At 58.2% G+C, this 45,344-nt stretch carries 41 protein-coding genes (1 of these 41 cut by a window edge); 17 read left to right on the top strand and 24 right to left on the bottom strand.

Features of this window, described 5'->3' with window-relative positions; translation table 11 throughout:
* The 6 genes in view from BBI10_RS07055 to BBI10_RS07080 are tightly spaced (at most 24 nt apart) and all read left to right on the top strand, a layout consistent with a single transcriptional unit that may run on beyond the window.
* Positions 1 to 174, top strand: the end of a protein-coding gene (locus BBI10_RS07055; protein WP_065987661.1) for a GspH/FimT family pseudopilin. 363 nt of this gene lie to the left of the window's left edge; the window shows 174 of its 537 coding nt (coding positions 364-537); its start codon lies off the left edge, out of view; the stop codon is at positions 172 to 174.
* Complete coding sequence (gene pilV / locus BBI10_RS07060; protein WP_065987705.1) at positions 174 to 728, top strand: type IV pilus modification protein PilV; 555 nt, start codon at positions 174 to 176, stop codon at positions 726 to 728. The genes BBI10_RS07055 and pilV (BBI10_RS07060) overlap by 1 nt, the downstream gene beginning before the upstream one ends.
* Positions 725 to 1,519, top strand: coding sequence for a PilW family protein (locus tag BBI10_RS07065; RefSeq protein ID WP_065987662.1), 795 nt, complete (start codon positions 725 to 727; stop codon positions 1,517 to 1,519). Before pilV (BBI10_RS07060) ends, BBI10_RS07065 begins: the two co-directional genes overlap by 4 nt.
* Entirely contained in the window at positions 1,516 to 2,094 is a 579-nt protein-coding gene (locus tag BBI10_RS07070; RefSeq protein ID WP_065987663.1) for a pilus assembly PilX family protein, read from the top strand. Before BBI10_RS07065 ends, BBI10_RS07070 begins: the two co-directional genes overlap by 4 nt.
* Positions 2,095 to 2,118: 24 nt before the next feature.
* The gene (locus BBI10_RS07075; RefSeq protein WP_065987664.1) at positions 2,119 to 6,480 is read left to right on the top strand and encodes a pilus assembly protein; all 4,362 of its coding nucleotides are present in this window, start codon (positions 2,119 to 2,121) and stop codon (positions 6,478 to 6,480) included.
* 11 nt (positions 6,481 to 6,491) lie between these two features.
* Positions 6,492 to 6,902 carry a type IV pilin protein gene (locus BBI10_RS07080; protein ID WP_065987665.1) on the top strand — a complete coding sequence of 137 codons (411 nt, stop codon included), beginning with the start codon at positions 6,492 to 6,494 and terminating at the stop codon, positions 6,900 to 6,902.
* A gap of 3 nt (positions 6,903 to 6,905) precedes the next feature.
* Here the strand turns inward: BBI10_RS07080 and BBI10_RS07085 are convergent, their stop codons facing one another.
* Genes BBI10_RS07085 through pilV (BBI10_RS07100) form a run of 4 tightly spaced genes read right to left on the bottom strand, consistent with a single transcriptional unit; the run spans position 6,906 to position 8,959 of the window.
* The gene (locus BBI10_RS07085; protein WP_065987666.1) at positions 6,906 to 7,328 is read right to left on the bottom strand and encodes a type IV pilin protein; all 423 of its coding nucleotides are present in this window, start codon (positions 7,326 to 7,328) and stop codon (positions 6,906 to 6,908) included.
* On the bottom strand, positions 7,325 to 7,816 hold the full coding sequence (locus tag BBI10_RS07090) for a pilus assembly PilX family protein (protein WP_065987667.1): 492 nt from the start codon (positions 7,814 to 7,816) through the stop codon (positions 7,325 to 7,327). Before BBI10_RS07090 ends, BBI10_RS07085 begins: the two co-directional genes overlap by 4 nt.
* A 4-nt stretch (positions 7,817 to 7,820) precedes the next feature.
* Positions 7,821 to 8,522 (bottom strand): PilW family protein, encoded by a 702-nt coding sequence (locus tag BBI10_RS07095; RefSeq protein WP_065987668.1) that lies wholly within the window; start codon positions 8,520 to 8,522, stop codon positions 7,821 to 7,823.
* Positions 8,519 to 8,959: a type IV pilus modification protein PilV gene (gene pilV / locus BBI10_RS07100; protein WP_244160324.1), complete on the bottom strand. Its 441-nt coding sequence runs from the start codon at positions 8,957 to 8,959 to the stop codon at positions 8,519 to 8,521. The genes BBI10_RS07095 and pilV (BBI10_RS07100) overlap by 4 nt, the downstream gene beginning before the upstream one ends.
* 183 nt (positions 8,960 to 9,142) lie before the next feature.
* On the opposite strand from pilV (BBI10_RS07100), the gene BBI10_RS07105 reads away from it, so the two are divergent.
* The gene (locus BBI10_RS07105) at positions 9,143 to 9,646 is read left to right on the top strand and encodes a GspH/FimT family pseudopilin (RefSeq protein WP_065987670.1); all 504 of its coding nucleotides are present in this window, start codon (positions 9,143 to 9,145) and stop codon (positions 9,644 to 9,646) included.
* A 21-nt stretch (positions 9,647 to 9,667) separates the two neighbouring features.
* Here the strand turns inward: BBI10_RS07105 and ispH are convergent, their stop codons facing one another.
* From ispH to murJ, 6 genes are all read right to left on the bottom strand, one after another.
* Positions 9,668 to 10,615 carry a 4-hydroxy-3-methylbut-2-enyl diphosphate reductase gene (ispH, locus tag BBI10_RS07110; protein ID WP_065987671.1) on the bottom strand — a complete coding sequence of 316 codons (948 nt, stop codon included), beginning with the start codon at positions 10,613 to 10,615 and terminating at the stop codon, positions 9,668 to 9,670.
* Between the two features lie 82 nt (positions 10,616 to 10,697).
* Positions 10,698 to 11,150, bottom strand: coding sequence for an FKBP-type peptidyl-prolyl cis-trans isomerase (gene fkpB / locus BBI10_RS07115; protein WP_065987706.1), 453 nt, complete (start codon positions 11,148 to 11,150; stop codon positions 10,698 to 10,700).
* Positions 11,151 to 11,157: 7 nt separating this feature from the next.
* On the bottom strand, positions 11,158 to 11,670 hold the full coding sequence (lspA, locus tag BBI10_RS07120; protein WP_065987672.1) for a signal peptidase II: 513 nt from the start codon (positions 11,668 to 11,670) through the stop codon (positions 11,158 to 11,160).
* Positions 11,663 to 14,494, bottom strand: coding sequence for an isoleucine--tRNA ligase (gene ileS, locus BBI10_RS07125; RefSeq protein WP_065987673.1), 2,832 nt, complete (start codon positions 14,492 to 14,494; stop codon positions 11,663 to 11,665). Before ileS ends, lspA begins: the two co-directional genes overlap by 8 nt.
* Before the next feature lies 1 nt (position 14,495).
* Positions 14,496 to 15,443 carry a bifunctional riboflavin kinase/FAD synthetase gene (gene ribF, locus BBI10_RS07130; RefSeq protein WP_065987674.1) on the bottom strand — a complete coding sequence of 316 codons (948 nt, stop codon included), beginning with the start codon at positions 15,441 to 15,443 and terminating at the stop codon, positions 14,496 to 14,498.
* A 118-nt stretch (positions 15,444 to 15,561) separates the two neighbouring features.
* Entirely contained in the window at positions 15,562 to 17,106 is a 1,545-nt protein-coding gene (murJ, locus tag BBI10_RS07135; RefSeq protein ID WP_065987675.1) for a murein biosynthesis integral membrane protein MurJ, read from the bottom strand.
* Between the two features lie 250 nt (positions 17,107 to 17,356).
* Between murJ and rpsT the strand changes: the two genes are divergently transcribed.
* Complete coding sequence (gene rpsT / locus BBI10_RS07140; protein ID WP_037015424.1) at positions 17,357 to 17,635, top strand: 30S ribosomal protein S20; 279 nt, start codon at positions 17,357 to 17,359, stop codon at positions 17,633 to 17,635.
* Between the two features lie 68 nt (positions 17,636 to 17,703).
* On the opposite strand, the gene BBI10_RS07145 is transcribed toward rpsT, so the two are convergent.
* The 5 genes from BBI10_RS07145 to rplU form a co-directional block, all read right to left on the bottom strand.
* Complete coding sequence (locus tag BBI10_RS07145; protein WP_065987676.1) at positions 17,704 to 18,174, bottom strand: CreA family protein; 471 nt, start codon at positions 18,172 to 18,174, stop codon at positions 17,704 to 17,706.
* 28 nt (positions 18,175 to 18,202) lie between these two features.
* Positions 18,203 to 19,321, bottom strand: coding sequence for a glutamate 5-kinase (proB, locus tag BBI10_RS07150; RefSeq protein ID WP_065987677.1), 1,119 nt, complete (start codon positions 19,319 to 19,321; stop codon positions 18,203 to 18,205).
* A gap of 85 nt (positions 19,322 to 19,406) precedes the next feature.
* Positions 19,407 to 20,630, bottom strand: coding sequence for an Obg family GTPase CgtA (cgtA, locus tag BBI10_RS07155; protein ID WP_065987678.1), 1,224 nt, complete (start codon positions 20,628 to 20,630; stop codon positions 19,407 to 19,409).
* A gap of 241 nt (positions 20,631 to 20,871) precedes the next feature.
* Positions 20,872 to 21,144, bottom strand: a complete 273-nt coding sequence (gene rpmA, locus BBI10_RS07160) for a 50S ribosomal protein L27 (RefSeq protein ID WP_037015434.1) — start codon at positions 21,142 to 21,144, stop codon at positions 20,872 to 20,874.
* 33 nt (positions 21,145 to 21,177) lie between these two features.
* Positions 21,178 to 21,492, bottom strand: a complete 315-nt coding sequence (gene rplU / locus BBI10_RS07165) for a 50S ribosomal protein L21 (RefSeq protein ID WP_003176051.1) — start codon at positions 21,490 to 21,492, stop codon at positions 21,178 to 21,180.
* Positions 21,493 to 21,731: 239 nt separating this feature from the next.
* Between rplU and BBI10_RS07170 the strand changes: the two genes are divergently transcribed.
* Complete coding sequence (locus tag BBI10_RS07170; RefSeq protein WP_065987679.1) at positions 21,732 to 22,700, top strand: polyprenyl synthetase family protein; 969 nt, start codon at positions 21,732 to 21,734, stop codon at positions 22,698 to 22,700.
* Between the two features lie 174 nt (positions 22,701 to 22,874).
* The gene (locus tag BBI10_RS07175; RefSeq protein ID WP_065987680.1) at positions 22,875 to 23,117 is read left to right on the top strand and encodes a PA4570 family protein; all 243 of its coding nucleotides are present in this window, start codon (positions 22,875 to 22,877) and stop codon (positions 23,115 to 23,117) included.
* Positions 23,118 to 23,199: 82 nt separating this feature from the next.
* Here the strand turns inward: BBI10_RS07175 and BBI10_RS07180 are convergent, their stop codons facing one another.
* The 5 genes from BBI10_RS07180 to BBI10_RS07200 all read right to left on the bottom strand — a co-directional run bounded on the left by BBI10_RS07180 (position 23,200) and on the right by BBI10_RS07200 (position 27,958).
* Positions 23,200 to 23,817: an FKBP-type peptidyl-prolyl cis-trans isomerase gene (locus BBI10_RS07180; RefSeq protein WP_065987681.1), complete on the bottom strand. Its 618-nt coding sequence runs from the start codon at positions 23,815 to 23,817 to the stop codon at positions 23,200 to 23,202.
* Between the two features lie 85 nt (positions 23,818 to 23,902).
* Complete coding sequence (locus BBI10_RS07185) at positions 23,903 to 24,208, bottom strand: DUF6482 family protein (RefSeq protein ID WP_065987682.1); 306 nt, start codon at positions 24,206 to 24,208, stop codon at positions 23,903 to 23,905.
* Positions 24,209 to 24,347: 139 nt separating this feature from the next.
* A complete protein-coding gene (locus BBI10_RS07190) occupies positions 24,348 to 24,836 on the bottom strand; it encodes a TIGR00645 family protein (protein WP_065987683.1) in 489 nt (162 codons plus the stop codon).
* 171 nt (positions 24,837 to 25,007) lie between these two features.
* A complete protein-coding gene (locus BBI10_RS07195) occupies positions 25,008 to 25,340 on the bottom strand; it encodes a hypothetical protein (protein WP_065987707.1) in 333 nt (110 codons plus the stop codon).
* A gap of 185 nt (positions 25,341 to 25,525) precedes the next feature.
* Positions 25,526 to 27,958 carry a Lon protease family protein gene (locus BBI10_RS07200; protein ID WP_065987684.1) on the bottom strand — a complete coding sequence of 811 codons (2,433 nt, stop codon included), beginning with the start codon at positions 27,956 to 27,958 and terminating at the stop codon, positions 25,526 to 25,528.
* Between the two features lie 280 nt (positions 27,959 to 28,238).
* Between BBI10_RS07200 and BBI10_RS07205 the strand changes: the two genes are divergently transcribed.
* Both BBI10_RS07205 and BBI10_RS07210 read left to right on the top strand, forming a co-directional pair.
* Positions 28,239 to 28,727 (top strand): DUF3015 domain-containing protein, encoded by a 489-nt coding sequence (locus tag BBI10_RS07205; protein WP_065987685.1) that lies wholly within the window; start codon positions 28,239 to 28,241, stop codon positions 28,725 to 28,727.
* Positions 28,728 to 28,799: 72 nt separating this feature from the next.
* Positions 28,800 to 30,659, top strand: a complete 1,860-nt coding sequence (locus BBI10_RS07210; protein WP_065987686.1) for an Lnb N-terminal periplasmic domain-containing protein — start codon at positions 28,800 to 28,802, stop codon at positions 30,657 to 30,659.
* A 116-nt stretch (positions 30,660 to 30,775) separates the two neighbouring features.
* Here the strand turns inward: BBI10_RS07210 and BBI10_RS07215 are convergent, their stop codons facing one another.
* Positions 30,776 to 30,973, bottom strand: a complete 198-nt coding sequence (locus BBI10_RS07215; RefSeq protein ID WP_065987687.1) for a heavy-metal-associated domain-containing protein — start codon at positions 30,971 to 30,973, stop codon at positions 30,776 to 30,778.
* A gap of 155 nt (positions 30,974 to 31,128) precedes the next feature.
* Here BBI10_RS07215 and BBI10_RS07220 point away from each other — a divergent pair, with 155 nt between their 5' ends.
* The 3 genes from BBI10_RS07220 to BBI10_RS07230 all read left to right on the top strand — a co-directional run bounded on the left by BBI10_RS07220 (position 31,129) and on the right by BBI10_RS07230 (position 33,192).
* Positions 31,129 to 31,509, top strand: a complete 381-nt coding sequence (locus BBI10_RS07220) for a hypothetical protein (protein WP_065987688.1) — start codon at positions 31,129 to 31,131, stop codon at positions 31,507 to 31,509.
* Between the two features lie 280 nt (positions 31,510 to 31,789).
* Complete coding sequence (locus BBI10_RS07225; protein WP_065987689.1) at positions 31,790 to 32,722, top strand: Ig-like domain-containing protein; 933 nt, start codon at positions 31,790 to 31,792, stop codon at positions 32,720 to 32,722.
* A 17-nt stretch (positions 32,723 to 32,739) separates the two neighbouring features.
* Complete coding sequence (locus tag BBI10_RS07230; RefSeq protein ID WP_065987690.1) at positions 32,740 to 33,192, top strand: DUF2599 domain-containing protein; 453 nt, start codon at positions 32,740 to 32,742, stop codon at positions 33,190 to 33,192.
* A 79-nt stretch (positions 33,193 to 33,271) separates the two neighbouring features.
* Here the strand turns inward: BBI10_RS07230 and BBI10_RS07235 are convergent, their stop codons facing one another.
* The 3 genes from BBI10_RS07235 to BBI10_RS07245 form a co-directional block, all read right to left on the bottom strand.
* A complete protein-coding gene (locus BBI10_RS07235) occupies positions 33,272 to 34,165 on the bottom strand; it encodes a PA4780 family RIO1-like protein kinase (RefSeq protein WP_065987691.1) in 894 nt (297 codons plus the stop codon).
* Positions 34,166 to 34,470: 305 nt separating this feature from the next.
* A complete protein-coding gene (locus BBI10_RS07240; RefSeq protein WP_065987692.1) occupies positions 34,471 to 36,735 on the bottom strand; it encodes an autotransporter outer membrane beta-barrel domain-containing protein in 2,265 nt (754 codons plus the stop codon).
* A gap of 198 nt (positions 36,736 to 36,933) precedes the next feature.
* A complete protein-coding gene (locus BBI10_RS07245; protein WP_083233049.1) occupies positions 36,934 to 39,723 on the bottom strand; it encodes an autotransporter outer membrane beta-barrel domain-containing protein in 2,790 nt (929 codons plus the stop codon).
* Positions 39,724 to 40,055: 332 nt separating this feature from the next.
* Between BBI10_RS07245 and BBI10_RS07250 the strand changes: the two genes are divergently transcribed.
* Positions 40,056 to 42,875 (top strand): hypothetical protein, encoded by a 2,820-nt coding sequence (locus BBI10_RS07250; protein ID WP_141695138.1) that lies wholly within the window; start codon positions 40,056 to 40,058, stop codon positions 42,873 to 42,875.
* Positions 42,876 to 42,958: 83 nt separating this feature from the next.
* Entirely contained in the window at positions 42,959 to 45,214 is a 2,256-nt protein-coding gene (locus BBI10_RS07255) for a hypothetical protein (RefSeq protein WP_065987695.1), read from the top strand.
* The last annotated feature ends 130 nt before the right edge of the window (positions 45,215 to 45,344 follow it).

Genomic DNA, 45,344 nt, shown 5'->3' on the forward strand with positions numbered 1-45,344 from the left:
ACGATTACGACCGCAGTGGGCAGCATTGCTTTCTCGCCGACAGGTACGTCCTCTGCCACAGCCTGCTTCCAGGTCTCATACGCCAATGACTCCTCCGTTATACCGCAGTTTATCTCTGTGCAGTCCAGTGGACGCATCGCTCCTCCCGTCTCGACGCGCCCTGGGGGATGCTGATGAACGGTAGCATCGCGCGCGGTCGCTCAGCTGGTTTCAGCATGATCGAAGTCCTGGTCAGCCTGCTCATTATTGTAGTGGGTGTGCTTGGCATGGTTGCCCTTCAAAGCAAGGCCATTCCCTACACTCAGGATTCTGTTCAGCGTAATACCGCGATCATGCTTGTGGACGATCTCGTCGAAATCATTCGCAGCGCACCCGCGGATTGCACCACCGGCAATTCATGCCTGAAGGCGCCGGGCGCCTCGTTCCCAAGTCCCGCTTCAGACTGCACACCTTCACCGTCAGCGCTGTCCGAGCAGATCGGTTGCTGGGCATCACGTGCAGGCACCATGTTGCCAGGCGCCGACAGCCTGCTTGACTCGGACAGCTTCTACATCTGCAAAACACCTACGCCAGGCGATGTATCAGCCTGCACGACCTCAAGCGCAACGAACGCCGATCTGGAGATTCAGGTTGCCTGGAAGGTCAAGAACGCCGCTGACTGCATGACCGGCTCCAGTCTCACGACGCCAGGTACCTGCACCTATCGCTTGAGGACACGCATCAAATGAAAGCCTTAGCTAACCGGCAAAAAGGCCTGTCACTGATCGAGCTAATGGTCGCGATGGTCATCGGCCTGCTCCTGATCCTCGGCGTGACTCAGATTTTCATCAGCAACCAGCGGACTTATCTTTTTCAGCAAGCGCAGATGGGCAATCAGGAAAATGGCCGTTTCACCTTGGCCATCCTGAGCCAGGAATTGTTGAAAGCCGGCTATCGCAGCAGCCTCGGCGCCGTAATTCCCGCCGACAACTCTCTGAGCGGCTGCAATTTTCCACTGGGCGCCTCCGTCGTGGCGATATCCGAATCCGCCTTGTGCGTTCAGTATCAGGCCACCAGCAAACTCGACGTCACCTGCCAGGGAACGGCCTTGGCGACGGGGGACAAAGACAGCATCACTGCACCCTATTCGGCGAAGCCGGTGCCGGCCACCGTGCGCCCGAAAATTGTCCAGAAAATAGCCTTCGATTCTGACAACAAAGCCATTACATGCACCAACGGCGCCATCAATCAGCAGCTCGTGAGCGGTGTCCAGGATCTGCGCTTTGAATATGGATCGGACCCTACTGACCCGAAAGCCGTCACCAAATACACTGCTACTGCGCCGACCGGTACCATTGCGGCGGTCCGTTACAGCGCTTTGATGCAGAGCTCGGGCACACCGATGATCCGGGATACAACCACGGATATTTCACTCGCGCTCAAAGACTGGAACGGGCGCTATGGCACCAGCTACAACGATACGAAAGGTATTTATCAAATTGTGCAGGGGACCATCATGATCCGGAATCAGATGCCATGAGGCCCCCGATCAATACGCTTGCGCGCTGGCAACACCGCAACCAGACCGGCGCCACTCTTCTGGTGGCGCTGATGATGCTGTTGATCATCACGTTGCTTGCACTTTCCAGCATGCGGGGGGTGTCGCTCGAATCCCGGATCACCGGTAACCTCAGGCTCCAGAAGACCCTGACCAACGCCGCCGAAGCGGGGCTCCGAATCGGTGAGGTGAGCATTAACCAGTGGCAATGCACTACGATCGCCGGCAATACGAACAAGCCCTGCATGCGTGTCCCGACGACCTTGGTAAACGGCGATTATCTACCGGCATTCACCGCCGCCAACAGCGCCAATATCAATTTGGTTACCACATATCAATACAACCCGGCCACCGGCAATAACGTCGAGATTGAATGGTATGTGACCGATTTGAAGTTCCTGGACGGTCAGGCGCAGAACAACTGTGCGCTTCTGGCCAGAGACTGCGGCCGTCACTATTACGAAATCACCGCCTGCGCTTCCAACGTCAGATGCTCCAGCGACACAACCACGCAACGCGTCATCCTTCGCACGGTTTTTGCCGTTTCCGACTCTTAAGCGCCTGCCAGACAGTGAACGACCATGAATAAGCCAATCACGCTCAGCAGTTTCATCGTAGCACTGGCCTGTCTGATCCTGCTGCCGTTCGGCGTGGCGTACGCTGCCGTGAGCCAGGTCCCCGCGCAGCTGCCGCTGTTCCTGAACAACTCCGTACCGCCGCTGAACATGCTGGTAGTGGGCCGCGACCACAAGTTGTTTTTCCCTGCCTATAACGACGCCTCCGACTTGGACGGTGACGGCTCTATCGATATTCGTTATAAGCCCTCAATTACTTACCTGGGCTATTTCGATTCACTCACGTGCTACAGCTACAACAATGGTTACTTCTCGGCGCAGTCGAAAACGACAGTTGCGAACCTCAAAAAATGCCCGGGAAACTGGAGCGGTGATTACCTTAATTACCTGACGACCTCACGCGCCGATGCGCTGCGCAAAGTGCTCTATGGCGGCTATCGCGAGGTAGACACCACCTCGCAGACCATTCTTACCCGCGCCTATATTTCGACCGACGCGCACACGTGGGGCAAGGAGTACTCAAGCCGTACCGTGGATGGTTACGACCTGTCGGATTACACCCCGCTGTCGAATCCCAGTGCCGGCAACTACACGCTCTTCGCCAACAACACACAGAGCAGCGCGCCGTTGCTGCGCGTGCTATCCAATGTGTCGAACATTCGCATCTTTGGCTGGGTATCTCGGGAAGTGACCCAGGGCGGGTCCAAGGCAACCAATACCAACTTTAGCGACGTCGATGTTTCCCCCACCAACTACCAGGTACGGGTCGAGGTCTGTAAATCAGGCTTCATCGAAAGCAACTGCAAGCTCTATCCCAATGGCACCTATAAACCCACAGGCATCCTTCACGACTACGGTGAAGGCAACCAGATGTACTTCGGACTTGTAACGGGCACCTACCAGAACAATATTCAGGGAGGTGTAGTCCGCAAGGCGATGGGCAGCTTCTCGGCCGAGATCGATGCCTCGACGGGAATCTTTGGCACACAGGACAGAAACGGCAACTACGTGAAAGGCGCTATCATCGGGACGCTGGACGGGCTGAGGCTCAGCACCACCGGTTGCAATATCTACGTCACGCCCATGCCGAACGCCAACTGCCCGAACTGGGGGAATCCGCTCGGCGAAATGATGTTTGAGACCATGCGCTACTTCAGCGGCGAGACCACTCCCACCGCTAATTACAAATCCGGGAATGCTGACACCAGCGGCGGCTTGAGCCTGACCAGCGTCACGACGTGGAGCAACCCTTATTCGGCGACGCCGAACGCAGCCGCTACACCGCCAACTTATCCGAGTTGCTCCAAGCCATTCGAGACACTTTTCAGTGACGTAACACCCAGTTATGACTCTGACTTGCCTGGCAGCAAATACACAATAAACGCGGCCCCAGGCAGTTCCGCTGCGCTGACCAATCTAGACGTAAATGCGCTTGGACAGACGATCTGGAACACGGATGTGGGTGGCAGCAAAAACATAAATATCGGCCAGACACTAGGCGCTAGCGATCAGGCGCCGACTGCAAAAGCAGCGTCCAGTCTGGGTAACATCAGGGGGTTGCCGGAAGAGCCCACCAAAGAGGGCACTTTCAACGCAGCGGCAGTGGCTTATTTCGCCAACACCAACCCGATTACCTCTCTAGGTAATCAAAAGGTCCAGACCTTCTCCATCGCACTCTCGTCGACGCTACCGCGGATTCAAATGCCCGTCGGCACGGGCTCAATCACGCTGGTGCCATTTGGCAAAGTGGCGAGCAGCGGCATTACCGAGCAAATCACCGGCTTTTATATCGATTCGCTGTACAACATGACTGGCCAGCCCACCAACGCCAATATCAACGGCGGCCGGGCGCAGGCGGTTTTCCGGGTGGTGTTCGACGACTGCGGTCAGGGCTGCGATTACGACATGGACGCCATTGTGCTCTATACCGTCGCGGTCAACGCCCTCGGCACGCTGGATGTGACGCTGCAAACCGTCTACTCGGTATCGGGCGCCGAGTCGCACATGGGCTATACCATTTCCGGCACCACCACCGACGGTATTTATCTGGAGGTGACAGGGGGGGCCAACGGAAACCTTCACTACTCGCTCGATACGCCCGGTACGAGACTTCCCGGTGCATGCGCAACATCAACCGCGACCTGCAACAACACGGCCGACCTGCTCCCGGGACGCAAAGACCAAAACCAGGCGGTATCACCTTCATCCCGGGGCGATACCCATACCCGCAGGTTCGTCGCTTCGCCAACGACCTCCATAACTAACCTGCAGGATCCATTGTGGTACGCGGCCAAGTGGGGCGGCTTCGGCGGCCCGACCAACACCAGCAGCAGCCTGCCGGTGGCGGGACAGTGGGATTCGACAAAATCGGGCACGCCTAACAATTACTTTCTGGTGACCAACGCCTCGACCCTCAAGCAACAGCTCGACGCCGCCTTCAACCAGATTCTGCAAACCAATAACTCGGTGGCGACACCGGCAGTGGTCCCTGCGCTCGGCACCAGCAATGCGGCCGCGACGTATTTGAACAGCCTCAATGTCGCCACCTGGAGCGGCGACCTAATCAAGACCACCACCACGATCAACAAAGCGGATGGCAGCACCAGCAGCGTGCAGAACTGGTCTGCCTCGCAGGTGGTGCCTACATGGAGTTCGCGCAACATCCAGATGGCAGGCACGACCACTAACGGCCTGCAGGCGTTCACGTATGCCAACCTGGCGAACCGTACCTACGCCGGCATCAACTTGCAGACGACACTAACGTCCGATCAAGTGGACTTCGTGAAAGGTGACACCAGTAGAGCCACCTCTACATACCGCCGCCGCGCTTCGCTGATCGGTGACTTGGTCAACTCTTCGCCAGTGGTGGTGGACACATCCCTCTATGACGCATCCGTTGCCGATACCCTTGATGGGCAGAGCGGCGCCTACGGGACGTTCCAGACGACCCAGAGCACTCGACGCGGGCAAGTCTACGTTGGCGCCAACGATGGGATGTTGCATGCGTTCGATACCCTGACCGGCGTCGAAAAGTTCGCATTCATTCCCACGGCAGTGATCTCGAACCTCAATGCATTGACCAATAAGGATTACAACTCCAACTCCGCTCTCCATCGTTTTTTCGTCGACAGCACGCCGGTCGTCGCAGACGTATACTTTGGCAGCGCGTGGCACACGATTCTGGTGGGCACGCTGGGTGCGGGCGGGCGAGAAATCTTTGCGCTGGACATCACCAACCCCGACAGCATCAGCCTGCTCTGGGAGTTCACATCACAGAACGACGTGGATCTAGGCTCAAGTTTTTCCGTTCCTGTCATCGCCAAGCTGCACTCCGGAGAATGGGGCGTCATAGTCGGCAATGGCTACAGCGGTAACAACGGCAATGCATCACTGTTCATCCTCAATGCCGCCACAGGTGCCACGATCAGCAAGTTGACCACCTCGGTGACCGGCAACAACGGGCTGTCTTCTCCCGTGGTGCTGGACGCAAACGCCGACGGCTATGCAGATTACGTGTACGCCGGGGACCTGCTTGGCAACCTATGGCGCTTTGACCTGATTGCAAGTTCGCTGACGGCAAACGCCACAGCGAGCAACTACAAAGTAGCGTTTGGCAACAAACCGCTCTACACCGCGACCGCGAGCGATACGGCCGGGGCCGCCGTGCAGTCCATTACCGCACCACCGACGGTCGTAGCACATCCGACTGCAGCGGGAACGATCGTGTTGTTCGGAACGGGGCGCTATTTCGCGACGGCCGACAAGGCCAGCACCGACCTGCAGACCTTGTACGGCATCTGGGATAAACAAACGGTCGGCGCCGCAGCATCGTCAACGCCAACGTTAACGCGGGGCAGCCTTCAGGCTCAGACGATTACGTCGCAGGCCAATAACGTCAGTTTTGCGGGAACCAGTAACGATGTCCGCATCGTGAGTAATAACACCGTGGACTGGACCGCCAAGTCGGGCTGGTATCTCGACCTTGCCGTGGGCAACACGCTTCTGGGTGAGCGGCTGGTCGACCCGCTGGTCCTCAGCGGCAGCGTATTGTTTGCATCGACGCGAACGCCGGTTACCGACGTGTGCAGCCCAGGCGTCACAGGATGGCTATATGGCCTTGATCCGACCACGGGAAGTCGCACGGCTTTCACCGTATTCAACCTTCGACGCAATGGCACCATCTCAAGCGCTGACAACTACAACGACACCGTCGTCAGCGGGATGAGCATCAGCGCCGGGGGTGTAGACGTTGGCAGCATCGGTGGCAGCAAGTACTCGACTGATTCGAGCGGCGAACCCACCGCCGTCAACACCGGAACCGCTTTCAATGGCCGCCAGAACTGGCGCGTTATTCCATACACTCCATGAGGCTGTACTTAATGCATTGTTCAAACCGCTCTCAACGCGGCTTCACGCTGATCGAGTTGATGATTACCGTCGCCATCGTTGCCATCCTGGCGGCAATCGCTTATCCGTCCTACACCAAATACGTCCAGCGGGGTTATCGCTCCGAAGGGATAGTGATGCTCAATGACGCCGTGGCCCGAATGGAGCGGTACTACGCTCAGAACAATACGTATGCGGTTACCAATCTCACCGCGTTGGGTTTTGCCAGCACGCAGCCGCTCTCACAAACCGGCAAATACCAGTTGAGCGTTACAGCGAATGCGACGGCATATTCGTTCACGGCCGCACCTCGGGATCAGCAAACGCAAGATGCATGCGGAGCATTAACTATTGATCAACTCGGGAACAAAACCTCGGCTGGCGGCACCGACTGCTTTAAATAAGCACTATCGCCCCCAACACCCCGCCACACTGGCAGCCCCCGACATCCCGAGATTGTCGCGCTTGCCAGTGTTTTCCAGCACAAAATTCCCACACGCATCGCCCGCCATCATTCCTCCGCCAACCGGCGAAGCGGTCAGCGCGAACGTCCGCTCCTTGCGCTCAGCCCCTATCCGATAAAACCCATTCCCCATCGACACCTCATGACTAAGCGCCGGAGGCCCGCTGACGTCCGAGTATTGCCCTGCCCGTGAATGAAACCGCTCAAGCTTCTGCGCCTCTTCAACCAGCACCCCGGCGATCTCCGAGCGGCGGGTTTTCCGGATGTACTCGCTGTACTGCGGGTACGCGACGGCGGCGAGAATCGCGACGATGGCGATGGCAATCAGCAGTTCGATCAGGGTGAAGCCTGTGCGAGTTCTGTTCATTGCCGCTGCCGCCACATTACGCGGCGCTCCTGGGTGTGGATGCTTTCGAGCACGGTGCGTGAGTCGCCCTCAATGCCGATGGCCGTCACGCGGTACAGGATCCGAAACTGACCGTCTCCGCCACCGGGCGGCTGATCGGTTTGGCCGACATGCTGAATGCCGTAGAAACCACCCCGCGTTGCGACCCAATCCACACCCGAGGCCCCGCCCGTTTCGCTTTTGGAAAGTGTCAGCGCTTCAGGCGGAGGCAAACATCTCGCTGGCGACGAACAGGCCGGCAGTGAAAACCCGGATGACAGGATGTTTGATTCAGCAATGCGCAGCGCTGTCTCGGCGGACTGAAACGACGCATCACGCCGCTTGAGCGTGCCCGCCACTTTTTCCTGGAGGGTGGCGTTCTGCATCGACGATGTCGCCAAGAGGGTCAGCAACAGCAGGAACACCAGGCTGACGATCAACACCGCGCCACGTTGTGGATTCATATTCATGTGATCACCCCAGCCGATTACGGAGGGCGGCAACGACGTCGATGGTCTGTTCCTGCGCCCGATCTGCGGGGTCGAACAGTGTCAGGGTCAGCCGCACGCTGCGGATCAACGAGGGCTCGGCGGTGGCCGCGTACCGCGCAACGGAGCGGTCATTGATCGAACCGGCAACGCCGAACAGCACGCTGAACGCGCGCACGTTGCTGACCAGGGGCTGGCCATTCAGCGATAGCTCATTGCGAGCCTTGTTGAAGCGATACACCTGCTTGTGAATGGGTATCGCGGTCTCATGTCCGGCGAGCCGGGGCGCCCGGCCGTTGGAGTACGCGGTGGCGGATGACACGCAGTCGGTGTGTATGACCCAGGTCGACCAGCCTCCACCCTCCCCGGTTCCGGCGGTGGCGAGGCTCAGTGTCTGCGAGCTGGCGTCCCAGTGGATCGGCGCTTCAAACGCTTTGGAAAAGCCATTGCCGACGCTGGCGTCGTCGACTTTTCCCAAACAGCCGAACATGCCGACCAGCCGCACTTCCTGGACCATTTTGCTGAGCACGAATCGCGCGTCTTCCTGCAGGCTGGCGGACGATGTCTGACTGGCATAGCTGCTCTTTGAGCTGATGAATATCTGCGCCAAGGCCAGCGACATCACCAATCCCAACACCAGCGCCAGCATAACTTCGACGAGGCCAAAGCCTTTCTCCAAAGGCCTCATGGTCGTGCGCCCCGCTCGGCAGATACATCTGCGGTCAACGTCAGCGTCTGCTTCTGTGCGGCCTCCTGGCTGGCGCGGGAATCGTCCCACTTCAATGTAACGGTCACGCTCGATCCCGACACCGCAATGGATGCCTCGGCATCGTCACCGACCGCGCGTCTCAACTGCGTCGCGAAGTCGTACAGGTCTTGCTGGCGTGGGACGGCGAGACTGCCGGACGATGGCGCCTGACTCAGCGAAGCCAGCGCATAACTGGTGCCCGGATTGGCGCGGATTCGCTCGAGAAGATCATGGGCGATGAAACTGACGTGCATGCTGCGCATCGAGCTTTCGGTGTACTTCAGCGCGTTGAGCTGCAGCATCGCCACACCCAATATGCCAACGCTGAAGATCAGCAGCGCAACCAGCACTTCGATCAATGTCATCCCTGATTGCATCGCCTTTCCTGCCATCGCCCACCTCTGCCGTCCGCTGTGCAGGCACCAGTGAAGCCGATGCGCAGCGGTTTGCCCGAAGGATGTGTAACGGCGGCTTGCAGACATACCGGCTGACAATCGAACCGGTTGTCAGCGCAACGGAGCAGGTGTTTGCTTGAGCGCCGAACTCAACGGAAGACGCTCGTGAAACAGCAAGGATTGACGCTGATTGAACTGCTGGCAGGGTTGGTGATTGTGGGTATCGTCGCGACGCTCGCGATCCCCGCCTTCGGCCAGTTGATCGACTCACAACGACGTCAGGACACGGCTCAGCAACTGGCCAGCGGGCTGCGAATGGCTCGCACAGAGGCGATTCTGCGCAGTCAGCCAGTGGTGATACAGGCCCTTGAAAAGGACTGGAGCCGAGGCTGGAACGTGTTCGTCGACAGCAACCGCAACCAGCTCAGAGACGAGGGTGAGCTGTCGCTGGCCGAGTTCGCCAGCCACCGTGACGTCAGGGTGGTGGGCAACAGCAAAGTCGCCGTGCGCATTGGTTTCGATAACACGGGGCGGCTGCTGAACAACGCTAACGGGACACTGGCGGTGTGTCTCAGAGACGCACCTGCCAGTCGCTACCAGTTGGTGATTGCGGTGACCGGCAGGGTCACGCTGCGATCCGAGGGATTCAGCAGCGAGCCCTGCGCATGATGCGGTCACGGAGTGACCGGATTACAGCAGCGACTTGACGCGCAATTCCTTGGGCATCGAGAAGGTGATGTTTTCCTCGCGCCCGGCCAGCTCGTCTTCGCCGGTCGCACCCCAGGCGTGCAGCTGCTGGATCACGCCACGCACCAGCACCTCGGGCGCCGAAGCACCGGCGGTAATGCCGATGCGGCCCACGCCGTCGAACCAGCTGCGCTGCATGTCTTCGGCACCATCGATCAGATAGGCAGGGGTCGACATGCGTTCAGCCAGTTCACGCAGGCGATTGGAGTTGGAGCTGTTCGGGCTGCCGACCACCAGCACCACGTCGCACTCATCGGCAAGGACCTTGACCGCATCCTGACGGTTTTGCGTGGCGTAACAGATGTCGTCCTTGCGCGGGCCACCAATGGCCGGGAATCGTGTGCGCAGGGCGTCGATGACCCGGCTGGTGTCGTCCATCGACAGCGTCGTCTGGGTCACGAAGGCAAGGTTCTCAGGATTGCTCACCTGGAGGTTGGCAACGTCTGCTTCGTCTTCGACCAGATAAATCGCGCCGCCATTGCTGGCGTCGTACTGCCCCATCGTCCCCTCGACCTCAGGGTGGCCGGCGTGCCCAATGAGGATGCACTCGCGGCCATCACGGCTGTAGCGCGCGACCTCGATATGCACTTTGGTCACCAGCGGACAGGTGGCGTCGAACACCTTCAGGCCGCGACCTGCCGCCTCGGTGCGCACCGCCTGCGACACGCCGTGGGCACTGAAAATCACGATGACGTCGTCCGGCACCTGATCGAGCTCTTCGACGAAGATCGCGCCACGGCTGCGCAGGTCTTCGACGACGAATTTGTTATGAACCACTTCATGGCGCACGTAGATCGGCGGGCCAAACACTTCCAGCGCGCGATTGACGATTTCGATCGCACGGTCCACCCCGGCGCAGAAGCCACGTGGGTTGGCGAGTTTGATTTGCATGATGTGCCTCGTGTCTACGCGCAATGAAACATATAAACGAAAAGGCCCCGAACAGTGCCGGGGCCAGGCGCTCTGGCGATGCTCAGAGTGCCTTCACCTCGAAAATTTCCACTTCGAAGGTCAACGTCTTGCCCGCCAGCGGGTGATTGAAATCGACGGTGACCTGATCATCGTCCATCGATTTCACCACGCCCGGCAGCTCGGTGTTCGCCGCATCGTTGAAGATCACCAGCAGCCCTTCCGACAGCTCCATATTCTGGAACTGCGAACGGGGCATGACCTGCAGATTTTGCGGGTTCGGCTGACCGAAAGCGTTTTCCGGCGGCACTTGAAGCGTGCGTTTGTCACCGGCTTTGAAGCCAAAGATCAGCGCCTCAAAGCCCGGAAGCAGGCTGCCATCGCCAACCTTGAAAGTCGCCGGCGCCTTGTCAAACGTGCTGTCGACGGTGTCGCCGTTTTCCAGGTGCAGCGCGAAATGCAGGGTGACTTCCGTGTTCTGACCGATGCGTGTTTCCTGAGTAGCCTGTTCGGTCATCAACTGATCAGTCATTGACGGTCTCTCCGGTTTTCTTGCTCTTGAACATGTCCAGAGCCAGCATGATCGCGCCAACGGTAATGGCGCTGTCCGCAACATTGAAGGCCGGGAAGCCGTGTTCTTTCCAATGCACGAATATGAAGTCTATGACATGGCCGATGAAGATTCGGTCATACAGATTGCCGAGTGCCCCGCCCAATATCAGGGCAAGGGCAATCGCCAGCCAGGTTTCGTCGCGTCCGAGCCGCTTGAGCCAGACCACCAGCACCCCACTCACCACCACCGCGATCAGCGCAAACAACCAGCGCTGCCAGCCGGAACTGTCGGCCAGGAAGCTGAACGCAGCCCCGGTGTTGTAGGCCAGCATCCAGCTGAAGTAGTCAGGAAGGATGACGATCTGCTCGTACAACTCCAGGCGGTTTTCGAAGTAGAACTTGCTGGCCTGGTCAATGACCACCACCAGCACGCTCAACCACAACCAACCCAGTCGGCCCATACGGCCAGCCGATGCATTAGGCATAGTGACGAACCTCGCCTGCGCCGCTGATGTTGTCGACGCAACGACCGCAGATTTCCGGATGCTCCGGATTGACCCCGACATCCTCGCGGTGATGCCAGCAGCGCGCGCACTTGGCGTGGCCGGATTTGACGACCTTGAGTTTCAAACCAGCCACTTCGGTGACCACCGCATCTGCAGGCGCGCTGACGAAAGGCGCGACGCTGGCCGTTGAGGTGATCAGCACGAAGCGCAACTCATTGCTCAACTTGGACAGATCCGCCACCAGCGCGTCTTCGGCGTACAGCGTGACTTCGGCTTGCAAGTTGCCGCCAATGGCTTTGGCCGCGCGCAGGTTTTCCATTTCCTTGTTGACCGCCACCTTCACCGCCATGATCCGCTCCCAGTAGGCGCGATCAAGCTCGAAGCCTTCAGGCAGTTCGCTCAGCTCGGTATACCAGGTGTTGAGCATGACCGACTCGTTACGCTCGCCCGGCAAGTACTGCCACAGCTCATCGGCGGTGAACGCCAGGATCGGTGCGATCCAGCGAACCAGCGCTTCGGAGATGTGGAACAGCGCAGTCTGGCAAGAGCGGCGCGCCGTGCTGTTGGCACCGGTGGTGTACTGGCGGTCCTTGATGATGTCCAGATAGAAGCCACCCAATTCTTGAACGCAGAAGTTGTGCACCTTCGAGTAGACGTTCCAGAACCGATATTCGCCGTAGTGCTCTTCCAGTTCACGCTGCAACAGCAGGGCGCGATCCACCGCCCAGCGGTCCAGCGCCAGCATCTCTTCGGCTGGCAGCAAGTCGGTGGCCGGGTTGAAACCGGTCAGGTTCGAGAGCAGGAAACGTGCGGTGTTGCGGATACGACGGTACGCATCGGCGCTGCGCTGCAGAATGGTGTTGGAAACAGCCATTTCGCCGGAGTAATCGGTCGCCGAAACCCACAGGCGCATGATGTCCGCGCCCAGTGTGTCGTTGACGGTCTGCGGCGCGATAACGTTGCCCAGCGACTTGGACATCTTGCGGCCGTTCTCGTCCACGGTAAAACCATGGGTGAGCAATTCACGGTACGGCGCGTGATTATCGATGGCGCAACCGGTCAGCAGCGACGAGTGGAACCAGCCCCGGTGTTGGTCCGAGCCTTCGAGGTACAGGTCGGCGCGTGGACCGCTTTCGTGGCCCATCGGGTGGGAGCCGCGAAGGACGTGCCAGTGCGTGGTGCCTGAATCGAACCATACGTCCAGAGTGTCGGAGATCTTGTCGTAGTGCGGCGCTTCGTCACCCAGCAGCTCGGCAGCGTCCATCTTGAACCAGGCTTCGATGCCTTCCTGCTCGACGCGCTGAGCGACTTCTTCCATCAGCTCAACGGTGCGCGGGTGCAGCTCGCCACTTTCCTTGTTCAGGAAAAACGGGATCGGCACGCCCCAGTTGCGCTGACGGGAGATGCACCAGTCAGGACGGTTGGCGATCATCGAGTGCAGGCGCGCCTGCCCCCATGCCGGGACGAATTTGGTTTCTTCGATGGCCTTCACGGCGCGGTTGCGCAGGGTGTCACCCGACGTCGGCTGCTTGTCCATGCCGACGAACCACTGCGCGGTGGCGCGGTAGATCAGCGGCGTCTTGTGGCGCCAGCAGTGCATGTAGCTGTGGGTGATGGTTTCGGTGTGCAGCAACGCGCCGACTTCGGTCAGCTTGTCGATGATTGGCTGGTTGGCCTTGAAGATGAACTGGCCACCGAAGAACTCCAGCGACGGGCTGTACACGCCGTTGCTCTGCACCGGACTGATGATGTCGTCGTTGGTCAGGCCGTAGCTTTTGCAGATCACGAAGTCGTCGACGCCATAGGCCGGCGAGCAGTGAACGACACCGGTGCCCGCGCCCAGCTCGACATAGTCGGCCAGATAGATGGGCGAAAGACGATCGTAGAACGGATGACGGAAATTGATCAGCTCGAGCGCCGAACCTTCGGCCGTCGCCAGCACCGAACCTTCAAGGTTCCATCGCTTCAGGCAGGACTCAACCAGCTCTTCAGCCAGCACCAGCAGGCGCTCGCCGGTATCGACCAGTGCGTAGGTGAATTCCGGGTGAACGTTGAGCGCCTGGTTTGCCGGGATGGTCCACGGGGTGGTGGTCCAGATCACGATGGCAGCAGGTTTGCCCAGACTTGGCAGACCGAAGGCGGCAGCCAGCTTGTCGGCATCGGCCACCGGGAAGGCGACGTCGATGGTGGACGATTTCTTGTCCTGATATTCAACTTCCGCTTCAGCCAATGCAGAGCCGCAATCGAAACACCAGTTGACCGGCTTCAGGCCCTTGAAGACAAAGCCGTTCTTGACCATCTCAGCCAACGCGCGGATTTCACCGGCTTCGTTGGCGAAGTCCATGGTGCGGTACGGGTTGTCCCAGTCGCCCAGCACACCCAGGCGGATGAACTCGGCTTTCTGCCCTTCGATCTGCTCGGCCGCGTAGGCACGGCACAGTTCCCGGGTCTTGTCCGCAGGCAGATTCTTGCCGTGGGTGACTTCGACCTTGTGCTCGATCGGCAGACCGTGGCAATCCCAGCCCGGGACATAAGGCGCGTCGAAGCCGGAAAGGGTCTTCGAGCGAACGATCATGTCCTTGAGAATCTTGTTGACCGCATGACCGATGTGGATATTGCCGTTGGCGTACGGAGGCCCGTCGTGCAGCACGAACTTGGGCCGATCCTTGCCAATTTCGCGCAGCTTCTGGTACAGGCCAATGCTGTCCCAGCGCTGCAGAGTTTGCGGCTCGCGCTGGGGCAGGCCGGCCTTCATCGGGAAGGCGGTGTCCGGAAGATTAAGCGTGGCTTTGTAGTCGGTCATTTCAGGCTCTAAAGTTTAGCGGTTGGTCGTGCCAGTGGGCACGAGCGGCAGCGACATCCGCATCGATCGCCGTCTTGAGCGCCTCAAGGGAGGCAAAGCGCTGCTCATCACGCAGCTTGTGGTGGAATACCACCGTCAAACGCCGGCCATAGATATCGCCGGTAAAATCCAGAAGGTGAATCTCCAGATGGGGACGTCCATCGCCCGCCACGCTGGGACGCACGCCGATGTTGGCGACGCCTGGCCATACCTTGCCGTCAATCTGCGCGCTGACCAGGTAGACACCGGTCAATGGCACGCGACGACGTTTGAGTTGCACGTTGGCCGTGGGCGTACCCAACTGACGCGCCAGTTTCTGGCCATGCAGTACGCGGCCAGAGATTTCGAACGGGCGGCCCAGTAAATGCTCGGCCAGGGTGAAGTCTGCGGCAGCAAGCGCCGTGCGCACCTTGGTGCTGCTCACACGGACGCCATCGATTTCGACGGTCTGCGCCGCTTCGACGGTGAAGCCCTTTCCGGCGCCGACTTTTTGCAGGAAATCGAAATCGCCCACGCGGTCACAGCCAAAACGGAAGTCGTCACCCACCTCCAGGTGCTTCACACCCAGGCCATCGATGAGCACGGTGTCGACAAACTCGGATGCACTGAGCTTGCTGAAGCGCTGATTGAAGGCCAGGCACAACACCAGATCAACGCCCTCGCCAGCCAGCAGATCGAGCTTGTCGCGCAGTCGGGCCAAACGGGCCGGGGCCGTCTCGGGAGCGAAGAACTCGCGCGGTTGCGGTTCGAAGATCACCACACAACTGGGCAAGCCCAGCTCGACGGCGCGTTCACGCAGTCTCGCCAGGATAGCCTGATGACCCCGGTGTACACCGTCGAAATTGCCAATAGTGGCGACGCAGCCCCGGTGCTGCGGGCGCAGATTGTGAAGGCCTCGAACCAGCTGCATAACGCGCTTCTTGCTCATAAAGTGGCCGATTATAACCACACACCGCCGTCAACGACAGGCGACACATCCGGGCAAACCACAACAATCGACGTTAACCGGCAGAAAACGACGACTGATCCTACAGGATCGCCTTGCGAGCGAAATGCCTGACGCGGAAACCCAGCAACAGCAAAGTGCCGAAATACGTCACGACACCTGCCAGTGCCAGCGCGCCGAGGCGCAGGAATCGCTGCAGCATCTCGCCGTCTGACCAAGCGGGCATCACATGCATCAGGCCCAGCAGCACGGCGGACATCGCCACCACCGCGATAATCAGCTTGCCCAGGAACATCGGCCAACCCGGCTGCGGCTGAAACAGGTCCTGCTTGCGCAACTGCCAGAACAGCAGCAACGCATTGAGGCAAGCCCCGACACTGATCGCGAGCGCTAAACCGGCGTGTGCCAGATGGATGACATAGACGAAAAGCACATTGAACAGCTGAGTCACCATGAGGGTGAAGATCGCGATTTTCACCGGCGTGCGGATATTTTGTTGAGCATAAAAGCCCGGCGCGAGCACCTTGATCACGATGATGCCCAGCAGCCCCACCGAGTACGCGACCAGCGCCCGCTGGGTCATCGCGGCATCTTCGCCGTCGAACTTGCCGTACTGGAATAGCGAAACTGTTAGCGGCTCGGCAAGCAGCCCGAGCGCCAGGGTGCACGGCAGCACCAACAGGAAACACAAGCGCAGGCCCCAGTCGAGAATCCGCGAATATTCATGGCGATCCCGGCTGGCGTAGGTTTTCGAGAGAATCGGCAGCAGAATCGTCCCCAACGCCACGCCGAGCACCCCGGAAGGCAGTTCCATCAGGCGGTCGGCGTAATACATCCAAGACACGGAACCTGCGACAAGAAACGAGGCGAATATGGTGTTGATGATCAGCGAAATCTGACTGACGGACACCCCAAGCATGGCCGGCAGCATCTGCTTCATCACCCGCCAGACACCGGTGTCGCGCAGGTTGAGTCGCGGCAGCACCAGCATGCCGATCTTTTTCAGATGCGGCAGCTGATAAAGAAGCTGCAGCAAACCGCCCGCCAGCACAGCCCAGCCCAGCGCCATCACGGGCGGGTGGAAATAGGGCGTCAGGAACAGGGCGAAGAAGATCATCGCCAGATTGAGCAGCGTCGGCACGAACGCCGGTACGGAGAAGCGATTCCACGTGTTGAGGATCGCGCCGGCCAGTGATGACAGAGAAATGAGCAATATATAAGGAAAGGTCACCCGCAGCAGGTCCGAGGTCAGCTGGAACTTCTCCGGCGTATCGGCAAAACCCGGCGCGGTGGCCCAGATGACCCACGGGGCAAATACGACGCCCAGCACCGTGACGATCGCCAGGGCCAAGGTCAGCAGGCCGGTGACATACGCGACAAATGTGCGGGTTGCCTCTTCGCCCTGTTGGCTCTTGTATTCCGCCAGGATGGGAACGAAGGCCTGGGAAAAAGCGCCCTCGGCAAAGATCCGGCGCAGCAGATTGGGCAGCTTGAAGGCGATAAAGAAGGCGTCAGTGGCCATGCCGGCACCGAAAGCGCGCGCGATGATGGTGTCGCGGACGAAGCCCAGCACCCGCGAAAGCATCGTAATAGAGCTCACGGCGGCAAGCGATTTGAGTAGATTCATCGAAAGGTTATACGCCTGACCAAAGGAAGCGCCAAAGCGCGTTCCATATATGCGATACTCCGCGCCGCAAAACAGCTCAGAGCCAAAGCCCGCGAGTTTACAGGTCGCACGCCGGAAAGAAATCACCTCGGCACCACACTGCGACCACTCAGCGGAACGCATCAACTGCCCTTGACAAGTGTCAAACTCATCGGCATGATTCGCGGCCTATTTTGTTAGCTATTTCCCAAGTCTTTCGAGGAGCTCGACGGTGGCCAACACACCTTCCGCCAAAAAACGTGCAAAACAGGCTGAGAAGCGTCGCAGCCACAACGCCAGCATGCGTTCCATGGTTCGTACCTACATCAAGAATGTAGTTAAAGCCATCGACGCTAAAGACGCTGAAAAAGCGCAAGCTGCTTATGTTCTGGCTGTGCCAGTTATCGACCGTATGGCCGATAAAGGCATCATCCACAAGAACAAAGCTGCTCGCCATAAAGGTCGCCTGAATGGCCACATCAAGGCTCTGAACCTTGCTGCTGCAGCCTAAGCGATTCGCTTGTTAAAAAACCGACCCCAGGGTCGGTTTTTTATTGCCTTCGATTTGCCTCTGCAGCTTCAAGGTGCCGGCGCAGGTGTCCATGGCAGGATCGGGATCGCGGTCACGGCATTCTGCGGACTGCCCTCGATGACCTTGTCGCTGTAAACGAGGTACACCAGCGTATTGCGCTTCTTGTCGAGGAATCGCACGACCTGCATCGTCTTGAACACCAGCGAAGTTCGCTCCTTGAACACTTCGTCGCCATCCTTCAATTGCTCCTTGAAGTGAATGGGACCGACCTGCCGGCACGCGATGGACGCTTCGGCACGATCTTCAGCCAGGCCCAGACCACCCTTCACCCCGCCGGTTTTCGCGCGAGACAGATAGCACGTCACACCGTCGACCTTGGGGTCGTCGAATGCTTCGACCACAATCCGATCGTTAGGACCGACCATCTTGAACACAGTTGATACCTGGCCGATCTCTTCAGTCGATGCCAGCAACGGCAACATCAGCAACGCGCCTACCAGCCCTTTCATGACTCGCATGTATGCTTCCTTCTTTTGATGATGCACTTCAGACCAGAATCAGGTTGTCACGGTGCACGAGTTCAGGCTCGGCCATGTAACCCAGCTCCTTGACGATGGCGTCAGAGGGCAGACCGATGATCTTCTGCGCTTCGAGCGCGCTGTAATTGGTCAGCCCGCGGGCGATCTCACGACCGTCAGCCGCCACGCAGACCACCATTTCGCCGCGACGAAAGCTGCCCTGCACCAGCTTGACACCGACAGGCAGCAAACTCTTATGGCTTTGGGTCAGCGCTTTTACCGCACCCTCGTCCAGCACCAGCGTGCCACGGGTTTGCAGATGCCCGGCCAGCCATTGCTTGCGAGCCGCGAGCATTTCGCGCTCCGGGGACAGCAACGTGCCCAATCGCTCGCCCGCCTTCAGACGCGCCAGGACGCGCTCTATGCGGCCACCCACGATCACGGTGTGCGCACCGGAACGGGCGGCGAGTCGCGCCGCACGCAACTTGGTCTGCATGCCGCCACGACCCAGCGCACCGCCGGTGCCGCCAGCCACCGCATCAAGGGCGGGATCATCAGCGCGCGCTTCATAAATGAGCTGCGCCTCGGGATTATTGCGAGGATCGGCGTCGAACATGCCGTCACGGTCGGTCAGGATGACCAACAGATCAGCTTCAACCAGGTTGGCCACCAGAGCCGCCAAGGTGTCGTTGTCGCCGAAACGGATCTCGTCGGTGACGACGGTGTCGTTTTCGTTAATGACAGGGATGACTCCCAGCTCAACCAAAGTACGCAACGTGCTTCGGGCGTTCAGGTAGCGCTTGCGATCGGACAGATCGTCGTGAGTGAGCAGAATCTGCGCAGTATGCCGTTGATGCTCGGCGAAGCTGGATTCCCACGCCTGCACAAGACCCATCTGACCGATTGCTGCAGCGGCCTGAAGCTCATGCATGGCACTCGGTCGCGCAGTCCAGCCCAGACGGCTCATACCGGCCGCTACTGCGCCGGATGAAACCAGGACCAGCTCGACACCCGCCTCATGCAGGGCCACCATCTGCTCGACCCAAACACCCATCGCGTTGCGATCCAGACCCTTGCCGTCCGCCGTCAGCAGCGCACTTCCGATCTTCACCACCCAACGCTGGGCACCTGTCACCTTGCTCCGCATGATCTTTCAACCTTAAGCCAGAGAGTCCGAATTCTAGATACTAAAACGCCGCTTCAAGAGCGGCGTCGTAGTTTACTTCAGTCGATCAGTCGCGGACGTAAATGATTTCCGGACCATCTTCGTCTTCCACGTCTTCCTCATCCCAATCGTCATCGCCGATGTCATGTACGCTCTTCACGCCGCTACGGCGCAAGGCACGCTGATCATCCAGCGCCTGCAACTGGGCGCGAGCTTCGTCTTCGATGCGTTGATCCAGCTCAGCCAGCTCGGCAGCGTAGGCCGGGTCATTGGCCAGACGATCAGCACGGTCTTCGAGATAGCGCATGATGTCGCGGGTCAGGCGATCAGTGCCTTCTTTGGCGATGGCCGAGATCACGTAGACAGGGCCGGTCCACTCCAGACGATCAATGATCTCCTGCTTGCGGGCCTCATGCTCTTCTTCGAGGATCTGGTCGCACTTGTTCAGGACCAGCCAGCGATCGCGGTCGGCCAGCGCAGGGCTGAACTTGACCAGCTCGTTGACGATGACTTCAGCGGCATCCGGCGCACTGCTTTCATCCAGCGGTGCCATGTCAACGAGGTGCAGGAGCAGACGTGTCCGGGCCAGGTGTTTGAGGAAGCGAATCCCCAGGCCTGCACCATGGGAAGCACCTTCGATCAGGCCGGGAATATCGGCGACGACAAAGCTCTTCCAGCGATCGACGCTGACGACACCCAGGTTCGGGACGAGCGTGGTGAACGGGTAATCAGCGACCTTTGGCTTGGCAGCCGATACCGAGCGAATGAACGTGCTCTTGCCGGCATTCGGCAAACCGAGCAGACCGACGTCAGCCAGCACTTTCAGCTCAAGCTTGAGGTCACGCTGCTCACCCGGCTTGCCGGGCGTGGTCTGACGCGGCGCGCGGTTGGTACTGGATTTGAAACGCGTGTTGCCCAGACCGTGCCAGCCGCCATGGGCCACCAGCAGACGCTGGCCGGCCTTGGTCAGGTCGCCGATGACTTCCTGGGTGCCGGCGTCGATCACGGTCGTGCCGACCGGCACACGCAACACCAGCTCTTCACCCTTGCGACCGGTGCAGTCGGTGCTGCCGCCGTTCGAACCGCGCTCGGCGTCGAAGTGACGGGTGTAGCGGTAGTCGACCAGGGTGTTGAGGTTTTCGTCGGCGATCATGTAGATCGAGCCGCCGTCACCGCCATCACCACCGTTAGGACCACCGTTCTCGATGAATTTCTCGCGACGGAAGCTCATGCAACCGTTACCGCCATCACCGGCCTTTACTCGAATGGATACTTCATCAACAAATTTCATAGCGCACGCCTCCCGTCACAAAGACGAGCAAACAACATAAATTCATAAGGCTCTTGCAAAGATGAGCGTTGCGATACCGATCAAAAACCAGCGACTTCACACCACAACGGCCCACACAAACAGCTTTGCAAGAGACTCACCGGAAACAGACCCTTCTACAAACGAAAAAGCCCTGTCATCGACAGGGCTTTTCAGCTCAGGAGGTATGAAGGTCAGGCCCTCATCCCCCCTGAACGCAAGATTATGCCGCGACTTCAGTCTTTGGCACGATGCTTACATAGCGACGACCGAAGGCGCCTTTAACCTGGAACTTGATCACGCCTTCGACTTTAGCGAACAGGGTGTGATCTTTGCCCATACCAACGCCGTAGCCAGCGTGGAATTGGGTGCCGCGCTGACGCACGATGATGTTGCCCGGAACGATAACCTGGCCGCCATACATCTTCACGCCAAGGCGTTTGGCTTCTGAGTCGCGACCGTTACGGGTACTACCACCAGCTTTTTTGTGTGCCATGAGTCAATTCTCCTAGTGAGGATTAGGCTGAAATTAAGCCTGAATACCGGTGATTTTGATCTCGGTGTACCACTGGCGGTGGCCCATACGCTTCATGTGGTGCTTACGACGACGGAACTTGATGATGCGGACTTTATCGTGACGACCTTGGGAGATCACTTCAGCCACAACGGTAGCGCCTGCAACAACTGGAGCGCCGATGTTCACGTCGTCGCCATTGGCAACCAACAGAACGCGATCAAAAGTAACGGATTCGCCGGTAGCGATTTCCAGTTTTTCAATCTTCAGGTATTCACCTGGGGCGACCTTGTATTGCTTGCCGCCAGTAACGATTACTGCATAAGACATGGTGTATCTCCGATAATCCTGCTCACCCAGCTCTTTATAGGAAGAGGTATTGGCTGGCATGGCTGCACAAGGCTGGAAGGCCGACATGCAATTGCGTAAGGCAGGTGCTGCCCAGGAAGTTAGGGTGCGCGATTGTACGCAAGCGATCAACGCCTTGCAAGCTGCGTTATGTCACGCCTTGACAGGGTGGGGCCTGCAACCTAGCATGCCGCGCAACCCTTCTGGAGCACGTCTCGCTGATGCAACCCCAAGCCTTCTACACCGCTGTGGCGGACGACTTTACAGCCGTCGACCACATTATCAAGAAGCAGCTGACATCGCGCGTGCCGCTGGTCTCCAAAATCGGCGACTACATCACTTCCGCTGGCGGTAAACGCCTGCGTCCGTTGCTCGTTCTGTTGTGCGGCAAAGCGCTGGGCTCTGGCGGTGATGACCTGCGCCTTTTGGCGGCGACCATCGAATTCCTGCACACCGCCACCCTGCTCCACGACGACGTGGTAGACATGTCCGGCATGCGTCGCGGCCGCTCGACAGCCAACGCCATGTGGGGGAACGCACCCAGCGTGCTGGTGGGGGATTTCCTGTATTCGCGCTCGTTCGAGATGATGGTTGAACTGGGCTCGATGCAGGTGATGCAGATCCTCTCGAAGGCCACGCGGGTCATCGCGGAAGGCGAAGTGCTGCAGCTGTCCAAAGTACGCGACGCCAGCACCACCGAAGAAACCTACATGGAAGTCATCCGCGGCAAAACCGCAATGCTCTTCGAAGCGTCGACCCACAGCGCCGCAGCCCTGGCCAACGCCGGCCCGGAGCAAAGCGAAGCGCTGCGTACCTTCGGCGATCATCTGGGTGTCGCTTTCCAACTCGTCGACGACCTGCTGGACTATCGCGGCGATGCGGAGACCCTCGGCAAGAACGTCGGTGATGACCTCGCCGAAGGCAAGCCCACTCTGCCGCTGATCTACACCATGCGCGAAGGCACCGCTGAACAGGCTGCGCTGGTTCGTCAGGCCATTCAGAAGGGCGGCCTGGAAGATCTCGAAAGCATCCGCGACGCCGTGGAAACATCAGGCGCCCTCGAGTACACCGCCCAGCTGGCACGCGACTACATCGCTCGCGCCATTGCCTGTCTGGATGTGCTGCCGCCGAGCGTCTATCGCGACGCACTCGTCGAGCTGAGTGAATTTGCGGTCGCTCGCACACACTGACCGCTGCCCCGCTCCATTCCGCTGAAAGCCCGTCCATGTGACGGGCTTTTTGTTGTGCGGGATTCAGGCCCGCCCTCAAGGCCTGCCCCGCCAGCAATGCGAATTAATCTCGAATAGATCCTTGCTATTCCTCAGATAAGAATTATTCTCATTGAAACATTCAAGGAGAATCACATGACGTATCTGATTGATGCCTGGCTTGACCGGCCACAACCCTACCTGCGCATCCTCGATCGCGAGACGGGTCAAGTGTGTGCGGTGCTGGAAGAAGAGGCGCTGGACGAATTGCGCGATCAGGGGGATCTGGATGTCAGCAGCCTGAGTTCAAGCGAACCCGGCGTTCAGAAGGAGATGGTGCGGAGCCTGTTTCTGTTCTGCTATGCGCGGGCATTGCGTCCGACCAGTGAACTGCATTGATGACGACACCTAAAATGACAATGCCGAGCCAGCGCGGGGCTGACTCGGCATCTGTCGAGCGTGAAGCGGTCGCTACAGAGGCTTACAGAACGTCGAGCAGTTCAACGTCGAAGACCAGAACGCTGTGCGGCGGAATGCTGCCAACGCCTTGAGCGCCGTAGGCCAGTTCGCTAGGAACATACAGACGCCATTTGCTGCCGGCCTTCATCAGTTGCAGGGCTTCGGTCCAGCCTGGGATCACGCCGCCAACCGGGAATTCAGCCGGCTCGCCACGATCGTAGGAGCTGTCAAACACAGTGCCGTCGATCAGCATCCCGTGGTAGTGAGTGCGCACGTTGCTTTCGCGGGTCGGCTGAGCGCCTTCGCCCGCAGTGATCACTTCATATTGCAGACCGGAGGCCAGAGTGGTCACGCCATCACGCTTGGCGTTCTCGGTCAGGTATTCCTTGCCGGTGCCAGCGGCTGCTTCAGCTTTGGCCGCTGCTTCGGCTTGCATGATTTCGCGGATGACTTTGAAGCTCGCACCCATTTCTTCCTGGCCAACGCGGCTCGGTTTGCCGGCAAAGGCGTCGGTCAGACCGGCCAGAATGGCGTCGAGGTCGACGCCCGGCGGCGGGTTGTCACGCAGTTGGTCGCCCAGCTGACGACCAATACCGTAGCTGACGCGGGTTTCGTCGGTGGACAGATTGACTTCGGACATGACACTGCTCCGCTGAAGAGCACCCGTGGGTGCTCACATTTAAAGGCCGGGCAGACTAGCACAAAGGGCAATATCCAGTAAAAACCTACAAGGTCGAGCGGATGGACAGGGGGATCTTGACGTTCTGGTCCAGGGCGTCTTCCACGCCACACATCTCATCATGGACCACGGCGTGGACCAGACTGAACGGGATGGGCGGCACAGATTGCAGGAGTTGCCGTGCGTGCTCGACCGAACGCAGGTGCAACGCTTTGTTCTGTGCGTCGACCAGACGATGTGCGACGCCCTGCATCCGCGCTTCCAGCAGGTAGATGCCGCCTTCGATGGAGATAAGGTTGAGTTCGTCGATGCGGCCGGCGCCGGCGTGTGAGGTGAGTTCCTGCAAGTTCATGGCTAAGCCTCGTGGTGACTGGCTGAATAAGCGAACCCCAAGTCTCGCTGACACTGGCCTGAGCGCAAGGGACCAGCAGTGCCGCTGGTCATATTGGCTCGTAACGCTTCGATCACCCTACAGCCGGAAGCGCAGGCGATCAGTGCTTGGTCAGCTTGTCCAGATAGCCCATCGCGAAGGCAGAGACCACGAATGTCATGTGGATGATCACGTACCACATCAGGTATTGAGGCTCGATGTTCTTGGCGTCCATGAACACCCGCAACAGGTGAATGGACGAAATCGCGACGATGGACGCGGCGACTTTCATCTTCAGCGACGAAGAATCCATCTTGCCCAGCCAGTTGAGCTTTTCCTTGCCTTCGTCGATATCGAGTTGAGACACGAAGTTTTCGTAGCCGGAGATCATCACCATGACCAGCAGACCACCGACCAGCGCCATGTCGATCAACGACAGCAGCACCAGAATCAGGTCCGATTCGGCCAGCGCGAACACGTTAGGGATGATGTGAAAGATTTCCTGGAAAAACTTCAGCGCCAGCGCCAGAAGCCCCAGAGACAAACCGAAGTAGATCGGCGCCAGCAACCAGCGCGATGCGTACATGGCATTTTCGATAAAACGTTCCATTGAAGCTCACAGATCATTGAAAAGCTCGCGAGTATAGGGCGAAGGCCAATTAGCACAACCCACCGCGAAAAGAGTTGAAACAATAACGCCCGATCGGGCGTTGGAGAAGATCGACGAATCCGCATTTTGGAGACCGCAGAAAGCACATGCGGACGCGTCGAGAGGCTGGGATCAGTTGACCGGAGACGTCCGCTGAGCCTGAGCAGCGTCGCTGTTGATCCTTCGCAGCTCCCCTTGAAGGTGAAGGCCCCAGATCGGGATCTCCTCCGCCGTTTCATAGCCATGCAACACAAGGCTTTCAGCAATGGCATCAAGCACCGATTCGGCAGCAATCGGTCCATGAAAAGGCCCCTGAGCCTTGAGTGCCGAGGGCTGTTCGCCAGACATTCCGGCAGCGAACAACAAGGTCCACATTCCTGTATCGCCTGACAACGGGCGAACGACACATTCGATTCGGGTCACCAGACCCAGGCATTGGCGAGTCAGACAGAGGCTGCGCGGCATGGCGAGCTCCTCATTGATTGCAGTATTCATTTCTTTCGCAGAACGAGAGAAATGCGTCAGTCCCTTTGACAACTGCTGCAACCCGACAATATCGAACAAATACCCCGTTGGAAAAGCGCGAAAACGAAAAGGGCGCCGAATGGTCATTTTGCCATCAAGCGCCCCGTTTCATTGACGTCAAAGGCCTAGCTTTTCAGCTCGGGCTGTAATTGTGGCGCCTCCTTTTCGAGCTCTTTGAGGTCGTCGTCGCTGAGCATTTCAGCGATGTCGCGAAGGCGGTCCACTACCCTGCCATTGACCGAATCATCGGGGAACTGACCGTCTTCGTCCGCTTCTCCGACCGGCATGCCCACCAACAGGCTCAGCGCTTCATCCACCTGACGCACGGCGTACACGTGGAACTGGCCGGCGCGAACCGCTTGCAGCACGCGCTCGTCGAGCATCAGCGTGGCAACGTTGGCATGGGGAATGATGGCGCCTTGATCGCCCGTAAGACCTCGGGCTTCGCAGAGCCGGAAGAATCCTTCGATCTTCTCGTTGACGCCACCCACCGCCTGGACTTCACCGAACTGGTTGATCGAGCCGGTGATGGCGAAGCACTGCTTGAGCGGGGTTTTCGACAGTGCGGAAATCAGCGTGCAGACCTCGCCGAGGGACGCGCTGTCGCCATCGACGTAGCCGTATGACTGCTCCAGCGCGATGCTCGCGGAAATGGCCAGCGGGAATTCCTGGGCATAACGGCTGCCCAGATAACCGGTCAAGATCATTACGCCCTTGGAGTGAATCGGCTGACCCAAGTTGACCTCACGCTCGATGTCGACGATGCCGCTGCCACCCGGGTAGACCGTCGCTGAAATGCGCGCCGGCACACCGAACGCGGAATCCCCCACCTCCAGCACCGTCAGGCCATTGCATTTGCCGACTGCCGCGCCATGGGTGTCGATCAGGATGATGCCCGCCAGCATGTCGTCGAGAATGCGTGCGGACACACGACCGGTGCGGGTGGCCTTGGCCTTCAACGCCCGCTCGATGTGTCCGGCGTCGGTGCGCTCGTCACCGGCCACGCTGCGGATGAAGTCCGCCTCGCTGACCAGTTGAAACAGATCGCCGATGCGCGCCGACAAGCGCCCCTGATGCTCGGCGAGACGCGCACTGTACGTGGCAAGGCGCGCGACCGCGTCCGCCGTCAGGGGCGCCATGCCCTCCTCCGAGGTCCGGGTTTTGAGCAGCTGGGCGAATTGCTCCAGGCTCTCGTCGACCATCGGGATGTCTTCGTCGAAATCCACCAGCACCCGGAACATCTCCTGGAAGTCCGGATCGAGGTCCTGCAGCGTGTAATAGAGCGATCGTGCGCCAATGATGATGACTTTGACCTGCAGCGGAATGGTCTGCGGGGTCAGGGTCACGGTAGCCAGACGCCCCAGCTCACCCAACGGTGCTTCCATCTTCAGCTTGCGCGATTGCAGGGAGCGCTTGAGGGCGTCCCACACGAATGGCTCGCTGAGCATTTTTTCGGCTTCGAGCACCAGAAAGCCGCCGTTGGCCCGGTGAAACGCTCCAGGCCGTAGCTGACGATAGGTGGTGTAAAGCGCGCCCTGATCGGTGCTGTATTCGATACGGCCGAAGAGGTTGTCGTAAGTCGGGTGTGGTTCGAACACCACCGGCGCACCACCGCTGGCGGCATGGCCGACCATCAGGCTTGGGCAGTATTGCTCTTCGAGCAGCTTGCGTGCCTGGGCATCGGTTTTGCTGTCGTCGACCAGTTGCTCGACCACGGTTTTCAGCAGGTTGACCTGCACCGCCTGGAGGTAGGCGCACACCGCGGCGTTTTCGGCGTACTGCTCGGACAACGGTGCCAGCAGGGGCTGAAGCGCGAGGATGATGGTCTCTTCATTGAGCTCACGCATCTGGTTGTTGGACTCGCGCTTCCACTGCGGCAGGCTGGCGAGCTCTTCATTCAATCGCTCCTCCAGCGCCGAAATATCGGTGTGAAAACGCTCGCGCTCGACTTCCGGCAATTGCGAAAACTCGGCCTCGTCCAGCGCCTTGCCTTCGAGCATCGGGGTGAATGCGATATTGGTGTTGTCGCGGTACAGCGCGATGTCCTTTTCCAGCGCAAGACGCTCGATGACGTCGAGTGCACGGTCATAGCGCTGGTTGAAGGCGCGGTCGATCGAGCTCTTCTTTTGCTGGTAGGACGGATGCTCGAACACCGCAGGAAACGTCGACAGCAGGTTGTCGATCAGTCCGTTGATGTCGGCAATGAACGCACTGGCGCTGCCGGGCGGCAATTCCAATGCGCGCGGCTCGCGGGCGTCGTCAAAATTGTTGACGTACACCCAGTCCGACGGCGTCTGCATGCGCTTGGCTTCGGCCTTGAGGTAGCGTTTGACGAAAGAGAAGCGCCCGGTGCCAGACTCGCCCATGACGAACACGTTGTAGCCGGGGCGCGGCATGGCGACGCCAAATTGCAGGGCTTCGACCGCTCGTTCCTGGCCGAGCACGCCGCGAAAGGGTTCCAGATCGTTGGTTGTCGTGAAGCTGAACTGTTCAGCGGAAAAGGGACGGGTCAGCGCTTCGGGCGCAAGTCGCAAGCTGGCAGCAACAGAATCGGGCATCGGACATCCTTACATCAGGCGGGGCAGATGGGCGCATTCTGGCGCTCGCCGCACCGCACTGGCAAGGCATGAACCACCTGATCGCTTTTCCGTATGAGGAACCTGCCTACACACCCGGCGGAGGTGGATTACACGCAACAATCTGCAATTGCTGACGGAACGTTCATATCGTGCCTAAACTCCAACTTGCGCGGCCGGTAACAATTTAAATAACCGGTTCGCCCTGGCGCCCTTACGGCCAGGAATCCGACCCTTGGTTGAAACAACAGAGACTAAAGCTATGAAACGGATTCTTCTTGGTACTCTCTTCGCCGCTGTGTCCATCAACGCCATGGCTCAAGCGCCTGGCGGTCCGGACTGCGGTTGGGGCAACATGCTGTTTGAAGGTCAACGCGGTACTCCCGCTCACTTCCTCGCTTCCACCACCAACGGTACTTCGGGCAACGCCACCTTCGGCATGACCTCGGGCACCAACGGTTGCTCCACCAACAGCGCGCTGACTTACGGCGGCAAATCCTGGATTGCCATGAACGGCATGATGGATGAGCTTTCCAAGGACATGGCCATGGGCCAAGGCGAAGCACTGACCACGTACGCGGTCGTGTTGGGCGTTGCACCGGAAGACCGTGCGCATTTCGCCGCAGTCACCCACGAGCACTATCAGCAGATCTTCACCAAGGCCGACGCCACTGCTGAAGACGTTCATACCAACACCATCGACATCCTGAAGAACGATCCGACTCTGGCTAAATACGCAACCCAAGCTTAAAGTCGTGCCGCCTGCCTTCCTCCCCGGAAGGCAGGTTCTCCGCCCTGCCCACTTCTGACTAGTTGCCACTCTATGCTCAAACGCCTTGCCTGGCTGATGCTCTGTGTCTGCGCCCCGCTGTCCGCCGCGCCTCACGTCGACAATGATCGTTTGCAGCAACTGGCCAATTCCAGATTCTGGATCTCCATCGGCCACTACGAAGCCGGCAAGCTGGGTGGCTGGCGCAGCTATGTCGACGACCCGAAATTCTTCCTCGCCCAGAACGGCGCCCATGACCCCAAAGCCGAGCTGGCCGCGACGCTTGAGGCGATCTACCGCCCTGTCACCCAAGGCCAGGAAAACGCCCATCCGCAATGCGTTTACCCCTCCCGCACGCGCTTTCTGCGCGACGAATTGAAGCTGACCGATTTGCCCGCGGTTGACTGCAAAGAATTCAACAAATGGTTTTCCGATGTGGCCCCGGACAGCACCGTGCTGATCTTCCCGGCGGCCTACCTCAACAGCCCGTCGTCCATGTTCGGCCACACGCTGCTGCGCATCGATCAGGCGGACGTGCAGGCCAACAAGACCGCTTTGCTCAGCTACGCGATTAATTTCGGCGCTTACATCGAGGGCTCCGACAACAGCATTCTGTATGCGTGGAAAGGCTTGGCAGGAGGCTATCCGGGGCTGTTCGCGCTGGTGCCGTACCAGGAAAAACTCTCCGAGTACCGTAGTTTGGAGAACCGCGATTTGTGGGAATACCGCCTCAACCTGACGCCCGAAGAAACCCGGCGCATGGTCGAGCACGTGTGGGAACTCAAACAGATTCGCTTCGGGTATTTCTTTTTTGACGAGAACTGCTCCTACCGGTTGCTAGAGCTGCTTCAGGTGGCTCGCCCTAGCCTTGACCTGACGCCGCAGTTTCGTCTGACGGCCATTCCCACGGACACCGTGCGCGCGGTCAAGGAAGCGGGTCTGGTCGAGAAGATCGAGTATCGCCCTTCCAGGGAACGCGAGCTGCTGAGCCGCGCCGAGCCGCTGAATCACGATGAGCAGCAGTGGGTTTTGAAAGTCAGCGCGGACCAGAAGCAAATGCAGAGCGCCGAGTACATCGCGTTGCCGAAGGAGCGTCGCGCATTGATCCAGGATGCGGCCTACAGGCTGGAGCGGTATCGCGCCAACGGCCAGGAACGTGATCCGGCGAGCGCGCAACGCAGCTATGACCTGCTGCGTGCGATCAGCACCAATCCGCCGCCGCCGTTGGAGATTGAACGCCCGGGTCTGCCGGAAGACGGTCATGAGTCGCGTACCTGGCAACTGGGTGCGGGCACCCGGGATGACAAGGCGTTCGCCGAATACGGCCTGCGCATGGCGTATCACGATTTGAATGACAACGCGTATGGCTTTCCGCTCGGCGCGCAGATCGAAATCCTGCAGCTCAAGCTGCGCCAATACGAAGACAGTCATTGGCAGGTCCAGCGGCTCGATCTGGCGACCATCCGTTCGCTGACACCGCGCAACGAGCTATTGCAGCCCTGGTCGTGGCAAGTGGCAGGTGGCCTTGAGCGGGTGCTGGGCAAGCACGGCGACGAGAATCTGGTGAGCCACGTCAACGGCGGCGCGGGCGGGACATGGAAATTGGGGGATGACGTGCTGGGCTTCGCACTGGGCACCGTGCGGGTTGAACACAACAACGATTTCTCGGCGCTTATTTCGCCGGCGGCGGGTTTCAATACCGGCGTGCTGTGGCGCAATCCACTGGGTAATTTCAGCCTGGAAACCAAGGGCGATTACTTCACCAACGGCGAAGTACGGCGCAACATCAGCCTCAATCAGCAATGGGAACTGTCGCGCAACCTCGGCCTGCGGCTCAGTGCGCAGCGGGATTTCAGCCAGCTGACCTCACCGGTTAATGAAGTGATGCTTGAGCTGAAGTGGTATCACTATTGAGTGATGCGCTCCTGGTTTTTCAGTGTGATGCCCGACGTCTTCCCGGCTGAAGCCGGTCCTACAATGCGCGCGACGGTTGTGTAGGACTGGCTTTAGCCGGGAAGAGGCCAGCACTGCTATGTGCGCGTCGTGGTGTAACCTTCTTCTTCGATCAATTCCACAATCTGCTCAGCCTCAAGCTGACTCTGGACTTTCACCTCACCTGTGGCGAGATCAATCTGCACCTGCGCCGTGGGGTCTTGCCCCTGAATGGCGCCAGTGACGGCTCGCACGCAATGCGCGCAGGTCATGCCTTGAACCTTGAATACCTGCATTTGCTGACTCCTCTTCCCATCGAGAACGTGTGATGACGCCATCTAAGACCTTTCCGTCGGGGCAAGGTCAAGTTTCCGGTGAATCGGCCGGGCTGGCATTCATCCGCACTCTGCGCCAGAGTGCGCCTACAACCGTCATATCAGGAGAATCAGACATGCGCTGGTCAGCCTTTCGTATTGCAGGTTTCGCCGGACTGTTGGCTTGCGCATCCTGGGCTCATGCCGATCAGGACTATGGCGTGCTGATCATTTCCCGCGAGCGCCTGGAGATCTCCACGTCCTGCGAAATCGGGATCTTCATGCAGGACCAACTCGTCGGGCGCCTGTACCAGGAAGAGTCTCGCTCCTTCAACCTGCCCGCGGGCGACCTGTCTGTGCGCTTGCGTGTACTGCCAGGCCAGACGCCGGGCTGCTCGCCGGGCATTGAGGCGCAGAACAACACGCGCCTGCACATCAATGCAGGTGACGTTCTGAAATACCGCATCGCGTCCGGGCCCAACGGGATGTATCTGAAAAAAGCGGATTTGAATTACTGATAACGGCTCAGAACGACCTTGCCGCCCTGGCAAGGATGAGCTGAAAGTAATCAACTTCAGCTAGCGATGCCTGCGCGATGCGCACCCTCCCCTGATTCCCTTTCACAACGGCCAACAGGCAACTCGGTACTGCCGACGCCCGCAGGTTATTCGCTATATGCCTGACAGGACACTATCGCGAATCAATATTTGAAGAACATGGCATACCGCGCTCTCTCCATCTATACATTGAAGTCAAGACAAGGAGTCACGCGACCCCTACTTAAAAGGAGTTTACAAAATGGCGCGTCTTCCGCCTACAGCAGGATCAGTACAAGTTCTCGACAATGGAGTTCCTCTTGGCACCGTCACACTCCAGGCCGATGGCACATGGAACTTACCCGCTGCGGGGCTCGCACAAGGCACACATACCTTTACTGCTCGCGTTGATGGCGTTATCTCCAATCCATGGACCGTCAACATCCAACAGAATAATGAGATGAACCTTGTCGAACCCCATTTCAAAAATGCGACAAGTGCAGGGAACGGGAGAGAGCAGATCAATTATTACGCCTACGAAGGCGATGGTTACGTGGAGATTCCTGCCTATGGTGCCCTGAATGGAGATACGGTGCGTGTGTCTTGGGTGGGCAGGAGCGTCACGATAGACTCCGAGATCCAAACGGTGACCAATCCTGCGATTCCGCTGGTCTTCAAGATTTCCATGTACGAGGTCATCGACTGCATCGGGGTCAACGCAACCATCAAATACACCGTGGTACGGCCGCCCAGCAACGAAGTGCATAGGTCTCTGGCCTTGTCCTTGACGGTCATGGGCCATTCCGGTGCCATTACCGCGCCCACCATCAATAGCCCGGACAACAACAACCTGCGCGTTCAGTTTGCGACTGATTACTACTCGGCGCAGGCGCGGTTCATCGGGCTGACCACCGTTGAAAGTCCTATAAAACAGTTTAACGGCAACTATATAAACTTCACTATTGATCAAACCTGGCTGAACGCAAACAGGGGTAGGCCCGTACTGTTTAACTGGAGCTTGAAACGCTTCGGCAATAGTCAAATCTTTTACTCGCAAATACTGCGGGTCAACGACTTGAAGTACAAGGAAGTCGATCCTGGAACGATCGAGCAATTCGATCCGGCTACGCGCGATGCTATTCAACGCTTCATAGCGAGCGCCTATGTGCTCATCAAGCTGCTGTTCAAACGTTAGTTGGCGAGGAACGCCCCATGAAAACAAGGATGCTTTTAATCGCCGCGTTATTGGCCGGCGCTGCCGCCACACAGCTCTCAGCTGCAGAGGTGGCCATGAAACAGCCCCTTAAACCTTCTGTTGCCCAGAACTGCAGTGAGTACATTCAGAGCGGAAAATGGGTGTATCGCTTCAGCAGCGATTATCAATTCAACGAATGGATGCTGTCACTGACACCCAGTGCATGCGGCCGCTACATCGACGCAACTGAAACGGCGTACATGTTTTATGAAGTCGTCAAGAAGTTCGGACAGAGCGAACACTGGTCGAATAACCGGGGCATGATCAATCAATTGACCTGTCACCTCTACATCGCGCGGGAAAAACCTGAGTGGAATCTGGAGCCGTGGAGGCCATACGTGGGGTATACCAAAACGGTAGCAGCCGGATGCAACCCTCTCGAGCCCGATCCGGACCCTGTCTACCACTGAATCCCTGCCAGACCTGGCGGTGGCTGAGCATCGTTAGATGAAGTGCTGGACACTGATCCAGCGCTTCATTGGCGGCTTGCTACTGCATCCAGGGCGGAGGCGGTTCTTCGGACTTGTTCGGCGGCGCATCGTCCGCCGTTCGCGCGGCCTGGCGCCTTGCGTCATCCAGTCGCGCCGCTTCGATCTCGCGCAACACACTGCCGACGTCGGCAATATCGTCCGGATCTGCAAATTCCCCGGTCAGCAGGGTCGCAGGGGACAAAGTGCCGGCTTCGAAGTGGGACCACATCTCACGGGCGTAGCGCGTCTCTTTCAGCTCGGGCGCAAAGCGGCCGAAGTAGGACGCCATGTTGCCGACGTCGCGCTCCAGCATGGTGAATGCATGATTGTTGCCCGCAGCATCTACCGCTTGCGGCAAGTCAATAATGACCGGCCCGGTAGGCGTGAGCAGCACATTGAACTCGGACAGGTCACCGTGCACCAGGCCGGTACACAGCATCAGCACGATTTGCTGAATCAGGAACGCGTGATACTCGCGCGCCTGATCGGGCTCAAGCGTCACGTCATTCAAACGCGGCGCGGCATCACCGTACTCATCGGCAATAAGCTCCATGAGCAGCACGCCCTCGAGAAAGTCGTACGGCTTGGGCACTCGCACGCCGGCCCCTGCCAGACGGAACAGCGCCGCGACTTCAGCGTTCTGCCACGCGTCTTCGGTTTCCTTGCGGCCGAACTTCGAACCCTTGGCCATGGCGCGGGCCTGGCGGCTGTTGCGGACCTTGCGGCCCTCCTGGTATTCCGCCGCCTGACGGAAACTACGTTTATTGGCCTCCTTGTAAACCTTGGCACACCGCAGCTCTTTGCCACAGCGCACCACATAAACAGCTGCCTCTTTGCCGCTCATGAGCGGGCGCAGCACCTCGTCGACCAGACCGTCTTCGATCAGGGGTTCAATGCGTTTAGGAGTCTTCATCAGCTTTTATTGGGGGTCCTTCGTTGCCAAACACGCGATTGTTGCTCGTTATACGGCAATCCTCTGTCGGCGAGTAGGGGCTTATGCGACTCGACCATGGATTCAATACCTGCCTCTACGGCGCTTACACCTGCAAAGCAGGTTTCATGCCGGGCGCAGCGATACCCTGTCGATCAGCCATAAAGCCCTCTGCCAATGGGTCATATCAAAGGAAGGCCCCCCTAACGTCACGGATGCCAAGCGAACACTCAGAAATAAGGGGCCTTTGAAGACCCCTTCCATGACAGCAAATGGTTGCGTCTTCGTTACCAGCTATAGCGAACGCCTACGCTTACGCCCCAAGGTTGTTCGATGTTGCGGCCCTTCATAAAGTCGACATCCGCATGTAACTGCAGCACGTCGGTCATTTGCGCGGCAACGCCGGCCCCCAACTCGACGCGAGAGCCAGAGAGGTCGTTTGTGAAGCGGTTTTCGTTGATGCTCACGCGATTGCGCGACACAAACTCGTGAGCAGCGGCCACCTTCATATAGGGCTGAACAAACGCCCCATCGTCCAGCGTGAATGTGCGGCCCACTTGCGTACCGGCTTTGCCCAGCAACGAATCCGCCCGGTTGCTGCTGGCGCGCATGCCGTTGTCGAGATCGTAACTTTCTCCACCGACCAACAGCCCGGAAACTTGAGCGAACGGCTCGACGAACCAGTCATCTGCGAGCTTGATGTGCTTGCCGACCTCTACCGAGGCACCGACGCCTGCAGTGTTGTAATTACCCTTTGCTTTCTCGCCATCGCTCATGCGCACTTCGGAATGGTTCTGGAAACGGTTGGCCTTGATCAGCGCATCGACATAGAACCCATCATCGGCAAGCCAGGTGCTATAGGCGCCGAGGTAATAGCTGTCAACCGTACCGGATGTGCCTTGCTGAAGGTCCAGGTCGGACTTGCTGTAACCGCCCATCAGCCCCACAAGCCATTGGCCCTCGTTGCTTGGTAAAGGCGCGTCAGCACCGAACGCTACCCCCTGCTGGACTTGCTTATAGGCCACGCCGCCACCCGCAGACATGTTGAATTTATTGCCGTAGCTGCGAATCCAGCCGCCGCCCTGATCGGTACCGTTGCGCAATTCTCCCATGCGAGTGCGCAGCGTCGCTGATTCGCCATACCAAATGGTTGGCGCGGCGCTGAACAGGCCGATCACGGCTTGTGAAGACTCGGAGAGCTCGTCGGTCTTCACCAGCGACCAGTCCGTGCCGCCTTCGGCCACGTTCTGCTCAAGCTGATAGGCGTAGGTGCCAAAGTCGACCTTGCCGCCGAGCAGAGAAAACTGTGCATCGCCTTCTGCCACATGCACGAGGGTCTGGGTATCATTGGCCTGAACCGGATCGACACCGGTGTTCTGTACCAAAAGCTGGTAACTACCGACGGCAGTTCCTGTCACCTCCAAGAAATCACTCTCGCCAGCCGCCAGATCGGTGCCCATGGCAAATGTGCCATTGCCTTCCAGTTGGCCCAGTGTCAAGCGGCTGAATTCGGGTGTCGTCCCTCGCAGATCAACGGTCCCACCGTTCAGCAAGAGCGAGTTGACTGAGGAGTGGCCCTGCATGATCCACGCAGAAGAGTCATCGATAGCGAGGCTCGTAGCGTTAGTCACCTTGCCTGTGAGACTGGCATTGCTATCCAGCGACAGCTTGGCGGTAGACCCCTCTTGCACCAGAACATCACCTTCCAGTTGACTGGCGCTGACGTTGAATGTGGCGATAGCAGCGTTTTCTACCTCGAGGATCACCCCGTTGCCACCTTTGAGGGTGGAGCCGTTGGCGACATCGATCCTGGTTTCGACAGCCGGAGCGTTGCCGGCACTGACCAGGATGGCGCTGCCCTTCTCACCCACGACCGCAGAACCATCGGCCACAACCAGGCTTGCGGCTGAAGACTGCGCCCCTGTTCGACCCGATACCATGACCACGCCGTTGTTTTCCCCTACGACGGTGCTGCCCGACATCGTGGCGCGACTGCCGCCCAGCACCATACCGACACCACCGGAAATAGGCCCCACTGTGTCGACGCCAGCATTGCCTTTGACGGTTGTGTTCACCAATGAAACTTCAGCGCCGTCGAATGCGTTAATCCCGCGACCGGCACCGGAAATGATGCTGTTAGTGACAACCGCGCTTGAGACGCCCGTGTCCGTGTCATAGCGATACAGATGCAGTCCGAAGCTGGCTTCCGACGTTGAGGACGTGATGTTCTGCGCGGTAATGGTTGCGTTGTTGATGACGGCACGGCTTGTCTCGAGTAACACGCCGGCGCTGCCCCGGCTTGTCGCTGTGCCACCGTCGATATCAACGGTGGAATTCCAGCGGGCATCAATGTTTCCTGTTTCACCTCCCGGGGTGACGACGAGTCGCGCATTATTCAGCCGCCAGTCTTCCGGTGTATCGGCGTAACTGACTGTGGCCTCACTGCCTGGGCGAAGATAGCTGGCCCATCCCCCTTCGCACGTGAGCGCAGTCCCCAGGAAAACGGCGATGGGCCAGGGTGCAGCTCGCATGAATACTCTTTCGGATTTCATTAAACAGTTCCTCTCCCTCATGCACAACGATGTGCGGCTTTAAAGAGAGGCCATTTGATAGGAGAACTTCTTAAATTACGGCAAGAAAGGTCCTACGGTCATGTAGGACATTTCCTAAACAAACTTATCTTGGTACACAAATTGTGGAAGAATCGAGAAGTTTCCTGCGCCTGAGACGCAACCACGCGAAACGGCGCATTACCAGGAATAGCGCAACCCGACATTCATACCCCAGGGTTGCTTGATGTTTTCGCCACTGCTGTAGTCCACATCGGCATGGAGCTGCAACACATTATTGAGTTGAAGCGCCACGCCCGCGCCCAACTCACCGCGGCTACCGGACAGATCATCGCTAAACGTCGTCCGATTGACTTTGACTTCGTTGTTGCGTGCGAACTCATGAGCCGCGGCGACTTTCAAATAAGGCTGAACGAATCCTCCCCCGGTCAACGGAATATTTTTGCCCAAGTGGGTGCCCGCTTTGGCAACTAAGGAATCGGCCTTGTTGCTGCGGGCCTCCAATCCGTTATCAAGTGCGTAATCCTCTCCCTGTACCCACAGAGCCGAGACCTGTGCGAAGGGTTCGACAAACCAGTCTTCGGCAAACTTAATGTGTTTACCCACTTCGACAGAACCGCCGATGCCGTAGTTTTGATAATTACCCCTCGATTTTTCACCGTCACTCATGCGCACATCCGCCTTGTTCTGGAAGCGGTTGGCCTTGATCAGCGCGTCAACGTAGTAACCACTTGTCGACAGCCAGGTGCTGTACAAACCCAGATAATAACTCTGCACCCGACCATCGCTGCCTCGCTGCAAGTCGAGAGCGGATTCGCTGTAACCGCCCATTACACCCACCAGCCACTGCCCGTCTACTTCAGAGACCGGGGTGTCTACGCCGAATGAAATGCCAGACTGGGTCTGTATGTAATTGACCTGGTCCGTTGCCGAGACCCTATATCGGTTTCCATAGGTTCGCGCCCAGACGCCGCCCTGATCGCGCCCGTTGCGCAGTTCCCCCATGCGGCTGCGCAACGTAGCGGTCTCGCCGTACCAGACAGTAGGGGCAGCACTGAACACTCCGATGACGGCGCGCGCCGACGGCGAGATGATCGGCTTGCCAGGATCGACTGGCGGTACACCTCCGTCCCCTTCGCCTGGGCCCACCGGCGGTTCACCTCCGCCCCCTTCGCCTGGACCCACCGGCGGTTCACCTCCGTCCCCTTCGCCTGGACCCACCGGCGGTTCACCTCCGCCCCCTTCGCCTGGGCCCACCGGCGGTTCGCCTCCACCGGTGGTTGCCTGGGCAAGAAACCACTCGTTGCCTCTTTTTTCGAGCCGGTACACGAATGTCCCCACGTCCACTTGGCCGCCCAGGACAGAAAAGGCCGCGCTACCGCCTCCCGAGTGCACAACCTTCTGCGCGAAATCCTCCTGGATGGGCTCGACGCCCGTATTCTGCACACGCAGCACAAACGCCCCATCGGCATTCCCCACCACGTTGACCAGGTCACTGAGATGTCCGGCCAGATCCGTGCCCATCGTAAACGCGCCATTCCCCGCGAGGCTGCTGGCGTTGAGCGTGCGGAAACCCTGACCGCCCGCTCGCATGTTTACCGTCCCGCCAGCCATTGTCAGCTCGCCCACTGAGGAGTCGCTGACCATGTTGAACGTGGAGGCCCCGTCGACGGCCATCCGTTGCCCCTGAACCACTGTCCCGGTCAGTTGTGAACCGTTATTGAGCGCGATGGAAACCGGGGTGACAGCGTCCTGCACCACGTCGCCGGTCATAGTGCTGCCATCGAGACTCAGGCTGCCCAGGTTGCTCACTGTGCCGACAAGGTTTGCACCATTGGTCATGGACACCCTCGCAACTGATCCACTGCTCTCGGTTACGTTGCCGGTCACGGTGCTCGCACTCAGATCAAGACTTGCAATGTCGGACATGGATCCTGTGAATGCAGAGTTGTTTGCCATGACGACCGCAGTCTGCGAACCGGGCAAGGCAATGACGTTGCCGGTCATGGTAGCGGCATTTATGTTCAGACTGTTGATATGGGTCATGTCGCCGGTGAAAGCAGCGTTGTTACGTAATGTGACGTCGGCGAGCGAGCCCTGGATGACATTGACATCACCGACGAGTCGGCTGTCATCGGCCACAAAGTTCACGTTCGATGCCCGGGAAGCCGTAGCCGCCTGCCCAACCTCGAGAATCACGCCATTGCCGCTATTGAGCGTGGAACCGTTCTGCACGGTGACCGTGGCGTTGGTCACCGTGCCGACGACTGTCCCGATCAGAATTGCGCTGCCGGAGGTGCCTGTGAGAGTGGCGCCATCCAGGCTGAGCGACGGGGTGATTCGGCCGCCGTTGTCGGCCGTCAGAACCGCGCCCCGGTTACTGCCGGTAGCCGCCCCCCCTTGCAGGGATAACGATCCGCCAATAACCGTCAGCCCCACTCCATCGGCGATGACGCCCCCGGGCCCGCTGCCGCTGCTCGTCACTTGGGTATTGATCAGCGTTGCCGTGCTGCTGCCCACGACATTGACGCCTCGTCCAATGCCGCTGATCGAGCTGTTAGTGACACTGGCAGTCGATCCGCCTCCTGCACCGGAAATCTGACGGTTGACAGACAGGCCAACAGCATTGACCGATGAAATGGTTGAATCGTTGATCAGGCCGTTGCTGACGATCAGGCTGACGCCGGAAGAGTTAGGCTGGGTGGCAGGATCAATAGCCGAAACCGAGCCACCGTCGAGATTCACTGTTGATCCTGCCTGAGCGCTGATCCCCTGAGTTGCCCCCCCCGGATTGACGAGCAGAGTCGCGTTATCAAGTCGCCAGAATGTCACGGGCGACCCGGCATTGACGATACCCGTTGTGCCCGGAGCTAAAATTGCCGCGCCTGCGCAATGACTGACGGCCATTCCAAACACCATGAGAACGGGAAATTCCCAACCTTCAGCTCCGAATCCTTTACGACGTGTCATAACTAACCTCCCTGTTTCCTTGAGTCGCCCCTGATTGATTAGCGATTGCCGAGCGTGCTCATGGCGCTTATCAAAGGGTAAACCAAGTGTATGCAGCACTCATTATTTAGCACGCGTATTAACGCCCGTTTTAATAACCATTCGAAATAATGGTTATTTCAGTTCGCTCTAACCGCCCAACGGCGCCGACAACACATTGATATGCCAAGTACTTTCGTTGACATTTATTTATCGCCCGCCCACGGCACTGTCATTTATGACAGCAGACAGACTCTTGAAAACCCACCATCTTGTTATCGGCATTTACGCCATATCTTCACAGGGAGTTGGACATGGGAAACAATATCTTTCCGTCATCAACAAGAGCTCGAGCAGGACGCGCGCTTTTGCAACTGACTGTTTTTAATAGAGACCCGGTTACTCATACGATTCCGCTTGAGTTTCTGGACGCAGACCTTGAGGTGGGAATTCCCGACAGCGACGACATCTTCGTCGGCGATTTTCTGGAACTCTATGTGAGAGGCACCCCGCTCGGAACACGCCGTACCGTCACCGCTGCCGATAAGCAAGCCGCCCAGGGCAACCCCGCTTTCTACTACTCAATGACTATTGATAAGGCTTCTTTTCCGTCCGAGGGTGAAAGTGTAACGTTCAACGTGGATTACTACGTAGGCTCTGGCAGCGTAAAGGACTTATCCAATTTGCCTGTGGAGGTGATTCTGGATCGAGAACCTCCAGGTGGAACGCCGCTTCCCTACTTGAGCTTCACACCTGAGCAACTCGACGGCATCGCACAGAGCGACTTGACGGACGACTACCTCGAAGTCCGGGCGCCACTCTGGTATGGCAAGCGTATCGGGGATGTTCTTACGCCATGGCTGGGCACTTCTGAAACGGAAGGAGTGCTGGTCACCGAGAGTGCGGTGGAAGTCACAAGTATCAGCGAAACTACCTTTGCGCGCTTCCCCAAGTCTCTCCTGCTCATCAACGGTGATGTTCCTCAATATTTCGCGTATCAACTGCGGGACGGGTTGGGGAACCAGTCCGAGGTGGCACGCAGCCGCGAAATTCCTGTGTCATTGACACGCTGGCGTTACAAATCAAAAAAACGTTTTGAGAAAAGCGGTCGCGCATCGGTCGATAACGGCGTGGGCAAGCTTGTTGCCACCCTACTCCCCCCACTCCAAGTGCCAGACACGGTCTTTCCGGACGGCACTCTTCCTCTTGCGATACTGGGTGCGGATCTTCCAGTTCGCATCCCGAACAAAGTTCCCGAGTTTCCGGCGGGCGCCGTCATTCAGTTGTACCGGGTGGCCGAAGACGGAACAGCGACGGAACTAGGACCTCAACGCCCTATTACCCAGACCGAGTCAGATGATGGCAGCTTCGTGTTCGATTTGGCGATTCCCAAAACGGATTTTCCTGCAACGGGCACCACGCCATGGGCACTCGATTACAGCGTTTTTGACCCGCTTTCCAGCGGAGAAGGTCTGTCAGGAAATCTTGTAACAGTGATCTTCGATCGCGAAGCCCCAGGTGGAGCTTCGCCCCCCGACATGCCTTTGCTGGAATTCACCCAGGAGCAACTGTCAGGCATTACCCTGGCGGATGTCGTCGGTGATGGCATTCCCGTCAGCCTGCCCGCCTGGTATCTGAGCGCCGGCCTGGATGTTGCGCAACTGTGGCTAAGCGATACCGCAGCAGAGGACGACGCTAAATATCTTCCCGGCACCTTTACGCTGACAGATGCAAGCGCAGGCAAAGCCCTGGATGTCGAGTTTTTGGTCACAGACATCGAGCCGCTGGGCAACAAGGTCCTTTACTTTGCTTATCGACTCACGGACAAGGCCGGCAATATCAGTCCACGCTCGAATCCTGTCGCTATTGAAGTACTCCTGACTGAAGCGCCAACTGATCTTGAGCCTCCGGTGGTTCCGGACAACGAAGCACACGGCGTCGTGACTCAGCAAGATGCGGCTGAACTGGTGGAAGTCGAAATACCGAATTATACGAACGCTGCGGAAGGCGACAGAATCTACGTCGTATGGGGCAATACGAAAATGCCGCCCGTGACGTTGGTGGCGGCCGACTTAAACCCTGCCCCACCCGCATTTTTGAAAGTGATCAAGTTGCCTTATGCGGATGTTCTAGCCGAAGGCAGCGGAAACGGCAAATTAGTTACATACGAAGTATGGCGCGGGAGCGTGCTTGCAAACACTTCTCCGTCAACTTCCGTTAACGTAAATCTCGACAGCCCAGGCCCAGGCCCCGATCCAGACCCAGGAACGCCTTGGCATGAAAACCTCGTGCCGCTGGTCGTCGTCGGTGACAGCGGCGCTGGCGGTGATAACGTGATTCCGCCTGGCGACTTCAACAAGGATGCTGTGGCCACTGTTCCCCATATCGGCAAAGACGGGATGGTTATCTGGAAACCCGGGGATCGGGTGCAAGTCAGTTGGGACGGCATACTCATTGGAACGCCATTTCCCATTACCCTGGCAAATGAAAAACAAGATGCGAAAATCACTATACCCGCAGTGACAGTGGGAGCCTCGACCGGACTGAAAGATGTGTTCTACATCGTAAGCCGTGATTTGCCCCCCAGCAATCAGGTAGCGACTGCAGTATCCGAACCGACACCGGTCGATGTGCAATCGCCAGGCTTACTGCCAGGGGACGGTTCGTTAGCCAAGGCGATATTCCCCGAAGAGGATACCGTTCAGAATGTGATCAACAGAGTAAACGGGCTGGACGGAACGCCCATCCAGATTATGCTGAAGGGTGTGAGCAACATTGCCAAGGATGACCTCATCAACTTGAGGTTTGTGGGTCGGGAAGGTCTGGTTGACCCCACGGCTCCGGAAATCTCCGGGACCGAACTTGTTGTCATCGACCACAAGATCACCGACCAGGAAATAGCACTGGGTTATTACGAACTTGCTGTTCCTTATAATCCCTATCTGCAAAAAATCTGCCGTGCTGGCTGCACGGTGAATTACTCCATTACCAATAAAGTTGGCACACCTGTTGAGGCGGATCAGAAGTATATCCGGATCGCACTGGGTCCAGTAGGAGACCTTTTTGTTTGTCCGATCAACCCTACAATACCGGCCGATTCGCGTTCGAGAACCGTAGTTATTCCTCGCGCGTAGTCACTCTTCTACAACAGGGCGCAGTAGGGCCCTGTTGTAGAGGTCTGGCTTCTAACACCGTTCGCTCTGAAAGGAATCATGTTATGGCAGTTTTACCAGACGGCACTGTCTCACCCCGCTCAAGTGGAACGTTAGCGCTCAATCCATTGATCATCCCCGTTATGGATTACGGGTCGGCGAGGCCTGGCTTAGGCTGGGATGACTTGAACGACCCCACTAAGCCCGTGTTCTTGCAGGCTCGGTTAAATATCCAGGCTTACCAACCGGGAGACTTCGTCACGCTCTATTGGAACGACGAAACTGTACAGACCTTCTCATTGGAGGAATCGCACTTTCAAAACAGCTTCATGGCGTTCAACCTCTATCCGGTCTCCATTGTCGAGCCCAGTGGTGAAGTTTATTACACCATTTATGACCAACTCAGCGAGTCAACTGCACCGTCAGACAAACGAACGGTGCGCGTAAAGTTGTCAGTGCCCGGCGGACCTGATACCGACGCTTCAACGCCCTACCTCAATGACCGACTGACCGTAGCGAGTATTACACCTGCAGGCGACATAACTGACGAGAATATCCCAGTCAGTGTCACTGTTGCGCCATGGCTGTACATGGCCGAAGGCGACGAACTCACGGTCATCTGGAACGGCGTTCGACTTACACAGCCTCCATTGGACAGCGCGCAGGTAGGTCAGCCTCAGACCGTTGTTATCCCCAGAGAAACGCTCATTGGTGCGGGCGACGGCAGCCCCGTGACGGTGAGTTATGAGATCAGGGACATCGTCAACAATTACTCGCTCGTGTCCAGGCCAGCTTTTACCAACGTCATCGTTGATCCCAACGCTCCTCCAGCACCGGCCGTCAAAGTAGCCGGGACGCGGGTGAGCATCATCGATCTCGATCAGTTGGGGAGCGGCAATGTCCAGGTCGAAATCCCCCATGACAACGGAATTCCCGCTGCCGGGGACTCGATAACGCTGAACTGGAAGGGCAGAGCTGCGGACGGTATGCCATTCGAAAAGGTCCTTGGGCCAGCAACATACCCCGGAGGCGGACTCAATCTGGAGTTCACCGTGGCCAACGCTGATGTTGTGGCCATTGCCGGTGGCGGGGCAGTTGTCAGCTATCTGGTACAAGGCAAAGGTTCGAAACGCACCACCATCACTGTGGTCGGTGTGCCCGCGCAACTGACAGCACCACTGATCCCTGGCGTTGTCGGTGACATAGACATTGGCGTGATCTCGGATCCGGTACTGGTTCGGATACCTGCCTATGCTGGTAAAGCAGAGAATGATGTGATTTTTCTCTCCTGGGAGGGGCTGACGGAGGCCGGTAACGCGCTGGTGTACTCGGACACCTATACCGTAGGGAATGGTGAAGCCTCGATTGGGAAAGACATGGAGGTAAACAAAAACCTACTCACGCCCCTGGCCAGTGGCTCGTTGAGCATAAGCTATCGCGTTAACAAACCGGGTGGGGCAACGTTGAAGTCAGAGGTCACGGCTTACACCGTCAGCGGAAGCATATTGCTTACCATCCCGACGGTGCTGAACGCCCCTGGCGACATTTTCGATCCGGCGGCCAATCCCAATGGCACTTCGGTACATGTGGATGGCGTCGCTGCTGCCCTCAAGCGCCTGGACGAAGTGACGATTTACTGGACCGGCCCCGTTCAAGAGGGCAGTGCGTCGCAGACGTTTACGATCGCCAGCGATAATCAGTCCCTCGATTGGCCGGTGTTGGCAGCGCAGATTGATCCAAGCCGCGGCAGCACCGTTAATGTGTTTTATGAAGTAAAGCGTACGGCTGGGGGCAGCGGCAAATCAGTCACCCGAACGCTTGCGATCCTTGATCCGCTCCCGAACGAGATCACGGATGATTTCACGTCACGCACGGGCGCGATGATCCGGGCCGGAGGAACGCTCAGCACCGATTACATCACACTATTTTTTGAGTCGGGCAACGGCCAGGCAGGATTCCCGATACGCGATGACGTACCCCCCGACGGGGCGGCGGCGTTGCAACTGCCTGTACTTCACATTTGCTATCAACATCCGGCCAACCAACCAGGAACCCAAGTCGTCCTGATGGATTTGAGACGCGACTGCTCCAAAATTGAATTCGACATTTATGGCTGCAACGGTAAAACCCGTATCGACTTGCTGGATGCCGGTAAAAATATCGTCGAGGCCAAAACCCTGCCAGCAACGACAAATCATCACTTCATTTCCACCACCGCCCTGCCCATTCACTTCATCCGCGTTACCGGAGAGACCGACTGGACGCTGTGGGACAACATCAAGATGACGACGCGCAATCTTGGAAGGAGCAAAAGAAAATGAAGATCACTTCCCTCACCACCGACCAAAAAGACAAATTGACGGCTGCGATCAAGCAGGCGCTTGACGGCACTTTATCCATTAACGCAACACCCTACCCTCGTCCTAAAGTCGAGCCTGCAGACGCATTCAA

The sequence above is a fragment of the Pseudomonas graminis genome (assembly GCF_001705435.1).
GTDB lineage: Bacteria > Pseudomonadota > Gammaproteobacteria > Pseudomonadales > Pseudomonadaceae > Aquipseudomonas > Aquipseudomonas graminis_B.

Bases quoted from the DNA above. Each gene is read 5' to 3' on its own strand.
- pilV (WP_065987705.1), top strand. From the start codon at position 174: ATGAACGGTAGCATCGCGCGCGGTCGCTCAGCTGGTTTCAGCATGATC.
- BBI10_RS07065 (WP_065987662.1), top strand. From the start codon at position 725: ATGAAAGCCTTAGCTAACCGGCAAAAAGGCCTGTCACTGATCGAGCTA.
- BBI10_RS07070 (WP_065987663.1), top strand. From the start codon at position 1,516: ATGAGGCCCCCGATCAATACGCTTGCGCGCTGGCAACACCGCAACCAG.
- BBI10_RS07075 (WP_065987664.1), top strand. From the start codon at position 2,119: ATGAATAAGCCAATCACGCTCAGCAGTTTCATCGTAGCACTGGCCTGT.
- BBI10_RS07080 (WP_065987665.1), top strand. From the start codon at position 6,492: ATGCATTGTTCAAACCGCTCTCAACGCGGCTTCACGCTGATCGAGTTG.
- BBI10_RS07085 (WP_065987666.1), bottom strand. From the start codon at position 7,328: ATGAACAGAACTCGCACAGGCTTCACCCTGATCGAACTGCTGATTGCC.
- BBI10_RS07090 (WP_065987667.1), bottom strand. From the start codon at position 7,816: ATGAATATGAATCCACAACGTGGCGCGGTGTTGATCGTCAGCCTGGTG.
- BBI10_RS07095 (WP_065987668.1), bottom strand. From the start codon at position 8,522: ATGAGGCCTTTGGAGAAAGGCTTTGGCCTCGTCGAAGTTATGCTGGCG.
- pilV (WP_244160324.1), bottom strand. From the start codon at position 8,959: ATGCAATCAGGGATGACATTGATCGAAGTGCTGGTTGCGCTGCTGATC.
- ispH (WP_065987671.1), bottom strand. From the start codon at position 10,615: ATGCAAATCAAACTCGCCAACCCACGTGGCTTCTGCGCCGGGGTGGAC.
- fkpB (WP_065987706.1), bottom strand. From the start codon at position 11,150: ATGACCGAACAGGCTACTCAGGAAACACGCATCGGTCAGAACACGGAA.
- lspA (WP_065987672.1), bottom strand. From the start codon at position 11,670: ATGCCTAATGCATCGGCTGGCCGTATGGGCCGACTGGGTTGGTTGTGG.
- ileS (WP_065987673.1), bottom strand. From the start codon at position 14,494: ATGACCGACTACAAAGCCACGCTTAATCTTCCGGACACCGCCTTCCCG.
- ribF (WP_065987674.1), bottom strand. From the start codon at position 15,443: ATGCAGCTGGTTCGAGGCCTTCACAATCTGCGCCCGCAGCACCGGGGC.
- murJ (WP_065987675.1), bottom strand. From the start codon at position 17,106: ATGAATCTACTCAAATCGCTTGCCGCCGTGAGCTCTATTACGATGCTT.
- BBI10_RS07145 (WP_065987676.1), bottom strand. From the start codon at position 18,174: ATGCGAGTCATGAAAGGGCTGGTAGGCGCGTTGCTGATGTTGCCGTTG.
- proB (WP_065987677.1), bottom strand. From the start codon at position 19,321: ATGCGGAGCAAGGTGACAGGTGCCCAGCGTTGGGTGGTGAAGATCGGA.
- cgtA (WP_065987678.1), bottom strand. From the start codon at position 20,630: ATGAAATTTGTTGATGAAGTATCCATTCGAGTAAAGGCCGGTGATGGC.
- rpmA (WP_037015434.1), bottom strand. From the start codon at position 21,144: ATGGCACACAAAAAAGCTGGTGGTAGTACCCGTAACGGTCGCGACTCA.
- rplU (WP_003176051.1), bottom strand. From the start codon at position 21,492: ATGTCTTATGCAGTAATCGTTACTGGCGGCAAGCAATACAAGGTCGCC.
- BBI10_RS07170 (WP_065987679.1), top strand. From the start codon at position 21,732: ATGCAACCCCAAGCCTTCTACACCGCTGTGGCGGACGACTTTACAGCC.
- BBI10_RS07175 (WP_065987680.1), top strand. From the start codon at position 22,875: ATGACGTATCTGATTGATGCCTGGCTTGACCGGCCACAACCCTACCTG.
- BBI10_RS07180 (WP_065987681.1), bottom strand. From the start codon at position 23,817: ATGTCCGAAGTCAATCTGTCCACCGACGAAACCCGCGTCAGCTACGGT.
- BBI10_RS07185 (WP_065987682.1), bottom strand. From the start codon at position 24,208: ATGAACTTGCAGGAACTCACCTCACACGCCGGCGCCGGCCGCATCGAC.
- BBI10_RS07190 (WP_065987683.1), bottom strand. From the start codon at position 24,836: ATGGAACGTTTTATCGAAAATGCCATGTACGCATCGCGCTGGTTGCTG.
- BBI10_RS07195 (WP_065987707.1), bottom strand. From the start codon at position 25,340: ATGCCGCGCAGCCTCTGTCTGACTCGCCAATGCCTGGGTCTGGTGACC.
- BBI10_RS07200 (WP_065987684.1), bottom strand. From the start codon at position 27,958: ATGCCCGATTCTGTTGCTGCCAGCTTGCGACTTGCGCCCGAAGCGCTG.
- BBI10_RS07205 (WP_065987685.1), top strand. From the start codon at position 28,239: ATGAAACGGATTCTTCTTGGTACTCTCTTCGCCGCTGTGTCCATCAAC.
- BBI10_RS07210 (WP_065987686.1), top strand. From the start codon at position 28,800: ATGCTCAAACGCCTTGCCTGGCTGATGCTCTGTGTCTGCGCCCCGCTG.
- BBI10_RS07215 (WP_065987687.1), bottom strand. From the start codon at position 30,973: ATGCAGGTATTCAAGGTTCAAGGCATGACCTGCGCGCATTGCGTGCGA.
- BBI10_RS07220 (WP_065987688.1), top strand. From the start codon at position 31,129: ATGCGCTGGTCAGCCTTTCGTATTGCAGGTTTCGCCGGACTGTTGGCT.
- BBI10_RS07225 (WP_065987689.1), top strand. From the start codon at position 31,790: ATGGCGCGTCTTCCGCCTACAGCAGGATCAGTACAAGTTCTCGACAAT.
- BBI10_RS07230 (WP_065987690.1), top strand. From the start codon at position 32,740: ATGAAAACAAGGATGCTTTTAATCGCCGCGTTATTGGCCGGCGCTGCC.
- BBI10_RS07235 (WP_065987691.1), bottom strand. From the start codon at position 34,165: ATGAAGACTCCTAAACGCATTGAACCCCTGATCGAAGACGGTCTGGTC.
- BBI10_RS07240 (WP_065987692.1), bottom strand. From the start codon at position 36,735: ATGAAATCCGAAAGAGTATTCATGCGAGCTGCACCCTGGCCCATCGCC.
- BBI10_RS07245 (WP_083233049.1), bottom strand. From the start codon at position 39,723: ATGACACGTCGTAAAGGATTCGGAGCTGAAGGTTGGGAATTTCCCGTT.
- BBI10_RS07250 (WP_141695138.1), top strand. From the start codon at position 40,056: ATGGGAAACAATATCTTTCCGTCATCAACAAGAGCTCGAGCAGGACGC.
- BBI10_RS07255 (WP_065987695.1), top strand. From the start codon at position 42,959: ATGGCAGTTTTACCAGACGGCACTGTCTCACCCCGCTCAAGTGGAACG.